This is a genomic window from Mycobacterium sp. DL99 (assembly GCF_004762045.1).
Taxonomy (GTDB): Bacteria; Actinomycetota; Actinomycetes; order Mycobacteriales; family Mycobacteriaceae; genus Mycobacterium.
In genome coordinates this window covers 6,264,298-6,320,497 of record NZ_SJOM01000007.1, presented here as the reverse complement: position 1 = coordinate 6,320,497, position 56,200 = coordinate 6,264,298, and the positions used below count along the sequence as shown (strand labels likewise).

The window sequence follows — 56,200 nt, the reverse complement described above, 5'->3', positions numbered from 1 at the left end:
TTGGCATGCCCTGTTCTGGTGTTCGGCCTTTCTCGGCCTGGCCTCCGGAGTCCTGTTCGTCCTGCTGGTGCCCGACCTGGAGCCGGTGTCGTCGGATCACCGCTTCGATCCGATCGGTGCGCTGGCGCTGGGGGCCGGTCTGGTGATGCTGTTGCTGCCGATCTCCAAGGGCGGGATGTGGGGCTGGGGCAGTGTCACGACGCTGGGCCTGTTCGCGGCCGCGGCGGTGACGTTCGGGGTGTTCACCTGGTGGCAGTACCGCGCGCCGTCGCCGATCGTGGACATGCGGACCACGCTGAAACGCCCGGTGCTGCTGACGAATCTGTCGTCCATCGCGGTGGGCTTCGGCATGTTCGCGTTGTCGCTCGTCGGGCCTCAGCTGCTGGAGATGCCCCGGGAAACAGGATTCGGGTTGGGGCAGAGCATGATCGCCACCGGTCTGTGGATGGCGCCCGGCGGCCTGGCGATGATGGCGGCCGCACCCGTGGCCGCCCGGGTCGTGGCCGCGCGCGGACCGAAGATCGTGTTGGTGATCGGCAGCGCGATCATCGCCGCGGGCTACCTGGCCGGCACCGTCCTGCTCGGCACCCCGGTCGGGGTGATGGTGCTCGGCCTGATCGTCAGCTTCGGTGTCGGGTTCGCCTTCGCGGCCCTGCCCGCCCTGATCAATGCCGCGGTGCCGGTGTCGGAAACCGCGTCGGCCAACAGCATCAACTCACTGGCCCGCTCGCTGGGCACGTCGACGTCGAGTGCGGTGATGACCGCCGTGCTGGCCCAGATGACCGTCACGGTCGCCGGGCACGCGCTGCCGTCGTTGGGTGGATTCCGCGTCGCCCTGTTGATCGCCGCGGTCGCCGCGGCCGGTGCCGCCCTCATCGCCATGGCGATACCGAAGGGGCCCCGACCGGGTGAACCGGCAGGGGCCCCATCAGAACTGGCTTCAGAGGGTGGCGATCTCGTAGCTGTCGAGTTGACCCACCAGCGTCCGTAGCTGATCGGCCGACGAGCCCAGGGTGTGCTCGATCGCGGTCAGGCGGGCGGCGTAGTGGCCCACGGGGTACTCGGCGGTGACACCGATGCCGCCGTGCAGCTGGATCGACTCCTGCGCGATGTGCCGGCCCGACCGCCCGATCTGCAGTTTGGCGCGTGCCGCGATCACCGGGTCGAGCTCACCATCGGCGATGGACATCGCCGCGTAGGTGCCCATGCTGCGGGCCAGCTCCAGCGACATGTACATGTCGGCAGCGCGCTGGGTCAGGGTCTGGAACTTGCTCAGCGTGACCCCGAACTGCTTGCGCTGCTTGAGGTAATCGGTGGTCAGGCGCAGCGACTCGTCCATCACGCCGACTGCCTCGGCGCACAGGCCCGCCGAGATCCGAACCAGTGCGTTGGTGATCGCGACGCCGGCATCGGCGGCCTCGCCGAGCGGCTCGGCGGGTGTGGAGTCCAGGGTGACCTGGGCGCCGCGCTGACCGTCGAAGGTGCGGTAGCCCTGACGCGTCACATTGGCGCCGTCGACCAGGAACAGTCCGGTGCCGCCGTCGGGCAGGGCCGCACTGACGATCAGTGTGTCGGCGACGTCGCCGGCCAGTACCGGGTTCTTGGTGCCGGACAGGGTCCACCCGTCGCCGCTGCGCGTCGCGGTGGTCGTCACACCGGCCGATCCGCGCACACCCGGTTCGGAGTGAGCGAAGGCCAGAATCCGCTGGCCGGAAGCGACTTCGTCGAGAAGGGCGCGCTGGGCATCGGTGCCGGCCTCGGCGATGATCGCGCCGGGGCCGATCGCGCCGTGCAGTACCGGCTCGGGTGCCAGCCGGCGCCCGAGCTCGTTGAGCACCACCATGATCTCGATCTGGCCGCCGGAGTCCTCATCGAAACCCAGGCCCAGAACGCCGACCTCGGCGAGCTGTCCCCAGATCTGGCGGTCGTACCCGGGCTCGGACTCCACCACCTTGTTCCGCTTCTCGGTGTCGTAACCCGACAACAGGTCGCGGGTGGTATCGGCCAGCAGGGTCTGTTCGTCAGTCAGCTGAAAGTCCATGGCTCAACTCACAATCCGAGAATGGTGGACGAGATGATGGTGCGCTGCACCTCGTTGCTACCGCCGTAGATCGAGGTCTTGCGGTAGTTGAGGTAGTGCGGGGCGGCGTTCTGGGCCCATTCGGGTGAGGCGATATCGCCGGCCTCATACGGCAGCGCGTCGGCGCCTGCGACCTCGACCAGCAGTTCGGTGGCGGTCTGCTGCAGCTGGCTGCCGCGCAGCTTCAGCACCGACGAGGCCGGGCTCGGCTTGCCGTCGGCAGAATCGGAGGTCACCCGCATCTGGGTGAGTTCCAGTGCCAGCACGTCGTTTTCGGCCTCGGCCAGCCGTGCGGCGAACAGCGGATCGGCCAGCAGGCCGTTGGCCGCGGCGCGTTCCTTGACCTCAGCGAGACGCACCTTGGTCCGGGCCACCTGGGCGATGCCGGTGCGCTCGTTGCCGAGCAGGAACTTCGCGTAGGTCCAGCCCTGGTTCTCCTCGCCGACGAGCTGGTCGGCGGGCACCCGGACGTCCTCGAAGAACACCTCGTTGACCTCGTAGCTGCCGTCGATCAGCTTGATCGGGCGCAGCGTGACACCGGGGGTGTCCATCTCGAACAGCAGGAACGAGATGCCGGCCTGCTTCTTGGGGGCCTGCGGATCGGTTCGGACCAGGCAGAAGATCCAGTCGGCGTGCTGCCCCAGCGTGGTCCAGGTCTTCTGGCCGTTGACCACGTAGCTGTCGCCGTCACGCACCGCGGTGGTGCGCAGCGAAGCCAGATCGGAACCGGCCTCGGGCTCGGAGAAGCCCTGGCACCACCAGATGTCCAGCGCCGCGGTCGGCGGCAGGAAGCGCTCCTTGACCGCCTGCGACCCGAACTCGGCGATCACCGGTCCGACCATCCGGGCGTTGAAGGTCAGCGGCTCGGGGACGCTGGCCAGCTGCATCTCGTCGAGCCAGATCTGGTGCTGGTTGGGGGTCCAGTCCTTGCCGCCCCACTCGACGGGCCAGTTGGGCACCGCAAGTCCGTGTTCATGGAGGATTTTGTGCGCCGTGACGATGCCCTCTTTGCCGATGGGCAACCCGAGCCGATTTCGTTCGCGAATCTCGGCGGGAATCTTCGTCGTGTAGAAGGTGCGCAGCTCATCGCGGAAAGCTGCTTCCTCCGGTGTGAGCGCCAGTTGCATGACCGTCTCCCTGTCGGTGGATCTGTCTGCACACTAAACCACCCGGTTGGTCGGGCGTATCGGGGCTGCTCCTAGCGAACCAGCCGGCGCAACAACGACGAGGCGACGGCCACGCCGACCACGGCGGCCGCGACCAACACACCGATGTCCAGCGCCCAATTGCTCGGAGTCCCGATCAACAACCCACGCAACGCATTGACCTCATAACTGAGCGGGTTGACGGCGGACAGCCAGCGCAGCCAGGTCGGCATGATCTCGACGGGATAGAGCGCATTGGACGCGAAGAACAACGGCATGGTGATGGCCTGGCCGATTCCCATCAGCCGGTCCCGTTTGCGCACTAGCCCGGCCAGCGTCATCGACAGGCAGGCAAAAAACGCCGCACCCAGCGCCACCACGGCCATCGCGGCCAGGATGCGCAGCGGATTGACCGTCATCGCGATCCCCATCAGGTATGCCAGGAGCACGACGCCGAGGACCTGCACCACCGAGCGCACCCCGGCCGCGAACGCCTTGCCCGCCACCAGCGCCGACGCCGGAGCCGGGGTCACCATCAGCTTGGCCAGGATGCCGGCGTCGCGGTCCCAGATGATCTGGATGCCGTAGAAGATCGAGATGAACAGGGCCGACTGGGCGATGATGCCGGGCGCCAGAAAGGCCAGGTAAGGCACGCCGCCGGTGTCGACCAGGTGCAACCGGCTGAACGTCTGGCCGAAGATCAACAGCCACAGCGCGGGCTGCACCATGCGGGTGAACAGCTCGGTCCGGTCGTGGCGCAGTTTCTGCAGTTCGACCAGGGCGAAGGCCGACATCCGCCGGGCCATGGCGCGGACCCGGGCCATTCCGCGCGGGGCCATCACCAGAGCATCAGCTGACACGACGGGCCGTCCTGCGGGTCGCGCGCACCTCGCGCATGCCAGCGGGCCGTTGCCCGGCGTCGGTCAGGTCGGAACCGGCGTAATGGCGGAAGACGTCCTCCAGCGTGGCGTCCTCAGATGCGGTCGCCTTCAATACCCTGGCCTTCAGGTCGGCGGGCGTCCCGAGCGCCTGCAACCGGCCGTGGTGCATCAGGGCCACCCGGTCGCACAGCGCGTCGGCCTCACCCATGTAGTGCGTGGTGAGCAGCACCGTCATCCCGAACTCGGCCTGCATCCGGCCGACCTGGGTCCAGACGCTGTCGCGGGCGATGGGGTCCAGACCGACCGTGGGCTCGTCGAGGATCAGCAGCAGTGGACGATTGACCAGTGCCTGGGCCAGCTCGAGGCGGCGCACCATGCCCCCGGAGTAGGTGCCGGCCACGGCGTCGGCGACGTCGAGCAGTTGCATCGATTCCAGCGCCTGGTTCACCCGATCCCTGCGTTCGGCGCGCGGCACGTCGTACAGGCGTGCGAACAACTCGACGTTCTGTCGGCCGGTCAGGGCGGCCTCGATCGAGAGTTGTTGTGGGACATAGCCGATGTTGTGCCGGATGTCCATGGTGTGCCGGCCGGTGTCGAGGCCGAAGATCCGCACCTCGCCCTGTTGCACCGGCGTCAGGGTGGTCAGCACCCGTACCGCGGTGGTCTTGCCGGCGCCGTTCGGGCCGAGCAGGCCCAGGGTCTCACCGCGATGGACTTGCAGGGTCAGATCGTCGACCGCGGTGAACGTGCCGTAGTGGTGGGTCAGGTGTCTGCAGTCGATGGCCGGGGTCTGCTCGGTCATGCTTCCCCCATTTCGTCCTCGTGGAGCAGCCGGGTCAGTTCGGTCATCACATCCAATCCGTTTGCCAGATCCGTGATCTGGCGGTCGTCGAGCTGTGCCAGCGCGGCCGCCAGCGCGGCCCGGCGGGCGGCCCGCGACTCGTCGGCGATCGCCTGCGCGGGCGGGGTGAGCCGCAGGCGGACGACCCGGCGATCCGCGTCGTCGGTGGTCCGGGTCAGCAGTCCGTCGGCGACCAGACGTGACACCAGCGTGGACGCGGTGTTGGGCACCAGGCTGAGCTCGACGGCCGATTCCCGCACCGAGATGTCCGGCCGGCGCCCGACCAGGCGTAACAGTTCGCCCTGCGACTGGGTCAATCCGGTGGCGTCGAACCCGCCGCCGGTGGACCGGCGCAGCTGTCTGCGGAACCGGCCGACGACCGTGAAGAGCTCGCTGACGAGATCACGCTGGTCCTGCATGCTTCCGACAATACCTCTGTAACAGAGGTATTGCAGGAGAGTGGCGGCCCGATGCGCGCTGAATGAATCAACGTGGTTGAAGTTGGAGGTACGGCGGCAAAGCCGTTCAGATGCCGCAGCCGTGGCCGCAGGGTAGTTGCCGCCGCTCTTCGGCTCGTACCCCCCAGCCCGCCCGGCCGGGGACATCGAAAAAAACGCTCAATGTCTACTTAGGCGGCCACGGCTGCTACATGCTCAAGGTACCAGACTTCCTGGTTAGGGCAGGGACATCCGATCGACGAGCAACTCTTTGAATTGACGCTCAATCTGATTCTGATTGCAGCACCAGGACGGCGCGGGCGTCCACATTCACCGCGTCACCGGCAGCTACCGCACCGCGTGTGGAGTTTGCCGAAGTGCTGATTGCCGGAACCCATCGGGCGCCGAATTGTGCCGGTGGTAAAACAAACTCGATCGGTTCGTAGTGCGCGTTGAAGCACAGCAGGAACGAGTCGTCCACCACGCGCTGGCCCCGGACATCGGGATCGGCGATGCCCTGTCCGTTCAAATACACGGCCACCGAATTGGCGTACCCGGTCTCCCAGTCCTCGGCCGTCATGTCGGAGCCGTCGGGTGCGAACCAGGCGATGTCGGGCGATCCGTCTGTGCCGGCCTCACGTACCGGCCGGCCGTCGAAGAACCTGCGACGCCGGAACACCGGGTGTGCCGCGCGCAGCGCCGACACCGAGCGGGTGAACTCGAGCAGATCGGAATCTGCGGTGGCCCAGTCGATCCAGGAGATGTCATTGTCCTGGCAGTACACGTTGTTGTTGCCGCGCTGCGTGCGTCCCAGCTCATCGCCGTGCGAGAGCATCGGAACGCCTTGGGAGAGCAGCAGAGTGGCCAGGAAGTTGCGCTGCTGGCGGGCGCGCAGCGTATTGATCGCCGGATCGTCCGACGGACCTTCGGCGCCGCAGTTCCACGACTTGTTGTTGCTCTCCCCGTCGCGGTTGTCCTCGCCGTTGGCTTGATTGTGTTTTTCGTTGTAGGACACCAGGTCACGGAGCGTGAAGCCGTCGTGGGCGGTTACGAAGTTGATCGAGGCGAACGGGCGACGGCCGGTCTGCTCATACAGATCGGCCGAGCCGGTCAGCCGATAGGCGAACTCGTCGAGGGTGGCCGGCTCGCCGCGCCAGTAGTCGCGCACGGTGTCGCGGAACTTGCCGTTCCACTCGGTCCACTGCGGCGGGAAGTTGCCCACCTGGTAGCCACCGGGCCCGACGTCCCACGGCTCGGCGATCAACTTGACCTGGCTCACGATCGGATCCTGTTGCACCAGTTCGAAAAACGCGCTCAGTCGGTCGACGTCGTAGAACTCGCGGGCCAGCGTGGCGGCCAGGTCGAAGCGGAACCCGTCGACATGCATCTCCGTGACCCAGTACCGCAACGAGTCCATGATCAGTTGCAGTGAATGGGGATGGCCGACGTTGAGACTGTTGCCGGTGCCGGTGTAGTCCATGTAGTACTGCTTGTCTTTGTCGACCAGCCGGTAGTAGGCGGCGTTGTCGATACCGCGCATCGACAGCGTCGGCCCCAGGTGGTTGCCCTCGGCCGTGTGGTTGTAGACGACGTCGAGGATCACCTCGATGTCGTTGGCGTGCAGTTCGCGCACCATGGCCTTGAATTCCTGGACGTGACCGCCAGGGGTGCCGGCCGAACTGTAGCGGGGGTCGGGTGCCAGGAACCCGATCGTGTTGTAGCCCCAGTAGTTCGACAAACCCTTCTCGACGAGCGTGGAGTCATCCACGAAATGGTGCACCGGCATCAGCTCGACGGCGTTGACCCGCAACGCTTTCAGATGCTCGATGATCACCGGGTGGGCGACGGCGGCGTAGGTTCCGCGCAACTGCTCGGGGATGTCCGGGTGGGTCTGGGTGAGTCCCTTGACGTGCGCTTCGTAGATGACGGTGTCGGCGTACTCGTGACTGGGCGGGTGGTCGACGCCCCAGTCGAAGTAGGGGTTGATCACCACGGCCTTCGGCATGCCGGCCGCTGAATCGTCGTCGTTGCGGGTGTCCGGGTCGTCGAAGTTGTAGGAGAACAGCGGCTGGCCCCAGTCGAAGGCACCTTCGATGGCCTTGGCGTACGGGTCCAGCACGAACTTGTTCGGATTGCAGCGCTTACCGGACGCCGGGTCGTAGGGGCCGTGCACCCGGTAGCCGTAGCGCTGGCCGGGCTCGATCCCGGGAATGAAACCGTGCCAGACGAATCCATCCACCTCGGGCAGCGTCACCCGGGTCTCCTGCAGCGCCCCGGATTCGTCCGGGTCGAACAGGCACAGCTCGACACGGTCGGCGACCTCACTGAACAACGCGAAGTTGGTGCCCGAGCCGTCGTAGGTGGCACCGAGTGGGTAGGCCTTGCCCCGCCACGTTTCCAAGGTCACAAATCGACCATACGGCGCTCGGGGGCCTGTGGCCGGGCGTACGAGCGGGCGGTACGTTACCAGCTGTGACCACACGCTCTGAGCTGCCGGAGTACCGGACCCTGCGCGTGACAGTCGATAAGTCCGTTGCCATCATCACGTTGGACCGCCCGCAGCAACGCAATGCCTTCGGTGGCGGGATGCGCGAGGAACTGGCCGACGCCTACCTGCGGTGCGACGCCGGCGACGCGATCCGCGTGATCGTGCTGACCGGTGCCCCGCCCGCGTTCTGCGCGGGCGCAGACCTGGGCGCGGGGGAGCAGACCTTCACCGAGCCCGGCCAGGAATTCAGCGCCGCGGGCCTGGCCGTGCCGGCGTGGACTCTCGGCAAGCCGGTGATCGCCGCGGTCAACGGACACGCCATCGGCATCGGCCTGACTCTCGCATTGCAGTGCGACATCCGGTTTTTCGCCGCCGATGCACGTTACGGCGTGGTGCAGGCCCGGCGCGGCATGGTCGGCGACGCGTACTCGCACTGGATCCTGCCCCGGCTGGTGGGTCTCGCCAACGCCGCGGAGATCCTGTTGACCGGAGCCACATTCGACGGGCACCGCGCCGTCGAACTCGGCCTGGGCAGCCGGGTGCTGCCGGCCGACCAGGTGCTGCCCGCCGCACTGGAACTCGCGCACGACATCGCGGTCAACACCGCGCCGATGTCGGTCGCGGCCAGCAAGCGGCTGCTGTGGGATTCGTATGACCTCGACCGGGCCGGTGTCGGCGCCCGGGAGACCGAGATCCACCTGCGCTTGATGGCGCACGACGATGCACGCGAAGGGGTGCGTGCCTACGTCGAGCGTCGGGAGCCGCGCTGGACAGGCCGGCCCGTCGACCCGACTAGCTGATTTCCACTCCGGCGCTGCGAAGTTCATCGATTGCCGCAGTGGAGCTCTCAGGTGCGACGCCGGCGGTCAGGCCGGTCAGCACGCGCGTGCGCAGCCCGGCCTTGACCGCGTCAGCAGCGGTGGCCGCGACACAGTAGTCGGTGGCGATGCCCACCACGTCCACCGCCTCGACGCCCCGCCGGCGCAGCCAGTCCGCAAGCGTCGTCCCGGAGTCGTCGACGCCCTCGAATCCGCTGTAGGCCGCCGAGTGGTGGCCCTTCTTGAACACCGCCTCGATCGCAGCCGGATCGAATTCGGGATGGAATGCCGCCCCCGGCGTATCGGCCACGCAGTGCCGCGGCCACGACGTCTTGTAGTCGGGGGTGTCGGAGAAATGCCCACCCGGGTCGATGTGGAAGTCCTTGGTGGCCACCACGTGGTCGTACCCGTGATCGGTGGCCAACAGAGCGGTGACGTCGCGCGCCACCGCAGCCCCACCGGCGACCGCCAGCGAGCCGCCTTCACAGAAGTCGCTCTGTACATCGACGACGATGAGTGCCCGAGTCTGCTTGGACATCTGCATGATCCCGACGCTACCCGCCGAACAGCAGGTACAACCCGGTGAAGGTGTAGCCGACCATCACCAGCATCGTCGCGAGCTGGCCGGTGAGCTGGTGTTGTTTCGGCAGCAGGAGCAGTGCCCGGTCGTGTGCCGCGATCACGCCGGCGACGTGACCGGCCAGCACGAATCCGACCTTCAGACTGGCCAAAAGCGTTGGGTGCACGGACAAGAAGTAGCTGACCTGCACATCCTGCAGTCCGAACAGCAGGATCACCGTCTGCTGGCCGCGCTCCACCAGATAGGACAGGTAGTGCGCGAACACGTAGCCGATGACGATGGGGATCAGCGAATGCGCCATCAGCCCGGGCAATTCGCGGCGCAGCCGGCGATCGACCCCGCCGGTGGTGCGGGTGGCGGCCCAGAACGTGACGGCCACCGTGGTGGCGAACACCAGTAGACCCGCGGTGCGGATCAGGCTGGAGCCCAGCGGGGATCCGGCGTGCGCGTCGACGAAGTTGCGCCACTGAGGCATGGCCGAGAAGCTGTCGAACGCCGTGGATCCCAACAGGACCGCCAGCACGGCGACGAGCCCCGGTCGCACCGGCATCGAGGGCAGGTGATCGAAAGGATTGCCGAGCACGATCCGACCGTCATGGCGGCGCAACGGCGACAGTCTCGAAGCAACCGTGCTGTACACCTCGAACGGGTCGGCACTTTCCAGCCAGCGCTGCCCGCAGCACAATGCGCCGGCCAGAGTCACCGCCAGGTAGACCAACAGCCAGTTACGAATGGCCGCAACCGATCCCGAGTCCGGACTGGCCAGTTCCAACCACACGAAGGCGAACAGCCCCGCGGCGGCCGGCCAGTAACCCAGCCGCTCGGGATAGCGCCACGGGGCCGCCTCGGGCAGGAACCGGTACAGCGCGCGGACAGGAGAGATCAGCCGCCACACCGGGCCCAACAACAGGGAGGCAGCGACGAGTCCCACCCACAGCAGGACATAGAAGACACCCGGCAGCGGATTGGCGCCCACCGGCCGGGTTATTGCGGTGTAGGCCACCCACCCGGTGAGGGCGAGTGAGAGCAGGCCCACCACCCAGCGCGTCACGGTGGAGTCGACGGCCGTCGTCACCCAGGACGGCAGTGGCAGGCCCGGTTTGTCCGGATCGAATCTGGGCTGTCGCCAGGCCAGTGCCACCACCGCGAAGGTGAACGTCAGCGTCCACGCCGCGCCGATCAGCGCGTAGGTGTAGGGGATCGGAAGATCGGTCGAACCGCCCAGGCCATGGGCCAGTACCGCGGTCGACCGGGGCGTCACTGCTGCACTTGCACGCTGGCGATCGTGCGGTTCAGCTGATGCAACTCGATGTCGACGGTGCCGGGTACATCGACGGTGAACTGGAACTGCTGGCCGTTACGCGGCTCGATCTTGAAGCTGTGCTCGGGATTGGAGTGCACATGCAGCTCATCGGCGGCGTCGCTGTTCACCCGCACCACGATGGGCTGGCCGACCTTGCCCTGCAGCGGCTGGTTGGTCGGGGTGACCTCGCCGCCCTTGATGGTGACGTCGATCAGCAGCCGGGTGGGCGCCTGCTGCTGGTTGGTCATGTCCGACGGATTGACCGTGGTGGCCGTGGGAGTGGCCGAACCGGCTGAGCCGTCGGTCTTCTGAGTCTCGTCGGAGCCGCCGCAACCGGCCGTCACCAGGGCGAGGGCGGACGCCAGGACGATGACACTGCATTTGAGGTTGATCACGGTGAACCATCTTCGCCTGAGGAGTCCACCGATTCATCTCGAGGAGATTCGCTGCCCGCATTCTGACGGCGGTCCCGCATGGCGACGTACACCACGACGCCCACCACGACGAGTGCCGGAGCGAAGGCCGGCAATGCCAGCAGCAACGTGTGGTCGGCCTGGTACTGGATCAGATACGTCATGGGAGCCCGGCGGGTTCACGTCCCGCGGCCAGCTCCCTGGCATTGATCCGCCCGGCACCCCAGGTCAACCCCGCGATCAGGATCAGCGTGCACACCAGGACCACCAGCGAAGCCACGTTGTACAGCCAGGACGGGTGGTTGAGGTTGCGTTCGCGCTGCAGGATCGTGATCTCCTGCACGAACTCACGGGTGCTCGTCGTCAGTGCCGGCGTCTCGCTGGCACCGATACCCGGATCGGCGGGCAGGAAGATCGGCACGCCGGCCATGGTGGTCCCGTCCTGCACGCGCAGCAGGGTCTTCCATTTTCCGGACACCGGGATGGGCTGCGTCGACCGGTAGTGACCCGGACCGACCTTCTCCAACGGGTTGATCACCAGACCGCGATCGTTGGCCAGACCGCCCTGCCACGCCAGGACCGACACCCACTCCGGGTTGTCGCTGACCAGGCCGGCCGGGGTGATCTGCACGTCCGCCGAGGTCATGCGCTGTCCGTCGTGAGCCGGGAGATCCGTCAAAGTGATGGTGGCGCTGGCATTTTGCGGAACCTCGGTGCGCAGCCCGTTGGCCACCGCACCGCCGATCACCAGCACGGTGGCCACCACGATGGAGATGCCCATCGCGGGCCGGGGGAGCGGCTGACCGGTGAGCACCAGCGCCAGCAGCGCGCCGCACAGGCCCATCGCGACGGCCACCGGGATCGCCATGGCCAGCGCCTCACCCCACATGCTCGTCGGCCACGGGTAGTGATAGACCGCACCGATCCACAACGATTCCAGCCACAGTCCGACGGTCGCCACGCCGAGACCGGCCACCGCGCCAAAAAGGATGGGCCGCTTGACAAGCGGGGTCAATGCGATGAGTTCGACCACCAGCGCCGGGCCGAGGTAGAGCGCGAACCAGCTCGTCGGTGCACCGAGTACCGGGCCGACGATGAAGGCCACGGCCCCGCGCAGGGCTATCGCGAACCCGGCGGCGATCAAGGCCGCGCCCGGGCCGAGTACCAGCCGCGCCGCGACCGCGGCCAGCGCCGCCGCACCCGCGATCATCATCGGCTGCAGCACCAGCCGGAACTGCTCCACACCGAAGTCGTATTCGATCTGGAACACCGAGAGCCCGATGAACAGGCCGCCGAACGACAGGAAGTAGAGGAACTTGTTGAACTTGCTGTCCTCACCCACGCTGTCCGGGCCCATCGCGACCCGGCCCTCGTGCTCCAGCAGCAGCACGGCGATCAGTGACAACCCCGCACCGCCGATCAGCATCAAATGGGTTGGGCCCCAGAGGGTGACGTCCTGGCCGAAGATGCGGTGCCAGATGTCGTCGAGGGGGAACCCGATGAGGGCGTACAGCCCGCACAGCGCCATCAGGACTCCGCCGACAGGGGCGTACCAGGTGCGGGTGATCCGGATGGCGGCCGGGCCGGGCTTGTCGTAGGGCAGCACGATGGCCATCGAGCCGGCGATGAAAAGCAGGAACAGCCCGATCAGGATGAAGTAGTGCGCGGGGTTGGCCAGCGGTCCGGCGTCACGTCCCTTGCCGATGTGCAGGCTGACGTCCCAGATGAAACCGAACAGAGCGCAGATGATGGTCGCGGTGAACAGGAACACCTGCAACGCGACCCACGGTGGCCGGTGGAACTTGCGGCCCAGCCATTCGGCGAAGTTGTTCAGCCAGGTGATGCGCCGGTTGCGGTGCAGGTACCCGATCCACAGGAGTGCGACGGTGACGATCAGGGCGACCACCGACATGCCGATCACCTGATCGAGCGCGGCGCCACCGCCTTCAGTCCCGGCGGCCGCGGTGATCGTGACATCCGATGAGCCCATCATGACCTCCGGTCAACTGACAGTGCTGTCGGAGACAGATGTTGCCAGAACCGGGCGGCCCCAAACAGGGCTTCCGTCAGGACCAGGGGGTGACGGGACGATCCATGCGCTCACCGTCGACGAACACGTCGACCCGCTCGTCGAAGAAGCAGATGTGGTCGCGGACCTGCACCGCGTCGATCAGCGGCTCGTGATAGGACCAGGCCAGATTGGCAGGACCACCGGGCAGTGAATAGTAGGTGGCCCGTCCCTTGTACGCGCAGTACGTGACGGTGTTGCTCACGTCGAGAACAGCGGTCAGATCTGCGCGCGGAAGATAGTGGCGGGTGGGCAGGCCGGTCTCGAATAACAGCATGGGACTGGAGGATTCGGCCAGCACCTGCCCGTCGAGCTCGATGCGGATGTGCCGTCGGCTGCGCCGGATGTCGATCCGGTGGAACGGATCGTGCGGGTGCGCGACGATCGGCTCGTCTTCCTCGCGCCATTCGAAGGTCGCGAAGTCCAGGATCAGGTAGTCGGCCAACTCCGGATCGTCTGGCCGGAACGCCGCGGCGGCGCCGGTTTCGTCACCGGCGATGACGTCGAAAGCCGTCCCCGGACACGTGTGCGCGGTGAACGGCACCGATGGGTCCAGGAACCCGGGGATCTCGTCGTCACCCACATCCCCGCCGGCCGGAACCAGTTGTGCCGTCAGTGCCGAACGCGGCACCGCATACGTCGGGACCACCCGCCGCGGCTCCCAGATCAGGACCGCCTCACCGGTGTCGGCGACCGGCTCGCCGCCCAGACAGATCCGAATTCGTTTGGCAGTGGGCTGGTATCGCAGGGCATCCAGCTTGCTGCCCAGCAGATCCTCCATTTTCACTGCCATCCGGTCATTATCGACTCCGATGGCAGTGCCTGTCTGCTACTTGACGTCGACGTACACCGTGCGTGTGGTGACGGCGCTCAGCGTGTCGGTGCGGCTGAAGTTCGGCCCGGGCCGTACGGCGACGACGGAAGCCTGATCCAGCGGTGACGATCCCAGGCGGTTGACGATCACGGTGTAGCCCTGGGACTGAAGTTGTCTGATCGTCTTCTCGGCATTGCTGGGGCCACTGGGTGCGGCCGCGGCGATGCCGGCCGATCCGATGACCACGGCCGCCAGACCACCGACGGCGGCGGTGATGATTCGTGACTTTCCGATCGTGTTTCGCACTGGAGCGTCCGTCCTGTTCTGGTTCGCGGCATTTCGACATGCTGCGGTATGTCCGGTAGAACCGGCAGCTCAGAAGCTTTAGTTCCGCTGGCAGAAATTGATCGACTCAATGACCGGATCTGGGTGAAGACAGCGAAATTGGCGGCCCTGCGGCTACTAATGTCGAGGCATGGCCCGGAAATACGCGACCGCCGAGACCGTGGGTATCGACGAACTCCTGGACTTCGTGCGCCCGAGACATCACATGGTGCTCACCACGTTCCGCGCCGACGGCTCGCTGCAGACCTCACCGGTGACGGGCGGGGTGGACGAGCGGGGTCGCATCGTGATCGCCAGCTATCCGCAACGGGCGAAGGCCGTCAACCTCCGGCGCACGCCCCGGGCCAGCGTGACGGTGCTGTCCGAGGAGTTCAACGGCGCGTATGTGCAAGTCGACGGCGACGCCGAGGTGATCGGACTGCCCGACGCGGTGGAGCCGCTGGTCGATTACTTCCGCGCGGTCGCCGGTGAACACCCCGATTGGGATGAGTACCGGCAGGCGATGGTGGATCAGGGCAAGTGCCTGATCCGGATCACGCCGGTGCGTTGGGGTCCCGTTGCCACCGGGGGCTTCCCTCCGGCTTAGCCGCTGGCCGACGCGTTGCGTTGGCTAGCAGGTCAAACTATAGTCTGGACACATGTCCAGAGGGTTCGGAGTCGACGCGTGAGCGTGTATTCCCAGCTCAGCACGATTCCGGCCGTCGGGTGATCTGATTATGCGTATCGCGTTGCTGTCCTATCGGAGCAAGACTCATTGCGGTGGTCAGGGTGTCTACGTGCGCTATCTGAGCCGCGGGCTCGCCGAACTGGGCCACGACGTCGAGGTGTTCTCCGGCCAGCCGTATCCCGAAGGCCTGGACCCGCGGGTCAAGCTGACCAAGGTTCCGAGCCTGGACCTCTACCGTGAGCCGGACCCGTTCCGCGTGCCCAAGCCCAGCGAGATCCGCGACGGTATCGACGCCCTGGAACTGGCCACGATGTGGAGCGCCGGCTTCCCGGAGCCCCGGACGTTCACGATGCGCGTGGCCCGGATCCTGGCCGACCGCCGCGACGAGTTCGACGTGGTCCACGACAACCAGAGCCTGGGCTCGGCGCTGCTGAAGATCGCCGGCCTCGGCCTGCCGGTCGTGGCCACCGTGCACCACCCGATCACCCGCGACCGGGTGGTCGAGATCGCCGCCGCCAAGTGGTGGCGCAAGCCGCTGGTGCGGCGCTGGTACGGGTTCGCCGAGATGCAGAAGAAGGTGGCTCGCAAGATCCCCGAGCTGCTCACCGTGTCGTCGTCCTCGGCCGCCGACATCGCCGAGGACTTCGGGGTGACACCGGATCAGCTGCACATCGTGCCGCTGGGCGTGGACACCGAACTGTTCAAGCCCGCCGAGCACCGGGTGAGCGGACGCATCATCGCGATCGCCAGTGCCGACGTTCCGCTCAAGGGCGTCAGCCATCTGCTCCATGCAGTGGCCCGGCTGCGGGTGGCACGTGACCTCGACGTGCAGTTGGTGTCCAAGCTCGAGCCGAACGGGCCGACCGAGAAACTCATTGCCGAGCTTGGCATTTCCGATATCGTGCACAGCTCCAGCGGGCTGAGCGACGAGGAACTCGCCGCGCTGCTGGCCTCCGCCGAGGTGGCGTGCATCCCGTCGCTGTACGAGGGGTTCTCACTGCCGGCCGTGGAAGCCATGGCCAGTGGCACCCCGATCGTGGCGAGTCGCGCGGGAGCACTGCCCGAGGTGGTCGGTGACGACGGCGCCTGCGCCCGGTTGGTGCGCCCGGCCGACGTCGACGAGTTGACCGCGGTGCTCGGCGAACTGCTCGACTCCCCGTCGGAGCGCCGCAAGCTCGGCGCCGCCGGGCGGCAGCGGGCGCTCGACGTGTTCAGTTGGGAATCGGTTGCCGCGCAGACGGTATCGGTGTACGAGATGGCCCGTGAGCGGGTAGGGAAGAAGGGGGCGTCATGCTGACCGTCGATTTCGACCGTCTCGGTGTCGGACCGGGCACCACGGTGATCGACGTCGGCTGCGGCGCGGGCCGGCACACGTTCGAGGCCTACCGGCGCGGAGCGAACGTCGTCGGCTTCGACCAGAGTGCGTCCGATCTCAACGATGTCGACACGATGCTGCAGGCCATGCGGGAAGCGGGCGAGGTTCCGCTGTCGGCCAAGGGCGAGGCCGTCAAGGGTGACGCGCTCGACCTTCCGTATCCCGACGCCAGCTTCGACTGCGTGATCGCCTCGGAGATCCTGGAGCACGTGCCGGAGGACGACCGGGCCATCGCCGAGTTAGTGCGTGTCCTCAAACCCGGTGGCGCGCTGGCCATCACCGTGCCGCGCTGGCTTCCGGAGAAGGTGTGCTGGCTGCTGTCGGACGAGTACCACGCCAACGAGGGCGGACACATCCGCATCTACAAAGCCGACGAGCTGCGCGACAAGGTACTGGCGCACGGGCTCAAGCTCACGCATACGCACCACGAGCATGCGCTGCACTCGCCGTACTGGTGGCTCAAATGTCTTGTCGGCACCGAGAAGAACGACCACTTCGCGGTCAAGGCCTATCACCAGCTGCTGGTGTGGGACATGATGGGACGGCCCTGGCTCACCCGCACCACCGAGTCGCTGCTGAACCCGGTGATCGGCAAGAGCGTCGCGCTCTACTTCCGCAAGCCAGAATTCCGCGCGCCGGAAACGAACGGGTAGGCCCGGGCGGTGCTAGTGCCTGAGATCCCCGGTGTGCCCGGAGTTTTGACGCCGGACGACTGCCTGCAGACAGCGCGATCGATTGCCGCGACCCAGGAATCCTCGGGGGCGTTGCCGTGGTTCGACGGCGGCCACACCGACCCGTGGGATCACGTGGAAAACGCCATGGCGTTGACCGTGGCCGGGCTGATCGAACCGGCCCGCGCGGCATTCGACTGGTGCCGCACCGTGCAGCGCGCCGACGGGTCCTGGCCGATCCAGCTGCGCAACGGTGTCATCGAGGATGCCAACAGTGACAGCAACTTCTGCGCCTACGTGGCCACCGGCGTCTGGCACCACGTGCTGATCACCGGGGACCGGGCCTTCGCCGAGTTGATGTGGCCGGTGGTGACCCAGGCTCTCGACTTCGTACTGGGCCTGCAGGCCGCCGGCGGTGAGATCTACTGGGCAGCAAGCCCGTCCGGCCCGGTTGAAGAGGCGCTGCTGACCGGCTGCGCCAGCGTGTACCACAGCATCCGGTGCGGACTTGCGCTCGCCGACTACCTCGACGACCCCCAGCCGGAATGGGAGGTCGCTGTCGGGCGTCTCGGCCACGCGATCGCCGCTCATCCGGAGGCGTTCTCCGCCAAGGACACCCACGCGATGGAGTGGTACTACCCCGTGCTCGGCGGCGCCCTGAGTGGGGCGGCCGCGCAAGCCCGGATCGACGACCGTTGGAACGACTTCGTGGTGCCCGGGCTGGGCATCCGGTGCGTGGACCACCGGCCCTGGGTTACCGGCGCGGAGACCTGTGAGCTGGTGATGGCCCTGGACGCGATCGGTGACACCCGACGGGCCCGCGAGCAGTTCGCGGCCATGCAGCACCTGCGCGAGGACGACGGATCCTATTGGACCGGACTGGTTTTCGCCGACGGCAAACGCTGGCCCGAGGAACGCACCACCTGGACCGGCGCCGCCATGATCCTGGCCGCCGACGCGCTGTCGTCGACCACCGCGGCCAGCGGCATCTTCCGAGGCGTTGGACTGCCGCGCGGCCTGGAGGGCGAGTACGACTGCGAGTGTGTGGCGGGCCGCAACGCCGGCGACCGCTAGTCCAGCTGCCCCGGCTCGCCGGAGGTCCGCTGGAGCACCCGCATCGAACCCATTGCGGCGACCTCGTCGAAGGCGCCGGTCGCCAGTGCGCGCTGGTAGATGTGGAACGGCGCCTGGCCGCCGTCATCGGGATCGGGGAACACGTCGTGGATGATCAGCGCACCGCCCACCTCGACCCAGCGGGCCCAGCCGTCGAAGTCCCGCTGCGCGGCCTCCTCGGTATGGCCGCCGTCGATGAACAACAGCCGCAACGGCATTCGCCATCCGCGGGCCACTACGGGTGACTTTCCGACCACGGCCACCACATGCTCGTCCAGGCCGGCGGCGTCCAGCGTGTGGCGCATCGTGGGCAGGGTGTCGAACAGTCCGGTCACCGGATCGACCATGGTGGTGTCGTGGTACTCCCAGCCGACCTGATGCTCCTCCGAGCCGTGGTGATGGTCGACGGTGTACAGCACTGAGTCCGTCTCCTGTGCGGCCGCGCCCAGCATCACCGTCGACTTGCCGCAGTAGGTGCCGATCTCGACCCCGATCCCGCCGTCGAGGTAACGCACGCCCGCGTCATAGAGGGCGCGGCCCTCATCGGCCGGCATGAAGCCGGTGACCTGCTCGGCGAGGGCGAACAGGCGCTCGGCGCGGGGCGGCAGGGCGGTGTCAGCGGTGCTCATGAATGCACAACCTACCGTTGCTGGCGAATGGTTGTTGTAGTAGCGTCCGGACACGTGTCTGATGCCGCTCTGGAGTCGACGCGTCGCCGCCTGAGTGCCAGGCAGGCCGACACTGTGGAACGCCTGGGGCAGGCCGCGTTGCAGTTGATCATCCGGGACGGATTCGCCGGGCTGACCGTGCGCCGTGTGGCTGCCGAGGCCGGGGTCGGGGCGGCGACGGCCTACACCTACTTCTCCTCCAAGGAGCACCTCGTGGCCGAGGTGTTCTGGCGCCGGCTCTCGGCCGCGCCGCCGGCCGCTCACGAGTCGGCCGACCCGGCTACCCGGGTGGTCGAGGTGTTGCAGCACATCGCATCTCTGGTGGCCGATGAACCCGAGTTCGCCGGGGCGGTGACCAACGCGCTGCTCGGTAAGGATCCGGATGTCGAGGCGCTGCGACAGCGCATCGGCGGCGACATCCGTGGTCGGCTGGCCGCCGCGCTCGGGCCCGATGTGGACGCCGATGTCATCGAATCGCTGGAGATGTTGTACTCCGGTGCGCTGGTGCGCGCCGGTATGGGCTATCAGAAATATCCGGATATCGCTCGGCGACTGGAGAAGTCGGCCCGGCTCATCCTGCGCTGACGGTTGTCCCGCCCAGGATGGCCATCGACGCGGCCACCGCGGGACCGTAGATGTCGTGGATGTCGCCGCCGTCCTCGACGATCAGCGCGGTCAATTCGCGAAGGCCGCCCAGCAAGATGATGGCCATCGGCTCGGTGAGCCGGGGCAGTCCGGCGCGCCGGAAGCCGGCGCTGCCGCTCAGTTCGATCAGCAGATCGGTCAGATCCCGCAGGGCTTCGCGCTGCAGCGGGCGGGCCCTGCTGCCCAGCGCGGGCAGTTCGCGGATCCAGCTCAGCGTGATCGCCGGGGCGGATGCGATGTGGTCGACATAGGCGCCGACGGCCTGTCCGATCTGATCGGGCCAGGTTGCCTCGGGGTCGACGGCGGCCTGGATGCCGTCGACGAGGACGGCATTGTTGGCGCGCAACAGCTCGAGGAAGCCGTCTTCCTTGGTCCCGAACTGGTCGTAGAACGTGCGCTTCGAGGTACGGGCGTGGCGGACGATGTCGGCCACCGTCGTCTCGCGATAGCCCTTGTCGTTGATCGCCGCGGCGAGCCCGTCGAGCAGCCGCAGCCGGTAGGTGTCGGCGGGAGATTCGGCATGGCTGAGTGCGGTCATCGTGGCTGACCCCCTTGCGTTGCCTGGTACCTGGGGGTACCGTACCCCATAACCGATGGTACCGCGCGGTACCAGTACTTGCTGGAGATGGTATGACCGAGCTCGTAGCTGCTGAGAAGACCACCGAAGACCCGACCGGGAGCGCCGCGCCGGGCCGGGTACCGCCACCCGCGCGCGTTCCGAAGCCGTTGCAGGCCATCGGCTTCGCACTGGCCAGACGCTGGGTGGTCAAGCAGGTCGCCCGCCGGCAGGGCGACGTGTTCAGCCTCAAGCTCCCGATCTTCGGTCCCACCGTGATGATCGCCGATGCCCAGCTGGCCAAGCAGCTCTTCGCCGCCAACACCGACGACGTCGGCAACATCCAGCCCAACCTGAGCCGCATCCTCGGCTCCGGATCGGTGTTCGCCCTCGACGGCACCGATCACCGTCGCCGTCGCAAGCTGCTCACCCCGCCGTTCCACGGCAAGAGCATCAGGAACTATGAGCGGATTTTCGAAGAGGAGACGCTGCGGGAAACGGCGAGCTGGCCCGAGGGGCAGCAGTTCGAGACGCTCGAACCGATGATGCGGATCACGCTCAACGCGATCCTGCGCGCGGTGTTCGGCGCCGATGGTGAACAACTCGACGAGTTGCGCCGCATCATCCCGCCCTGGGTCACCCTGGGCTCGCGGCTGGTGGTGGTGCCGACCCCGGCCCGGACATTCGGCCGGTTCAGCCCGTGGGGCCGGCTCGCCTCGTACCGTCGACGCTACGACGCCGTCATCGACCGGCTGATCGACCGGGTCGAAGCCGACCCCGACTTCGACCGGCGCGACGACATCCTGGCGCTGCTGTTGCGCAGCACGTACGAGGACGGATCGGCCATGTCCCGCAAGGACATCGGTGACGAGCTGCTGACCCTGCTGGCCGCAGGCCACGAGACCACGGCCTCGACCCTGGGCTGGGCCTTCGAGCGGATCAGCCGTCATGCACAGGTGCTGTCCGAACTGGTGGCCGAGGCTGCCTCCGACAACAACGAATACCGTCAAGCCACCATCCTGGAGGTGCAACGCAACCGCACGGTCATCGACTTTGCCGGCCGTCACGTCTACGCACCGTCAATCCGCCTGGGGGAGTGGGAGATTCCGCGTGGGCACTCGATCATTGTGGCCATCTCGCAGATCCAGGAGGCCGAAAAGGAGTTCACCGATCCGGACCGGTTCGACCCGCAGCGATTCGTCGGGAACCGGCCGGGCCTGGGTTGGCTGCCGTACGGCGGCGGCACCCGGCGCTGCGTCGGGGCGGTGTTCGCCAACGTAGAGATGGATGTGGTGCTGCGAACGGTGCTGCGCCACTTCGTCATCGAGACCACCACCGCGCCGGGAGAGAAGGTGCACTCCCGCGGCGTGGCCTACACCCCCGCGGCGGGCGGGCGCATCGTCGTGCACCGTCGCGCCACACCGCTGGGGGCCTGACCGGCCCTACTGGCTCGCGGTCTGCCGCTTGGGCAGCTTCCAGCCCGCGCGCGGGAAGTGGCAGGTGTACCCGTTCGGGTAATGCACCAGGTAGTCCTGGTGCTCGGGCTCGGCCTCCCAGAAGTCGCTCGCCGGGGTCACCTCGGTGACCACCTTGCCCGGCCACAGTCCCGACGCGTCCACATCGGCGATGGTGTCCAGCGCGACGCGCTTCTGCTCGTCATCGAGGTAGAAGATCGCCGACCGGTAGCTGGTGCCGGCGTCATTGCCCTGCCGGTCCTTGGTGGACGGATCGTGGATCTGGAAGAAGAACTCCAGCAGTGCGCGGAAGTCGGTCTGCGTCGGGTCATAGACGATCTCGACGGCCTCCGCGTGGCCCGGATGATTGCGGTACGTCGGATGGTCGTTGCGGCCGCCGGTGTAGCCCACTCGGGTGGAGACCACGCCGGGCTGCTTGCGGATGAGGTCCTGCATGCCCCAGAAGCAGCCGCCCGCGAGGATCGCTGTCGAATAGTTGCCCATGTGCCCCATTGTGCTCCGTGATTACCGTGGTGGTCATGCGTGTAGTTGCAACCGCCGCGCTCGCCGGTTTACTCCTGCTGGCCGGATGCCCCACCGCGGCGGCCGAACCGGCTCAGGTCGCGGTGCCTGAGGTGCCGCCCGATCCCGCGCGCACCCTGTTCACCGACAACCCCGCGATCGTCGATCCCCACCTGACTTCGATCGAATCCTTCAGCCGCGACCAGGACCGCCTGTCGGTCAACTTCACCGCCGGTACCCCGGATTGCTTCGGAGTCCACCTGGTCACGCAGGAGACCGCCGACACGGTCACGATCGAGCTTCGCGGCGGAACGCCACCGGAGTCCGTCGGCCGCATGTGTATCGCCCTCGCGGTGCGCGGCACCGCGGAGGTCGCCCTGCAGGCCCCGCTGGGTTCCCGGCCGGTGCTGGCAGTGCAGTGACAGGTCTCGACAAAGACCGGTAGAACGTGTTCTAGTTTTGGGGTGACGAGCAGCCCTTTCAGCCGCGAGGAACTCGCCGCTGCCTTCGAAACGTTCGAGCAGACCGTCGACCGGGCCGCGCAGACCAAGAACTGGGATGTGTGGGCCGACCATTACACCGTCGACGTCGACTACATCGAGCACGCCGTGGGCACAATGAAGGGCCGCGAGCAGGTGCGGCCGTGGATCTGGAAGACCATGACCACCTTCCCCGGCAGCTACATGACGTCGTTCCCGTCGCTGTGGTCGGTGATCGACGAGCCCACCGGACGCATCATCTGCGAACTGGACAACCCCATGCGCGACCCGGGTGACGGCACCATCATCACCGCCACCAACATCTCGATCCTGACCTACGCCGGCGACGGCCTGTGGTCCCGTCAGGAAGACGTCTACAACCCCCTGCGGTTCGCTTCCGCGGCCCGCAAGTGGTGCCGCAAGGCCGCCGAACTCGGCACGTTGACCGAGGAGGCCGAGGCGTGGTTGAAGAAGTTCGGGGGCGGGGCGCAGTGAGCGCCAAACTGGTCATCGGGGCCAACGGCTTCCTGGGCTCGCACGTGCTGCGGCAACTGGTCGCTGCTGATGACGGGTCCGAGATCCGGGCGATGGTGCGGCCGAACGCCAGCACCATTGGGATCGATGACCTGCCGGTCAAGCGAGTGCTCGGCGATGTCTTCGACACCGAGGCCCTGCGCGAGGCGATGGCCGGTTGCGACGTCGTCTACCACTGCGTCGTCGACGCCCGTGGTTGGTTGCGCGACCCGGCACCGCTGTTCCGTACCAACGTCGAGGGCACCCGCAATGTGCTCGACGTGGCTGTTGAGTTCCCCGAATTACGAAAGTTCGTCTACACCAGCAGTTACGTCACCGTCGGCCGCAAGCGCGGAAAGCGCTCCACCGAAGCCGACGTCGTCGACGTGTGCAAGGTGACGCCCTACGTGCGGTCGCGGGTGCAGGCCGAAGATCTGGTGCTGCAATACGCGCGTGAGCGTGGTGTGCCCGCCGTCGCGATGTGCGTGTCGACCACCTACGGCAGCGGCGACTGGGGCCGGACCCCGCACGGCGCGATCATCGCCGGCGCCGCGTTCGGCAAGCTGCCGTTCGTGATGAGCGGGATCGACCTGGAAGCCGTCGGAATCGACGATGCGGCCAAGGCCATGCTCCTGGCCGCCGACCGGGGCACCCCGGGAGAGCGTTACCTGATCTCGGAGAAGATGATCAGCAACGCCGACGTGGCGCGCCTGGCCGCCGAGGCCGCCGGTGTCGCGCCGCCGCAGCGGTCGATTCCGCTGCCGGTGTCCTATGCGCTGGCCGCGGCGGGCACTATCAAGGGCAAGCTGCGTGGCACCGATGAGCGTTTGTCACTGGAATCCCTGCGACTCATGCGGGCCGAAGCCGAGCTCGATCACTCCAAGGCGGTACGTGAACTCGGTTGGCAGCCAAGGCCTGTCGAGGAGTCGATCGCCGAGGCTGCGAAGTTCTGGGTGGGTCTGCGCGCCGCCAAACGTGCGCGCAACGGCAGCTGAACACCACGCCGACAGGTGTTAAGCCACTGGGCGGCAAGCGTATTGCGGCCTAACCTGGCGAATATGACCGACAAGCTGAAAGTCGACCTGTCCGGAGCACCCCAGACCATGTTGGCGACGTTCTACGCCAAGGCGCTCGACGCCGGCATGCCCAACCCGATCCTGGGCGATCGGATGGCGAAAGAGATCGCCGACCGCATCGACTATGACTGGAGCCGTACTTCGATCACCGAGGCGACGTCACCGTCGGTGACGACTCGCAGCGCGCACTTCGACCGCTGGACCCGCCAGTTCCTGGCCGTGCACCCCGAGGCCGTCGTGCTGCATCTGGGCTGCGGCCTGGACGGCCGGTTCTTCCGGCTGCAGCCGGGACCCGGTGTCGAGTGGTACGACATCGACTACCCCGAAGTCGCGCACCTGCGCGAGCAGCTCTACCCGTCGGCCGAGCACTATCACGTGGTGGCCGCCTCGGTGACCGACCCGGCCTGGCTGCGCGACATCCCGGCCGACCGGCCGACCCTGATGATCGGTGAGGGGCTGACGATGTACCTCACCGAACACGACGGGGTGGCGCTGCTACGGCGCATCGTCGACGGGTTTCCTTCCGGGGAACTGCAATTCGATGCGTTCAACACCTTCGGCATCAAATCGCAGTGGAGCAACACCGTGGTGCGCCGATCCGGAGCCAAGCTGCATTGGGCCGTCGACAAGCCGGAGGACATCTTGCGCGCGGTACCGGGCACCCGGCTGTTGGCCTGGACCTCGCCCTTCGAAGACAAGGTGTTCAACACACTGCCCTGGTACTACCGGATGATGCTGGCCATCATGAGGCCGGTGCCGGTGCTGCGGTACATGGCGCAGTATCACCGCTACGCATTCTGAGCGTCAGGGAACCAGAACCGACGAGCCGATGCTGCGGCCCGACTCGAGTTCGCGGTGTGCGTGCGCGGCCTCGCTGAGGGGATATCGCTGGTTGATCTTGACCGCGATCCGGCCACTGGCGACATGCCCGAAGAACTCTCCGGCAAGCTCTTCACGTTCGGCGAGGTCGGCGATGTAGTCGGCCAGGGCGGGGCGGGTGACGAACAGTGATCCCTTGGCGGCCAACTGCATTGCGTCGATCGGCGGAATCGGACCCGACGCGGTGCCGAAGCAGACGAGGAGGCCCCGCCGCGCGAGACAGTCGATGGAACTGTCGAAAGTGGCGGCGCCGACGCTGTCATAGACGACGGGTACGCCGCGCCCGTCGGTCAGCTCGCGTACCCGATCAACAAGGTTCTCCCGGGTGTGCACGATCACCTCGTCGCAGCCGTGCGCCCGGGCCACCGATGCCTTCTCGTCCGAAGACACACTGCCAATCACCTTGATACCCAACAGATGTGCCCACTGGCAGAACAACAGCCCGACACCGCCGGCCGCGGCATGGAGCAGAACGGTGTCGCCGGACCGAAGCGGATAGATGCGTCTCAGGAGGTATGCGGCGGTCAATCCGCGCATCGTCGATGCCGCAGCGGTGTCGAAATCGACGTCATCGGGTAGAGCGATCAGATGCTCAGCGGGCATCACTCGTTCGGTGCTGTAAGCGCCCAACGGGCTTCCGGTGTAGGTAACTCGGTCGCCAGGGACGACATCTTGGACGTCTGCGCCTACGGCTTCGACGACACCAGCGGCCTCGACTCCGATGCCTGACGGGAGTGCTGCCGGGTACAGGCCGGTCCGGAAATAAGTATCCGCGAAGTTGAGACCCACCGTCACGTGACGAATCTTTACCTGGCCGGGACCGGGGTCGCCGACAGCGACATTTTCCCAGCGCAGCACCTCTGGGCCGCCCGTCTCAGTGAATCGCACACCGTACGCCACCAGCTAGAACCCTTCCGCCGCCGCGTCCTTCCCGCGCTCATCGCCGGCTGCCAGGTGCCGATCCAGCTTTGACGATAGACCGGGGGTGGGTGGTAATACTTATCCCCAAGAGACATCTTTCTGATCATTTGGAGTCGTCGGCATGGAAAATCGTGAGCCCCTCGCGCGGTACGCCGCGTTCAATGGGTTCCTGGACCTCGCCGGCGAGATCGGGGTGGATGTCGAAGAGCTGTTCGCGCGATCCGGGCTCGATCCGATGGGCATGAGTCAGCCGGACCGGTGGGTCTCGGCCAGGGCGGTCGCCGATGTGTTCGAAGATGCAGCGGCATCTTCGGAGAGCGACGACGTCGGATTGCGTCTGGCTGAGAACCGGCACCTGGCTAATCTCGGACCACTGAGCCTGGTGATCAGGGACGAACCGCTTCTGCGCGACGCGATGCAGACCCTCATCCGGTACAACCACATGTACAACGAAGCTCTCCAAATTCGAGTGGTCGAGGCCGACGAGGTCACCACGATCCGCCTCGAGCTGAACATCGGAACCGGAAGGCCGCCAAGGCAATCCATCGAATTGGTTGCCGGATCTTTGGTCGGGATACTGTCCGATCTCGCGGGAGATCACTGGCACCCGGTGGCCACCTGCTTCAGCCATCCCCGGCCGTCGGACACGGGGCGGCATCGCCGAATGCTCGGCGACAATGTGAGCTTCGACTGCGATTTCAACGGCATCGTCCTGCGTTCGGCCGACCTCGACGCCAGGAACGTCCTGGCGGATCCGAAGTTTCTGCCCTACGCCCAACAACTCCTCAACCCGAGGAGTGACCCGACGGACGCCGTCATCGTCTCTCGCACACGTGAAGTCATCGAGCTGCTGTTGCCTGCAGGGCGGTGCTCGATCGACCACGTGGCACGAAGCCTCGGTACCAACCGCCGAACTCTGCACCGTCAACTCCAAAGCGCCGGAACGACATTCACCGAGCTGCTCGATACCACCCGCGTCGACCTCGTCAAACACCTCCTGACCAATCCCAACAACTCGCTCACCGACATCTCGGTCATGCTCATGTTCTCCACGCCGGGGAACTTCACCCGCTGGTTCCGGCAGCGGTTCGGCGTCGCGCCCCGTACGTGGCGGCAACAGCGGGCCGCCCTGAATTGACCGGTGCGAGTCATCGAGTTTGCTGGGAACTGAGGTTGGAGCGAGCGATCGGCCCATAGGTCGGCGCCGGCCGCTGAGCGGCATCCGCGCCCAGATATGGCGAGTCTTTCCGAAATCAATTTTCGCTGACATTTTCAGCCGCCTGACCTGCCAATATGCGCAATGGCGCAGATCGCATTCCTGGATCCAAGTGTTACCGACCGGTAACTAGGGAGTATGTTGTCCCGGTCACATCCCCCCTCGGTCGGCAAGGAGCCGCTCAATGTACGTAGCTGTTCGACCCAACAGTTCAGGTCAACGCAACTCCAAGGGCCTCGCCCTGGTCGGCGCAACTGCTATCGCCGCAGCATCCATCGGGTTGATGCCGCAGACGGCTCAGCTCCCTGATCCCGTCAAGATGAGCACCGCAGCCACGCAGCTTGTGGCGCAGGTGAATCCGTTTGAGACCCTGATCGAGGCGCTGCAGGTGACCGCTGCCAATGTGCAGACCGTCGCCAACAACTGGCAGGCCCGGCCGGCCCCACTCGTGCAACAGGTTGCCGCCAACTGGCTGAACTACGCCCAGATCATCACCAAGTCGATGACTTCCGAGATCACCACCATTGACCGGATCGGGGGCCAACTGACCGACCCTGCCTTCGTTGATGCGCTCCTCAGCAACCTGCAGCAGGGCAATATCAAGGCGGCGTGGACCTCGATCTTCAGCAAGCTGGTCTCCGCCGGATTCCTGTTGATCACACCGCTGACGAACATCGCCAACATCCCGGCGTACATGCTGACGAACATGTCCGCAGCGGTAAAGGTGCTGGCCGGCAGCGGTTTGAGCGCGGTCGGTACTGCGGCGCTTTCCGCATTCCTCGGCGCTGGGACGGCGATTGCTGACGGGCTGCAGGGTGCGGTCGACTCCGCCAAGGAGGGTGATGCGCTGGGTGTTCTGGAGAATGTGGCAAACATTCCCGGCCTGATGGTGGGCGATGTGCTGAACAACCCGACCGGGGGGCTCATGAGCCCGACCGGACTTCTCGGCCAGCTCACCACCCGCATTCCTCAGCTGATCGCGGCAGGCATCGTGGCGCCCGGAGCGCAGAACATTTTCAAGGGTGGAACCTTGGACGCGGGGTTCGCCTCCCTGACGGATAGCGTCAACAAGCTTGTCGCCGCGATCGGTGCCGGACTGGGTGTTCCGGCCGGCGCAACGGCCACGCTGGACACCGTGTCGGCTCCCAAGGCCCTCACCGCCAAGGCTCCCGCCGCCAACGCACCGCCGGATCCGGCATCGGTGCCCTCACTGACAACGTCAGCGACCAATGCGGTGACGCTCAACGTCAAGGCCGATACCGCCACCGACGCCGCGCCGGGCGTTGTCGCCAAGCTCGCAGCGGACCCGACGGACGATGCTGTCACCGTCAAATCGCCTGTCGCGAAGGTTGATTCGCCGGTGTCCGGTGCGGTTCGGTCGGCGCTCAAGCCAAACGTCAGTGAGACGCCGTCCAGCAAGTTGGCAGCCAAGTTGAAGGACACGGTGACGGCCAAGCTGAAGGGCAAGGCCGGTGACCGCACCGACTCCCCGGCTTCGGGCGCGTCGAACAAGAAGCCGGGCGGCACGGGTCGGGCCTCCGGGTCGCACGACAGCAACGACAGCAAGTAGTCCCTACCGCGTAAGGGCGCAAGATCTGGGGGGAAATGAAAAGCGAAGAGGGGCAGCCCGTTCCGGGCTGCCCCTCTTTGTCTTCCGGTGTCAGCGGACGCCGCTGTGGCGAACAGTGTTGTCCACCTTGGGAACCATCGGCTTGGGGTGGATCTGGTCGAGCCAATCCAGGTGGTCGACACCCGCTGAGACGGTGACGGCACTGGGGGCCGCGACGTGGGCGGGCTCGGCGGCCAAGGCCGGTGCGGCCAGGCCCAGAACCCCTGCGCTCAATCCACTGGCGGCGATGACGGCGAATCCGAACTTCTTCATTTCCTGCTTCTTCCTGCCTCGTCCGGCTGTCGTTTTCTGGTGCGCTCTGTGCCGGTATGACTGTCCAAACCGAGAGGTCAGCCGGACAATTTCCGATGGCAGAAATTGACCGGCTCATGGCAGAAAGAAGCATGTTCAGCAGAATCCATCGGTGCCCCCGTTCCGGCCGGCCCTGCCCGGGACCGGGACGCCGCCCCGAGGGAGCTCAAATGCACTGCTGCGATCTGTCCGATGTTGTCGGTCACGCATGGCATAATCGAACGTATGTTCGAGACCGTGTCGGATGTGGCCAGACGTTCTGCGCGGGCTGGTCGGACCGTCAATTGCCCGATGGCACCGTCGAATTCACCGGGCCCACCGGGCACACCTACACCACTGAACCCCACGGCGCCGGCCTGTTCCCGACCCTCGCGCAACCCACTGGGGAGCTGAACCTGCCCGAACCCCCAGCCCACCACCCGAACCGGGGCGCGAGGATGCCGACCCGCCGCCAAACCCGCGAACAAGACCGCCGAGACCGCGTCAACGCCGAACGACGCCTACGCGCCGAACTCAACACCGACCTCGAATTCGAACGCCAATACCAAGCCTGGCTCGCCGAAAAATACGGACCACCGCCACCCTTCTGAGGTAGGCGGGGTGGACATCAAGCCTCGGCGCGCTCCTTGAGCCGCTGCAGGGTGAGCTGGATGTGCTCGGCATTGGCACCATCGCGGTCGGGGACCCCGGTGGCCAGACCCGCGACCTTCTTGAACCAGCCCGCGCGGCGATCCCAGGTGGACTCGGTCACCGTGCACCCGCCTTCGGCAGCGACGATGTCGTAGCGCCAGTGCGCGACCGGGAACACCAGGGACTTCACGTCGAAGGCGAATGTCTTGCCCGGTTCGGCATCGGTGACGGTGCAGGTGGTGCTCCAGGCTTTGGAGCCATTGCGGTTGTGCCCCTTGAAAACCGAACCAGGAGTGGCAGAAGTGCCCTTCTGCCACTCCATCGCATGCGCCTCCTCCGCGAGCGCGGCCAGAGTGGACAGGTCGGTGATCAGTGCATACACCGCTGCGGGGTCGGCAGCGATCGACACGGTGGCTTTCACAGGCGCGGTCATGCGCCGATCGTAGTCCCGGGCTACCGGTCGATCATCCGCATCTGAGCCTCGCTGTGATGGGCACCGGCAGCCGGGGCGAGGTTGTCCAGCCTGGACAACTGCTCGGCGCTGAGCGTCACGGCATCGGCGGCAACGTTTTCCTCCAACCGCTCGATACGCTTGGTTCCGGGGATCGGCACGATATCGGGGCCGCGGGACAGCAGCCAGGCGAGCGCGACCTGACCCGGCGTCGCACCCGAGGCGTCGGCGATTGCCCGCACCTCGTCGGCGAGGCGCAGATTCGCCGCGAAGTTCTCACCGGTGAATCGGGGATTGTCGCGCCGGGTGTCGTCAGCGGCCAGATCGTCGATGGACCGGATCTGCCCGGTGAGGAACCCACGTCCCAGCGGGGAGTACGCGACAAAGCCGATACCGTTCTCGCGCAGCACATCCAGGATCCCGTCCTCGGGATCGCGGGTGAACAACGAGTACTCCGACTGCAGTGCGGCGATCGGATGGACCGCATGGGCCCGCCGAATGGTCTCGACGCCCACCTCGGACAACCCGATATGGCCCACCTTCCCCTCGGCGACGAGTTCGGCGAGCGCACCGACGGTCTCCTCGATCGGGGTGTCTCGGTCCAGTCGGTGCTGGTAATAGAGATCGATGTGATCGGTGCCGAGCCGGCGCAACGACCCCTCCACCGCGGTGCGGATATTGGCCGGGCTGCTGTCCGCGCCGTCGCGGCCAGTGTGGGAGATCACCCCGAACTTGGTGGCGAGCACCACCTTGTCGCGTCGGCCCTGCAGTGCCTGGCCGACCAACTCTTCGTTGACGTACGGGCCGTAGACCTCGGCGGTATCGATGAGGGTGACGCCGAGGTCGATCGCCCGATGAATGGTGCGGATGGACTCGGCGTCGTCGCGGCCCGCGCTGCCGTACGCGAACGACATGCCCATCGTGCCCAGACCGATCCGGGCCACCTCGAGCTCACCCAACTGCGCGTTCTGCAATGTTCCCATCACCCCAGTGAACCCGGCTCCTGCTGGGCTCGCCAGGAAGCCTGGTGGGAATCGGTGGCGGCACCTCGACGTTGTCACGCATATGACCGAGCGTCAGGTGCTGCAGCCCAGCGCAGCCCACCCCATCACCATCACCCCGACCGGACGTCGGGTCACCGTCACCATCGGCGGCGCGATCGTCGCGCAGACCGATGACGCCCTGACCCTGCAGGAGTCGACCTACCCGGCGGTGTATTACATCCCCCGCGCCGACGCGGTGTCTGAGACACTGACCCGCAGTGCCACCACCACCTACTGTCCATTCAAGGGCGAGGCGAACTATTACCACGTCGGCGGGGTTGAGGACGCGGTCTGGACATATGAGCAGCCGTATCCGGCCGTCGCCGAAATCGCCGGCCACCTGGCGTTCTACCCGGACAAAGCGGACATCGCCCTGGCCTAATCTGGTGCGGTGCCCTCAACCAGCGTCGTATTCGAGGGTCCGGCCAGCCCGGGCCTGACGCTGGCCCCGTGGCGGCGCGGCGGCGGTGACCCGTGCAACCGGGTCGGTGCCGACGGTGCGATCTGGCACACCAGTGCGATGAATACCGGTCCGGTCACGGTGCGGATCACCAAATCGGCCCCCGATACCGTCGACGGCGAGGCGTGGGGTGCCGGCAGCGCAGAGTTTCTGGACGGATTCGCGGCGCTGGTGGGTGCAGACGATGACGCCACCGGTTTTGCCCCGGTCGAGCCGACGATCGCCGAGGCCCACCGGCGGGTGCCGCATCTGCGTCTCGGCCGCAGCGGCCGGGTACTTGAAGCCCTGGTGCCCGCGATCATCGAGCAGCGTGTCTCGGGCATGGACGCCTGGCGGGCCTGGCGGTGGTTGGTGACAAAGTACGGCGCCCCGGCCCCGGGACCGGCGCCGGTCGGGATGCGGGTGCCGCCCACCCCGGAGGCATGGCGGCGCATCCCGTCGTGGGAATTTCACCGGGCCAACGTGGATCCGGGCCGGGCCCGCACGATCGTCGGGTGCGCGCAGCGCGCCGACGCCCTCGAGCGGCTCACCGCCGAACGGGCTGTCACGGCGCTGCGGTCACTGCCCGGCGTCGGCGAATGGACGACGGCCGAAACCGTCCAGCGTGCATTCGGCGACGCCGATGCACTGTCGGTGGGGGACTATCACCTGGCGACGATGGTGGGGCGCACTCTCCTCGGCCACCCGATCGATGACGAAGCCATGGTGGAACTGCTCGAACCACTGCGCCCGCACCGGCAGCGGGCCATTCGACTGCTGGAAGCCAGTGGACTGGCGCACAATCCGCGTTTCGGGGCGCGTCAGGCGATTCCGAACCTGCGCACACTGTAGCTTGACCTGAACCATGGTTGAGGTGCCAGTCTGGGGTCATGCCTACCTGGATTTGCACGGGATGCGGTGTAGAACATCAGGATTCCGACACCGAACCCGCGAGCAGCTGCATACTGACCTCCGAGACGGTTTCGATCGAAGAACGCGGCGACCTGCCGCCGCACGGCACCTGGACCACGCTGGATGAACTCGCGGCCCAGCCGCATCACACCGAACACGTCGACCACGGCCGCGGAGTGCACAGCCTGCGCAGAGCGCCCAAGTTCGCCATCGGACACCGGTCATTCCTGGTGCAGACCGCCCACGGAAACCTCCTGTGGGATTCGCCGAGCTATCTGGATGACGAGATCATCGGCCTCGTTCACGGCCTCGGCGGTGTTGACGCCGTCGCTGCCAGTCATCCCCACATGTTCGGCGCGCAACTCAGTTGGAGCAGCGCATTCGGGGGAGTGCCGGTGTACGTGAATGCCCTTGACGCAGAGTGGCTTCCGGCCCAGGATCCGCTGATTCAACTGTGGAACGAACAGTGCGAACCACTACCCGGACTGCGGCTGATACACGTCGGCGGCCACATGCGGGGGAGTTCGGTGGCGCTGGCCGCCGACGGCACCCTGCTGGTCGGGGACACCATCTCCGGTGGACTGGCGCGGAACTGGGTGTCGTTCCAACGGAACTTCCCCAAGCACGTCCCGCTGTCGGCCGCGGTGGTGCGGCGGATCGTGGACCGGCTCGACGAATACGACTATGACCGGCTCTACACCCTTGGCGGCGATGAGATAAACAGCGCCGCCAAGGATGTAGTGCACCGGTCAGCCGAGACCCATATTCGTTGGGTCAGTGGTGAATTCGACCACTTGACCTGATTTAGCGATCGCGCGGCTGGTCCAAGGCGTCGTCGCGTACCGGTCGCTCGGCCAGTTTCTCGGGCGCACCGAACAACAGCGGGTAGGCCACACCGGCGATGGCCGCACCGACCAGCGGGGCCAGCCAGAACGCCCACAGCTGCGCCGGCGCGCCATTGCCGTTGAAGAATGCGACCGCTGTGGAACGGGCCGGGTTGACCGAGGTGTTGGAGATCGGGATCGAGATCAGGTGGATCAGCGTCAGAGTGAGCCCGATCGACAGGCCGGCAAAGCCCTTCGGCGCGCGGTCATCAGTAGAACCCAAGATGACCAGCAGGAACACCGCGGTGAGGATCACCTCGGCGAGAAGGACCGCGGCCAGTGAGTATCCGCCGGGGGAGTGCTCGCCGTAACCGTTGGCGGCCATGTTCCCGGTGGCGGACCAACCGTCCTTGCCGCTGGCGATCACATAGATCACCAGGCCGGCCACCAAACCGCCGACGACCTGTGAAATCCAGTACGGCACAACGGCTGCCCACTCGACCCGGCGGGCCAGCGCGGCGCCCAGCGTGACCGCCGGATTGAAGTGCCCGCCCGAGATGGTGCCGAAGGCGTACACGCCGGTCAGCACGGTCAGGCCGAACGCGAGGGCGACCCCGAGGAAACCGATCCCCACGGAGAAGCCGTCGGAGAGAAACTTCGCGGCGAACACCGCGCTACCGCAACCGCCCAGGACCAGCCAGAACGTCCCGATGAATTCGGCTGCCAATCGATGTGACATTGTCGGCGTACTCATGGCGAACTCCTCCGTAGATGTGGTTCATCCGGAGGGTTTCACGCCAGTGCGCAATGGCAGCATCGTTGTTGTGAAATTGATTACAGAGTGAAATTTACGTTGCCGCGCCGAAATCAGCGGTACGCGGTCAGCCGGGCCACCAGGGCGACCGTGCCGTCGTCACTGATGGCCTGAGCGTCGGCTACCCCGGAACTTCGACCGGTACGCAATGCCCGTGCTTCATAACGGGATTCGTTGCCGCCGCGGAACTGGCGCAGATAGTTGACCCGCAATGACGCGGTATGCCAGGGCGCACCGGTCCCGTCGCTGAGAGCGGCGGAGCCCACGAGTTCGAGTGCCGCCGCGGACACCCCGCCGTGCACGATGCCGATGCTGTTGTTGACAACGGGATCCGGCAGCTGCCGTAACACCGCGGTCCGGCCGCCGGTCTCGGCGACCTCGACCGACATGCGGTCTTCCAGTGCGGCGGGCGGCGTTCCCTCCGTCGACTCGGAGGGCCACGCGACGACGTGCCCCGGGGCGTGGATGTGGAAGGACCGCACCGTTGCCGTCCCGATCAACTGGCCGCCATGCGTCAACTCGGAGAGGCTCAACGAACCCGTGCCCTTCGGGCCGAACGGCCGCGCAGTCGCCACCACCGGCTCCTCGGGCGCCGCCGTGACGAGCTCAAGCGCGTGCGGGATGAGCTCGATGGCCAGCTCGCTGGACACCGTCCACTCGTCGTCATTGCGGCGGAGGTGGTTGGCCAGGCCGCCGATGTGGTCGACGAGCATCGCCAGTGGGGCCAGCGTCGGCACGTGCGTCAGCGGATTGAGTAGACCGCCCACGGGTATGGAGGCCACGCAGCGGTTCGGGCTCTCCTCAAGGGTTTGTACGCCCATGCGGCCCAGCGGGGTGTTCAGCGGATAGTGCATCGCCGTCAACAGTTACGCCCATCACGGTAGCCAGATACCCCCTAGGGGTATACAGTGGCGACATGACCACGACCGAACACGCGATGCACGAGCACGAACACACCGGTCACACGGGGCATGCGGGCCACGGCGACCATGTCGCCCAGTTCCGGAGCCTGTTCTGGGTCATGACGGCCCTCGCCGTACCGACGGTGGCGCTTTCGCCGATGTTCGCGATGCTCCTCGGCTACGACCTCCCGGACTTCCCCGGAGCGCGTTGGATCTCCCCGCTGCTCGGCACGGTCATGTACGTGTGGGGCGGCCGACCGTTCCTGACCGGCGCCGTCAGTGAAATACGTTCGCGCGCACCGGGAATGATGCTGTTGATCGGATTGGCGATCACGGTCGCCTTCGTCGCGTCGTGGGGTGCGAGCCTCGGCGTGCTGCACCACCAACTGGACTTCTGGTGGGAGCTCGCGCTGCTGATCGTGATCATGCTGCTGGGCCACTGGATCGAGATGCGGTCGCTGGCCCAGACCACCTCCGCACTCGACTCGCTGGCCGCGCTGCTGCCCGACGAGGCCGAGCGCGTCGAGAACGATGGCGATGCCGAGCAGGTGGTGACCGTGGCCCCGGCGGATCTACAGGTCGGCGACCTGGTGATCGTCCGGCCGGGCGGCAGTGTGCCCGTCGACGGCCGCATCGTCGACGGTGCCGCCGATATGGACGAGTCGATGGTCACCGGAGAGTCGCGGACCGTGCGCCGAGGCATGGGTGACGACGTCGTCGCGGGCACCGTCGCCACCGACTCCGGACTCCGGATCCGGGTGACGGCCGTCGGCGACGACACCGCGCTGGCCGGCATCCAACGGCTGGTCGGCGAGGCGATCAACTCCTCGTCGCGGGCGCAGCGCCTGGCCGACCGGGCCGCGGGCTGGCTGTTCTGGTTCGCGCTGGGATCAGCGTTGCTGACCGCGCTGGCGTGGACCTTGCTGGGCGAACCCGACCAGGCGGTGGTCCGCACGATCACGGTGCTGGTCATCGCGTGCCCGCATGCTCTGGGGCTGGCCATCCCGCTGGTGGTGTCCATCGCGACCGAGCGGGCCGCCAGGGGCGGGGTGCTGATCAAGGATCGTCTGGCGCTGGAAACCATGCGCACTGTCGGCGCGGTGTTGTTCGACAAGACCGGGACCCTCACCAAGGGTGAGCCGGCCGTCACCGCGGTGGCGGTCACGGACCGCCCGGAGAACGACGTGCTGGCGTTGGCCGCGGCCGCCGAGGCGGATTCCGAACACCCGCTGGCCCGCGCCATCGTCGCTGCGGCGCAGGACCGCGGCCTCGACGTCCCTCCGGCAACCGACTTCAGCTCCTCGCCGGCGGTCGGGGTCAGCGCACTAGTCGGTGGACAGCGGGTGCGGGTCGGCGGGCCGGCACTGCTCGAACAGGCCGGGCAAGCCGCCCTTGCGGGCACCGCACACTGGGCCGGCGCCACCGTGCTGCACGTACTGGTCGACGGGGAGCCGGTCGGTGCCCTGGCGCTGGCCGACGAGATCCGGCCGGAATCCCGGCAGGCCGTCGACGCCCTGCACGATCTGGGCATCGAAGTGGTGATGATCACTGGTGACGCCGCTCCAGTGGCCTCCGCGGTGGCCTCTGAGCTGGGTATCGACCGCGTATTCGCAGGTGTACGGCCTGAAGACAAGGCCGCCAAGGTTGCCGAACTCCAGCACGAAGGCTTGAAGGTGGCCATGGTCGGCGATGGCGTCAACGATGCACCCGCGCTGGCCGCAGCGGACGTCGGCATCGCCATCGGCGCGGGCACCGATGTCGCCATCGCCTCGGCGGGTGTCATTCTGGCGAGCTCGGATCCGCGATCGGTGCTCTCGGTGATCGAGCTGTCCCGGCAGTCCTACCGTAAGATGAAGCAAAACCTTTGGTGGGCAGCGGGTTACAACCTGATCTCGGTCCCGCTGGCGGCCGGCGTGGCCGCTCCGCTCGGTTTTGTAATGCCGATGTCCGTCGGGGCGATATTGATGTCAGCGTCGACGGTTGTCGTGGCACTCAATGCGCAGTCGCTACGTCGCCTCGACCTGCGGCCCGAGGCCGGCGTGCGCAGCGTTGCGCGGGTCTCGGGACGTTGACGATGCAAATCTAAGAATCTGACTAAGCTTTCCCGCAAATTTCAATCGCATATATAACAGCACTATAACGGCATCTATATGAATATGCAGCAAACAAAATCGACGACTGAGGTAGTGGATGGCCCCAATGGGGGGTGGGGGCCCCTCTGGTGGGAATGTATGAAATGTCAAGGGCTGCAGGACGATTCGCAATTTCTGCGACGCATCTATCGTCAGGGGCAAAAGCCGCCGGCGGAGTATCGTTAGGCTTAGCTAAGTTGGCATCTGCCCCGGTAGTTGCCTTATCGTTTTCTCCACTTATGGCGTGTGGGACATAGCCGTCGTCCAGTGCTGCACGGAGGCCACCCACGCCGAGCCGGCTTCTTCGTAGAAGCGTGTTGAAGGGCAAGGTGGGAATGGCGCCCAACAAGGTCGGGCTGTACAACCCCGCATATGAACACGATGCGTGTGGTGTGGCAATGGTGGCAGACATCCATGGTCGCCGCAGCCGGGACATCGTGGACAAGGCGATCACAGCACTGGTGAATCTGGAGCACCGCGGTGCCCAGGGTGCAGAACCGAACACCGGCGACGGCGCAGGCATCCTGCTGCAGGTCCCGGATTCGTTCCTGCGCGAGGTGGTCGACTTCGAGCTCCCCGAACCCGGCAGCTACGCCACCGGCATCGCCTTCCTGCCGCAGTCATCGCGCGATGCATCCGCGGCAGCCGAAGCCGTCGAGAAGATCGTCGAAGCCGAGGGCCTGCAGGTGCTGGGCTGGCGTGAGGTGCCCACCGACGACTCCTCGCTCGGCGCACTGGCGCGCGACGCCATGCCGACCTTCCGGCAACTGTTCATCGGCGGCGCCTCCGGTATGGACCTGGAGCGCAAGGCGTACGTCGTGCGCAAGCGCGCCGAGCACGAGCTGGGCACCAAGGGGCCGGGCCAGGACGGCCCCGGTCGCGAGACGGTGTACTTCCCGAGCCTGTCCGGTCAGACCTTCGTCTACAAAGGGATGCTGACCACCCCACAGCTCAAGGCGTTCTATCTGGACCTGCAGGACGAGCGGATGACCAGCGCGCTGGGCATCGTGCACTCCCGCTTCTCCACCAACACGTTCCCGTCCTGGCCGCTGGCCCACCCGTTCCGGCGGATCGCCCACAACGGCGAGATCAACACCGTCACCGGTAACGAGAACTGGATGCGCGCACGTGAGGCGCTGATCCGCACCGAGGTGTTCGGCACCGACGGGCTCGACAAGATCGTCCCGGTGTGTACCCCCGGCGCGTCGGACACCGCGCGCTTCGACGAGGTGCTCGAACTGCTGCACCTCGGTGGCCGCAGCCTGCCCCACGCCGTGCTGATGATGATCCCCGAGGCGTGGGAACGCCACGAGTCGATGGATCCCGCCCGCCGTGCGTTTTATGAGTTCCACGACTCGCTGATGGAGCCCTGGGACGGACCGGCCTCGGTCTGCTTCACCGACGGCACCGTGATCGGCGCCGTGCTGGACCGCAACGGCCTGCGCCCCTCCCGCATCTGGGTGACCGAGGACGGCCTCGTCGTGATGGCGTCCGAAGCCGGCGTCTTGCCGCTCGACCCCTCCACGGTCGTCAAGAAGCTGCGCCTGCAGCCCGGCCGGATGTTCCTGGTGGACACCGCCCAGGGCCGCATCGTCTCCGACGAGGAGATCAAGGCTCAGTTGGCCAGTGAGCAGCCCTACCAGGAATGGATCGAGGCGGGCCTGTTCCCGCTCGACGAGCTGCCGCCGGGTGACTACGTCCGGATGCCGCACCACCGCGTGGTGCTGCGCCAGCAGATCTTCGGCTACACCTACGAGGAGCTGAACCTGCTGGTGGCGCCCATGGCGCGCACCGGTGCCGAGGCCCTGGGCTCGATGGGCACCGACACCCCGGTCGCCATCCTCTCGGCGCGGCCGCGGATGCTGTTCGACTACTTCCAGCAGCTGTTCGCCCAGGTCACCAACCCGCCGCTGGACGCCATCCGGGAAGAGGTGGTCACCAGCCTGCAGGGCGTGATCGGACCCGAAGGCGACCTGCTCAACCCCGGTCCGGAATCGTGCCGGCAGATCGTGCTGTCGCAGCCGATCCTGCGCAACGCCGACCTGTCCAAGCTGATCTGCGTCGATCCCGACCACGAGGTCCGGGGCCACAAGCACGGCATGCGGGCCGCGGTGATCCGCTGCCTGTACCCGGTCAACCGGGGCGGACAGGGACTCAAAGAAGCGCTGGACAACGTCCGCGCCAAGGTCTCGGAGGCGATCCGCGAGGGCGCCCGCATCATCGTGCTGTCGGACCGCGAATCCAACGAGACCATGGCGCCGATCCCGTCGCTGCTGTCCGTGGCCGCGGTGCACCACCACCTGGTCCGCGAGCGCACGCGCACCAAGGTCGGCCTGGTGGTCGAGGCCGGTGACGCCCGCGAGGTGCACCACATGGCGATGCTGTGCGGCTTCGGTGCCGCCGCGGTCAACCCGTACATGGCGTTCGAGTCGATCGAGGACATGGTCGACCGGGGCGTGATCGCCGGAATCAGCAGCGATAAAGCCAAGGCCAACTACGTCAAGGCCGCCGGCAAGGGCGTGCTCAAGGTGATGTCCAAGATGGGCATCTCCACCCTGGCCTCCTACACCGGTGCGCAGCTGTTCCAGGCCATCGGCATCTCCCAGGGCGTGCTCGACCAGTACTTCACCGGGCTGAGCTGCCCCGTCGGCGGTATCGACCTCGAGGACATTGCCGCCGACGTCGCCGCCCGTCACTCGCTGGCCTTCCTGGACCGTCCCGACGAGCGCGCCCACCGCGAGCTCGAGGTCGGCGGCGAGTACCAGTGGCGCCGTGAGGGCGAGTACCACCTGTTCAACCCGGACACGGTGTTCAAGCTCCAGCACTCCACCCGCACCGGTCAGTACTCGATCTTCAAGGAGTACACCGCGCTGGTCGACGACCAGAGCGAGCGGATGGCCTCGCTGCGCGGCCTGCTGAAGTTCCGTACCGGTGACGACGCCGTGCGCCAGCCGATCTCGATTGACGAGGTCGAGTCCGCCGCCGAGATCGTCAAGCGCTTCTCCACCGGCGCCATGAGCTACGGCTCGATCTCGGCCGAGGCGCACGAGACCCTGGCCATCGCGATGAACCGCCTTGGCGCCCGGTCGAACTCGGGTGAGGGCGGCGAAAGCGTCAACCGCTTCGAGCCCGACGAGAACGGCGACTGGCGTCGCAGCGCCATCAAGCAGGTGGCCTCCGGCCGGTTCGGTGTGACCAGTCACTACCTGACCAACTGCTCCGATATCCAGATCAAGATGGCCCAGGGTGCGAAACCTGGTGAAGGCGGCCAGCTTCCGGGGCACAAGGTGTACCCGTGGGTGGCCGAGGTGCGGCACTCGACCCCGGGTGTCGGCCTGATCTCGCCGCCGCCGCACCACGACATCTACTCGATCGAGGATCTGGCGCAGCTGATCCACGACCTGAAGAACGCCAACCCGGCTGCGCGTGTGCATGTGAAGCTGGTTTCGGAGAACGGCGTCGGAACGGTCGCCGCGGGCGTCTCCAAGGCGCACGCCGACGTGGTGCTGATCTCCGGCCACGACGGCGGTACCGGTGCCACCCCGCTGACGTCGCAGAAGCACGCCGGTGCGCCGTGGGAGCTGGGCCTGGCCGAGACGCAGCAGACCCTGCTGCTCAACGGCCTGCGTGACCGCATCGTGGTCCAGGTCGACGGTCAGCTCAAGACCGGCCGCGACGTGGTGGTCGCCGCGCTGCTGGGCGCCGAGGAGTTCGGCTTCGCCACCGCTCCACTGGTGGTGGCGGGCTGCATCATGATGCGCGTCTGCCACCTCGACACCTGCCCGGTGGGTGTGGCCACCCAGAACCCGGTGCTGCGGCAGCGGTTCAACGCCAAGCCCGAGTTCGTCGAGAACTTCTTCATGTTCATCGCCGAAGAAGTCCGGGAACTCATGGCGCAGTTGGGCTTCCGCACCGTCAACGAGATGGTCGGCCAGGCCGGCGCGCTGGACACCACCAAGGCCGCCGAGCACTGGAAGGCTCACAAGCTGGACCTGACGCCGGTGCTGTACGAGCCCGAGTCGGCGTTCATGAACCAGGACCTGTACTGCAGCTCGCGTCAGGACCACGGCCTGGACAAGGCGCTGGATCAGCAGCTGATCACCCAGAGCCGCGAGGCCCTGGATTCCGCTTCGCCCGTCCGATTTTCAACAAAAATCACCAACGTCAACCGCACGGTGGGCACCATGCTCGGCCACGAGGTCACCAAGGCTTATGGCGGACAGGGGCTTCCGGACGGCACCATCGACATCACGTTCGACGGGTCGGCAGGCAACAGCTTCGGTGCGTTCGTGCCCAAGGGCATCACGCTGCGGGTCTACGGCGACGCCAACGACTACGTCGGCAAGGGCCTGTCGGGTGGTCGCATCGTGGTCCGCCCGGACGACGCAGCACCGGCCGATTTCGCCGCCGAGGACAACATCATCGCCGGCAACGTGGTCCTCTTCGGTGCCACCAGCGGCGAGGCGTTCCTGCGCGGCCAGGTCGGCGAGCGGTTCGCGGTCCGTAACTCCGGCGCCCACGCGGTCGTCGAGGGCGTCGGCGACCACGGCTGCGAGTACATGACCGGCGGCAAGGTCGTCATCCTCGGACCCACCGGCCGCAACTTCGCGGCGGGCATGTCCGGCGGTGTCGCCTACGTCTACGACCCGGCCGGCGTGCTGGGCGAGAACCTGAACACCGAGATGGTGGAGCTGGAAGCTTTGGAGGCCGCTGATGTCGAGTGGCTGCAGGGCATTCTCACCGCCCACGTCGATGCGACCGATTCGGCTGTGGGACAACGGGTCCTATCTGATTGGGATAACGAGTTGAAGCACTTTGTGAAGGTCATGCCGCGCGACTACAAGCGCGTGCTGGCCGCTATCGCCGAGGCCGAACAAGCCGGCGTGAATGTGGACGAGGCGATCATGGCGGCCGCCAATGGCTGATCCGCGCGGTTTCCTCAAGCACACCTCCAAAGAGCTTCCGTCCCGCCGGCCGGTTCCGCTGCGCCTGAAGGACTGGAAAGAGGTCTACGAGGACTTCTCCCACGAGACCCTGCAGGACCAGGCATCGCGATGCATGGACTGCGGTATCCCGTTCTGCCACAACGGTTGCCCGCTGGGGAACCTGATCCCCGAGTGGAACGACCTGGTGTACCGGGACCGGTGGCGCGACGCGATCGAGCGACTGCACGCCACCAACAACTTCCCGGAGTTCACCGGACGGCTGTGCCCCGCCCCATGTGAGGCCTCCTGCGTCCTGGGCATCAATCAGGATCCGGTGACCATCAAGCAGGTCGAGGTCGAGATCATCGACAACGCCTTCGACCAGGGCTGGGTCGTTCCGAAGATGCCCGACGTGCAGACCGGCAAGAAGGTCGCCGTCGTCGGGTCCGGACCGGCCGGACTGGCCGCCGCCCAGCAGCTCACCCGGGCCGGCCACACCGTCACGGTGTTCGAGCGCGCCGACCGCATCGGTGGCCTGCTGCGTTACGGCATCCCCGAGTTCAAGATGGAAAAGCGCCACATCGACCGCCGTCTGGAGCAGATGGCGGCCGAAGGCACCCAGTTCCGTCCCGGCGTCAACGTCGGCGTCGACATCACGGTGGCCCAGCTCCGGCTGAACTACGACGCGGTCGTGCTGGCCGGCGGTGCCACCGCATGGCGCGATCTGCCGATCCCGGGCCGCGAGCTCGACGGCATCCACCAGGCCATGGAGTTCCTGCCCTGGGCCAACCGCGTTCAGTTCGGCGATGACGTCCTCGACGAGAACGGCCAGCCGCCGATCACCGCCAAGGACAAGCACGTCATCATCATCGGCGGCGGCGACACCGGCGCGGACTGCCTGGGGACCTCGCACCGTCAGGGCGCGGCCAACATCCACCAGTTCGAGATCATGCCGCGTCCGCCGGAGACCCGCGCGGATTCGACCCCGTGGCCGACCTACCCGCTGATGTTCCGGGTGTCCTCGGCTCACGAAGAGGGCGGCGATCGCGTGTTCTCGGTCAACACCGAGGAATTCACCGGTGCTGACGGTCACGTGACCGGCCTGCGCGCGCACGAGGTCAAGATGAACGCCGGCAAGTTCGAGAAGGTCGAAGGGACCGACTTCGAGCTCAAGGCCGACCTGGTGCTGCTCGCCATGGGCTTCGTCGGACCGGAGAAGGAAGGTCTGCTGACCAAGCTCGGTGTCGAGCTGACCGACCGCGGAAACGTCTCGCGCGACAACAACTTCCAGACCTCGGTACCCGGCGTGTTCGTGGCCGGTGACATGGGGCGCGGGCAGTCGCTGATCGTGTGGGCGATCGCCGAAGGCCGGGCCGCTGCCGCGGGCGTGGATCGCTACCTGATGGGCAAGACCGCCCTGCCGGTGCCGATCAAGCCCACTGCCGCGCCGCAGCGCTGAATTGGTGAATCGGCCTCCTGTGGAGGCCGATTACGATCTCCAGGTGTCGCTCGCTCGGATACCCCAAGTGACCGGGGGTGAGTTGGTGCTGCGACGGCGTGTTGTCTCGATCGCACTGATCGGGGCAGTCCTGGCATTGCTGGCGCACAATCACCTCGTTCCATTCCAGACGCAGTTCTTCGGACTGACCGGGAACAACTTCGACCTGGATACGTATCGCGCCGCGGTGCACGCTTCCTGGGATGGCAGGAGCCTGTACGAGGAACCGGCGCTGCGCGGGGCCTGGTTCGTATATCCGCCGTTCGCGGCTTTCGTCCTTGCGCCGTTCGCCTGGCTCGGTTTCGACGTCGCCAAGTACCTTCTGCTGGCGCTATCGATCTGCCTGCTGGCGCTCATCGCGTGGCGCATCCTGCGCCTGGCAGGTCTTCGCGCGGATCTTCGGCTGGGCGTGCTGAGTGCCGCGCTGGCGGTGATCGTCATCGATGTCGAGCCGGTACAGGCCACCTTGTGGTGGGGACAGATCAACGTCCTTCTCATGGCACTGGTGATGCTGGATCTGTTGCGGCCCGCCGCGTCCCGGTGGCGGGGGATCGGGCTGGGGATCGCCGCCGGCATCAAGCTCACGCCGCTCGTGTTCCTCCCGTATCTGCTCTTAACCAGGCAGTGGCGCGCTTCGGCCGTGGCGGCACTGACTTTCGTCGCCACGGTGGTGCTCACCTGGCCGCTGCTACCGCGAGACAGCGCCTGGTTCTGGAGTCACCTCGGGGACACCTCGCACATCAGCTCTATCGATCATCTGGCCAACCAGTCGATCAACGGATTCCTCGCCCGGTACTTCGCCCCGAACCCGCGCCCGGAGTGGCTGTGGATTGTGTTGAGCCTCTTGGTGCTTGCCGCCGGTCTCGCGGCGGCGACCTGGGCGTACCGGCGAGGAGAACGCGCGCTGGCGGTGGTCCTGGTGGGCTTGACCGGTTGCGCGGTATCGCCGTTCAGTTGGGCGGCGCACTGGGTGTGGTTCGCACCTGCGATCTTCTGGCTCGTCGCGAAAGCGTGCACGGCACAAGGCATGTGGGCTCGTGGCTGGATGTACCGCGCTGTGGGCCTGCTCGCGATGGTGTTCATGTGGACTCTGCACCGGCCAGGCCGTAATCACACCACCATGTACTTCACCGGCGTGTACTGGAACTTCCTGGATGTGCGGCGGTTCTGGGTCGGCCAGCTCGCGAGTGGTTGGTATCCACTGGTGTTCGTGTGTTTCGGGATCGGTGCGGTGAGTTGGTTGCGTCTGAGCGCGATACCGAAGAACGACGAGCCGGACGAGATGCCCATGACATCCGACGACATCGACGACTACCCGCCGGAATTTCTCGATGAGGAGTTGGCGCGCGCCTAGAGATAGCCACACCAGTCCCATCAGCCTCAGCAGAAACATCAGATTTTTGTGCGGCGTGGCTCACACTGTTTGCCGGATGTCAGGTATCTAATGACGTGGTGAGAGTGCTGCGGTAACGTGGAACTACGGGTACAGCTACCAGTAAGTCGCAGGAGTGATCACCGTGTACATCAGTCCGATAAGTCGGTCACGGATGGGTCGTATTGCCTGGTCATTGTTCCGTCATCCGATGAAGAGCCGTGAGTTTCCGGCCAAGAACGAACGCCTGGCTACGGTCGATGAGCTACTTCGCTTCGGCGTTTGACGGGTATCCGTCACGCCCCGGGCCGACGCCTTAGCGCCGACCCGAGAGCGTAGCCGTATCGGTCAGCGGGTCAGCTGGCCGGAATCTCTGATCGCCTCGGCCAACGGCTCCAGCACGGCCGGGTCGTAGGGCGGTGGCAGGTAGATGATCGCCAGATCCAGGCCCTCGGCACCGAGTGCGGCAGCCTCGTCGACCACCTTCTTGTAGTCGAGGTCCGCACCCAGTCGCACGTGCGCCGACAGGGTGATCTCCTTGGGGTCACGGCCGAGATCGGCGCAGTGCGCGGCCAGCACATCGCGCTTGCGGGCGAACTCCTCGGGCGGGCCGCCGACGAAGTTCCAGTGATCGGCGTACTTCGCAGTGATGCGCAGCGTGCGCTTCTCGCCGCTGCCGCCGATGCAGAACGGCGGATGCGGCTGCTGTGGGCCCTTGGGCTCGTTGCGCGCGTCCTTCAGTTGGTAGAACTTGCCGTCGAACGTCGTCGTGTCCTGCGTCAGTAGCCCCTTGAGAACCTCGCAGGCCTCCTCGAACCGGTCGAAGCGTTCCTTGATCGAACCGAGTTCGATCCCGTATGCGCCGGACTCCTCCTCGTTCCAGCCGGCGCCGATGCCGAGCTCCAGGCGCCCGTTGGAGACGATGTCCAGTGCGGAGGCCATGTTCGCCAGCACGGCGGGATGGCGGTAGTGGATACCGGTGACGAGCACCCCGACGCGCAACCGCTCAGTGGCCTGCGCCAGGGCAGTCAGCGTCGTCCAGCCCTCGAGGCAGGGGCCGGACGAGTCGGAGAAGATCGGATAGAAGTGGTCGAACGTCCAGCCGGATTCGAAGACGTCGATCGTGTCGGCAGCTTTCCAGATGGCGAGCATGTCGGCCCAGGTCGTGTTCTGCGGGGAGGTTTTGAAGGCGAAGCGCACGTCATCACAAACTAGTCGCGCGCCGGCATTCATTCCTGGACTCGCGCAACTGCCAGGAGCTTTTCAGGCGCGCTACGGATCCATGGTGCTGATTCCGTATCTTCGGTGCCATTTTGGCGTCGCAATCGGTAGTCTCGGGCAGGGAAATATACGAAATCCCCCGATCTGACCCGTCTTGGAGTGAACATGAGCGTGTACGCAGTCACCGATCCGGCGACCGCCGAGGTGGTCGCCACTTACCCGACCTCGACCGACGCCGAGGTCCAGGCTGCGATCGACGCCGCAGCCAAGGCCGGCCGGAGCTGGGCCCGCACCACCACCGTGGCCGAACGGGCGGCGCTCATCACCAAGGTCGCCGCCCTGTACGAGCAGCGCCGCGAACAGCTGGCCGACGTCATCGTCCGAGAGATGGGCAAGCCGCGCGATCAGGCGCTGGGCGAGGTCGACTTCACCGCCGCCATCTACCAGTACTACGCCGACAACGCCGAACAGTTCCTGGCCGACGAGCCGATCTCGCTTCTCGATGGTGATGGCACCGCGGTGGTCAAGCGAGGCCCGGTCGGGGTGCTGCTCGGCATCATGCCGTGGAACTACCCCTACTACCAGGTGGCCCGGTTCGCCGGACCAAACCTGATCGTGGGCAACACGATTCTGCTCAAGCACGCCCCGCAGTGCCCCGAATCCGCCGAGCTGATGCAGCTGATCTTCCTGGAGGCCGGCTTCCCGCAGGGCGCCTACGTGGACATTCGCGCCACCAACGAGCAGATTGCCGACGTCATCGCCGACCCGCGGGTGGCCGCCGTGTCGCTGACAGGTTCTGAACGGGCGGGTGCCGCAGTCGCCGAGATCGCCGGCCGCAATCTCAAGAAGTGCGTACTGGAACTCGGTGGCTCTGATCCGTTCATCCTGCTGTCCACCGATGACCTCGACGCCACCGTGCAGGCAGCTGTCGACGCCCGCATGGAGAACACCGGACAGTGCTGTAACGGCGCCAAGCGCTTCATCGTCACCGAGAACCTCTACGACGACTTCCTGGCCAAGTTCACCGAGAAGCTGCTCGCCGCGGCCGACGGAATCGCCCCGCTGTCCTCGGAGCTGGCCGCCGACCGGCTTGAGCAACAGGTGTCACAGGCTGTCGAGCAGGGCGCCACACTCGCCGCGGCAGGCGAGCGTCGTGGCGCCTTCTTCCCGCCGGCCGTGCTGACGGGTGTGACCGAGGACAACGACGCCTACCACCAGGAGCTGTTCGGCCCGGTGGCGATCGTGTACAAGGTCGGTTCCGAAGACGAGGCCGTTGCCCTCGCCAACGACACCCCGTTCGGACTCGGGTCCTACGTGTTCACCACCGACGCGGACCAGGCCGCCCGGGTCGCCGACAAGATCGACGCCGGAATGGTTTTCGTCAATCTCGTCGGCGCTGACAGCGCGGAACTGCCGTTCGGCGGGATCAAGCGGTCCGGTTTCGGACGCGAGCTCGGCAGGTACGGCATGGACGAGTTCGTGAACAAGAAGCTCATCCGCATCGGCGGCTGACGCTGACGGAGCAGGTCAATGCGGGCCGCGCGCGACATGCAGTCGCGCGTGGCCGATCGCATCGTCGAGCGAATCGAGCAGATGGTTCTCGTGCCTGAGTGAGTCGAAGACGCCGACGTTGGCGAGCAACGCCGAGTGCTCCGGGCGTACGCCCTTGATGATCACCGTGATACCCCGTGACTCCAGTTCGGTGGCGATCTCCGCGAGCGTGTGTGCGCCGGTGGCGTCGAGCATCCCGAGTTGCGACATCCGGATGATGACGACGGAAGTCTGCGGGTGCTCGGCGTCCGTGATCGCACTCGAAATGCGTTCGGCTGCACCGAAGAACATCGCACCATCGAGGCGCAGCAGCGCGATCTGATCATCCCCGGGATGCGATGGACCCGGGAGCTCTTCACGAACGACGCTGCTGCGCCGTGCTACGGAACGCAATGCGAAGAACGCGGCGGCGACGACGCCGATCTCGACGGCCTCGATCAGGTCGAAGCACACGGTGACCGCGGCGGTCAGCGCAAAGGTCAACGCATCGGATCGGGTGGAGCGCAGGATCTTCCGGATCGTGGCCGCCGAGATCATCCGGAACGACGTCACCATCAGCACGCCGGCCAGCGCAGCGAGCGGAATGGTGGACACCGGACCGGTGGCCAGATACACCACGCCCAGCAGGACGAGCGAGTGCACGATCGCCGCCACCCGCGTCCGGGCGCCGGACCGGACGTTGACGGCGGTGCGGGCGATCGCGCCGGTGGCGGGCATACCGCCGAAAACTCCGGAGGCGACAGAGGCCAGACCCTGCCCCACCAGCTCACGATCAGGGTCGTACGGTCCGGTCGGCGACATGGTCGCGGCGACCCGCGCCGACAGCAGCGATTCGATGGCCGCGAGCGCGGCGATGGCCAGCGCGGCACCCAGCAGAGTGCGCAAGGCGCCGAGGTCGGCGTGCGGCAGCACCGGGGTAGGCAGGTGTGACGGCAGCTCGCCGATCGCGGCGACCGGAACGTGGAGCGCGGAAACCAAGACGGTAACCACGATCACCGCCGTCAGCGATTCCGGGATGGACCGGTGCAGTCGGGGCAGGGCGACCATGAGGAGCGCGACGACAGCAACCACCCCAAGGGTTTTCGCCGCGGCGGTCCAATCGGCCTGGACGATTGCCGTGATCGCGGCGGGCAGTGTGCGCTCACCGGCCGGGGCCTGCTGGGCGAAGGCGGCGGGAACCTGCTGCAGGAAGATGATCGCCGCGATGCCCAGGGTGAACCCCTCGATCACCGGCCACGGAATGAATGTCACGGCCCGGCCGAGACCGGTTGCCCCGGCGGCCAGTACCAGCAGGCCTGCCGCAACGGTCACCAATGCGATGCTGCCGAGCCCGTGCTGCGCGACGATCGGCGCCAGGACCACCGCCATCGCCCCCGTCGGGCCGGACACCTGCACATGAGAACCGCCGAACACTGCCGCGACCAGGCCGGCCACCACTGCCGTGACCAGCCCTGCGGCAGCTCCCACGCCTGAACTGATCCCGAATGCCAACGCCAACGGCAATGCCACCACCCCGACGGTCACACCTGCGAGGACGTCGCGGCGCCATGAGTGTGGAAATTCGGTGTAGTCGTCGCGATGGGGCAGCAGCCGTCGGAATGTGCCGGCCGCGGTTCTGATCAAAGTACTGCCTGACGAATTGATGGATTGAGCGATTTCGCAATCCACTGTACGGCATCGCAAATGCTGGGCACACTGAAGGTATGAGCGGTGTCCTGTACTTCGACGGCAACTGCGGCATGTGCACCCGTAGCGCGAATTCCTTGATGCGGCGACAACGCACCGGAGAGCTGCACATCGAGCCGTTCCAGCGGCCCGGCACGCCGGAGCTCCTCGGCGTCTCGAACGATGAGATGCTCGAAGCTGCGTGGTGGCGGGACTCCTCGGGGGACGTGTACCGCGGCGCCGAAGCGATCAACGCGGCGCTCGCGGCCGGGATGGGCAGCCGGATTCCGTTGGGGCTGTACCGCATTCCCGGTGTGCGTCAGGTGCAGAATGCGGCCTACCGCTGGGTGGCGAGCCATCGATACCGGTTCCCGGGCACCACGCCGCACTGCGCGGCGCGCCCAGGGGACTGCTGAGCAGCGCCGATGGATCCGGTGACCGCACTGCGCCAGATCGCGTACTACAAGGACCGCGCGCGCGAAGACCCGCGACGGGTGATGGCCTATCGCAACGCCGCCGACGTCGTCGAAGCCCTGAGCGATGCCCAGCGCGAGCGCCTGGGTGCGTCGAACAGCTGGCAGTCGTTGCCGGGGGTGGGGCCCAAGACCGCGAAGGTGATCACCCAGGCCTGGGCCGGCCGTGAGCCCGACACCCTCGTCGAATTACGTTCGGCGGCTGAGGACTTCGGGGGTGGCGCGGTGCGCGCCGCGCTCCGGGGCGACCTGCATGTGCACTCGAACTGGTCCGACGGATCCGCCCCGATCGAGGAGATGATGCTGGCCGCGCGCGACCTCGGCCATGAGTACTGTGCGCTGACCGACCACTCACCGCGCCTGCGGGTGGCCAACGGGCTGTCACCGGAACGGTTGCGCGACCAGCTCGACGTCATCGAGGGGCTCCGCGAACTCGTGGCGCCGATGCGCATCCTCACCGGGATCGAGGTCGACATCCTCGAAGACGGGTCGCTGGACCAGGAGCCCGAACTGCTGGAACGCCTCGACGTGGTGGTTGCCAGCGTCCACTCCAAACTCGCCATGGACTCGGCGGCCATGACCCGGCGCATGGTCAAAGCGGTGTCGAACCCGCACACCGATGTTCTCGGGCACTGCACCGGACGCCTGGTCACCGGTGGACGCGGAGTGCGGCCCGAGTCCAAGTTCGACGCCGGGAAGGTGTTCACGGCCTGCCTCGACCACGGCACCGCCGTCGAGATCAACTCGCGGCCCGAGCGGCGCGACCCACCGACCCGGCTGCTGAACCTGGCATTGGAGATCGGTTGTCTTTTCACCGTCGACACCGATTCCCATGCTCCCGGCCAGCTCGAGTTCCTCGGCTACGGAGCCCAGCGGGCCCTGGACGCCGAGGTGCCGATCGAGCGCATCGTCAACACCTGGCCGGCCGAGCAGCTGCTCGCGTGGACCGCCGGCTGAGGTTCACGCTCCCGAAGTGAACGGATCATGCTGGGCGAGCAGCCTCGGGTCTAAGCTCACGCGATGCACGCCGAACTCGGTATCGACACCGTCATCACCCTGCTGGCCGCCGGGCTGATCTTCCTGCTGGCACTGGTGCTCGGAGTGTGGAAATACCGGCAGATGGCCACCAGTGAGAACCACCTGGCCCACCCGTACGTCGACATCGCCCACCGGGCCGCCCTGCTGTATTCCTTCGCCACGCTGCTGGTCGCGGTGTTCGTCGAACTCAGTGCCTGGCCCACCTGGGTGAACCTCACCGCGGCGATGGTGCTCGTACTGTTCTTCGTCGTCGCCATCATCAGCTACATCGAGCACGGCGCCAGGCGGGACACCACCAACCAGTTCGAGCGGCCCAGCGCCGGCCTGCATGCCGGGATGGTCGCGCTCATCGTCGGCGAGATCGGCGGGTTTGCCGTACTGCTCGCGGGATTCATTGCCGCGCAACTGTTCTAGCGGTAGCCCGTCAGTAGGGCAGCGTCGGCATCTCCAGGCCGGGATCGCGCCCGACCAGCACCCCGCGGGTCAACATCGCGTTGCCGAACCGCTGACGCACCTCGTCGATGGCGCCGTCGATCGCCACCGGATCAGGCTGCGAGTCGAACGGCAACTCCAGCTGCTGACTGCCTTCGTGATCGATGTTGGACACCGCGAACCCGATCAGGGTCAGCCCGCGCTCGGCGATCACCGGCGCGGCGGCCGTCACCAAGGCACGGGCGGCGGCCAGGACCGCCTCGGTCGAGGCGGTGGCCCGGGGCAGGGTGTGCGACCGCGTCGCCCGGCCGAAATCGTCGAAGCGCAAACGTAATACGACGGTGCGACCGGTGCGTCCGGCACCCCGCATGCGGCGGGTGATGCGGTCGACGAGGTTGACCACAACAACGTCCACCTCCGCGGCCGACATCGTGTTGCCGCGCCGCCCGAGTGCGCGTTGGGCACCGACCGAACTGCGGCGCACACCTGTCGTCACCCGGCGTCGATCGATGTTGCGCGACAACGCATACAGCTGCCGCGCCATCGCGCCGCCGACCATGGTGCCCAACGCCGACTCGGACAACTCGGCCACATCAGCGACTGTCTCGATGCCGTGGACGTGCAGCTTCTCGGCGGTCTTGGCGCCGACACCCCACAACCGGCGCACCGGCAACGGATGCAGGAACGCCAACTCGCGGTCGGGCGGGACCAGCAGCAGGCCGTCCGGTTTGGCCACCTGGCTGGCCACCTTGGCCAGGAACTTCGTGCGTGCGATGCCGACGGTGATGGGCAGGCCCACCTGCTCGCTGACCTGCTCGCGCAGGCGGCGGGCGATCTCTACCGGGGTGCCGGACACCCGGCCCAAACCCGACACATCGAGAAACGCCTCGTCCACCGACAGCGGCTCGACCACCGGCGTGGTGTCGTGGAAGACCTCGAACACGTGCCGGCTGGCTTCCGAATAGGCCGACATGCGCGGCGGCACCACCACCGCCCGCGGGCACAGCGCACGCGCCTGGCCACCGCTCATCGCCGTGCGTACCCCGAATGCCTTGGCCTCGTAACTGGCCGCCAGCACCACACCGCCGCCGACGATCACCGGGCGGCCGCGCAGCGCCGGATCGTCACGCTGCTCGACCGATGCGTAGAACGAGTCGAGATCAGCGTGCAGGATGGCCGCCTGCGGAGCTGCGGTTGGTGTGCCCGACACGAACATATGTTCGCATAGATGGCGGACGGGTCAGCGGGCCTCGCCGTAGATGCTGGTCATCCAGATGTGGGCGAGGGTATCGACCACGTTGTCGAAGGCGACCGCGGGTTGTTCGGCGCTCAGGGCCGCCATCATGGTCCGCTCGTTCATCAGGTTGAGCGAGGTTGCGAGGTCCATGGCGGGGATGGTCTCCGGGGCGGCGCCGCGTTGGCGCTCGGCGGTGATCAGCGCGGCGGTCAGGGCGATCCATTTCTGCATCAGCCCGGACCAGAGCGTGCGGAACTCCGGGCTGCTGTTGAGTGCCTCGGTGCCGGCGCGTGCCGTGGCCGGATCCGACCCGAACGAGCTGAAGAAGATCTCGATGCCGCGGCGGATCGCCCGCTTGGGATCCGCGGGCATGGCCTCCAGTGCGCTGTCGAAACCGGTGTCCGCGCGCTTGATCAGCGGATCGAGCAACGACAGCACAACCGCTTCCTTCGACGGGAAGTAGAAGTAGAACGTCGGCCGGGAGATCCCGGCGCCTTTGGCCAGGTCATCCACCGATATGTCGGCGAATTTCTTGGTCTCGAGCAGCTGCCTGGCCGTCGCGAGGATCGCCGCTTCGCGGTCGTCGCCCGAAGGGCGGGCGGCACGGCGGCCGCGCGGGGCGCGCGTCGTGCTGGAGCTGGTCACAGTGAAGCAGCCTAACATCGCGTTGAGTTTCTCAACACACCGTTGACCGACTCAACACCCTGTTGATACCGTCGGTCCCATGACCGAACATTTCGATGTTGTGATCGTCGGTGCCGGCATTTCCGGCATCAGCACGGCCTGGCACCTGCAGGACCGTTGCCCGACCAAGAGCTACGTGATCCTCGAGCGCCGGGAGAACATCGGCGGCACCTGGGACCTGTTCAAATACCCGGGCATCCGCTCCGACTCCGACATGTTCACCCTCGGATTCCGGTTCAAGCCGTGGGAGTCGGCCAAGTCGATCGCCGATGGCGAGTCGATCTGGAACTACATCAACGAGGCCGCCGACGAGAACGGCATCCGCAACCACATCCGCACCGGTCACCGCGTGCTCTCGGTGGACTGGTCGGACGCTGACAACCGCTGGACCGTCGACGTCGAGCACAACGGCGAAGCCAAGCAGATCACCGCTTCGTTCCTGTCGGTGTGCAGCGGCTACTACAACTACGACGAGGGCTACTCGCCCGAGTTCCCAGGGGCCGAGAACTTCAAGGGCCAGATCATCCACCCGCAGCACTGGCCCGAGAACCTGGACTACACGGGCAAGAACGTCGTCGTGATCGGCTCCGGTGCCACCGCCATCACGCTCATCCCGTCGCTGGTCGACGGCGGCGTCGGGCACGTCACGATGCTGCAGCGTTCACCCACCTACGTCGGATCCCTGCCACTGGTCGATCCGTTCGCGGTGAAGACCAACAAATACCTGCCGAAGAACCTCGCGCATTTCGCGAACCGGTGGAAGCAGATCGGTTACAGCACCGGCCAGTACCAGGTCGCACGCCGCTTCCCGTCGATCTTCAAGCAGTTCTTGCGCAAGATGGGGACCCGCCGCCTGCCCCAGGACTTCGACTACGACAAGCACTTCAGCCCGCGCTACGCCCCGTGGGACGAGCGAGTCTGCCTGGCCCCCAACGGGGATCTGTTCAAGGCCATCCGCTCGGGCAAGGCCGGCGTCGTCACCGACACCATCGAGACCTTCACCGAAACCGGGATCAAGTTGGCCTCCGGTGAGGAATTGCAGGCCGACATCATCGTCACCGCAACGGGTCTGAACATGCAGTTGTTCGGTGGTGCAGTCGCCCACCGCAACGGCGAGCCGATCGACCTGACCGAGTCCATGACCTACAAGGGCCTGATGCTTTCGGGCGTGCCGAACATGGCGATCACCTTCGGGTACACCAACGCATCGTGGACGCTGAAGGCCGACCTGGTGTCCGAGTTCATCTGCCGCGTGCTGAATTACATGGACGCGAACGGTTTCGACCGGGTCGAGCCGCAGCACCCCGGTGGCAGTGTCGACGAGCTGCCGTTCATGGACTTCACCCCAGGCTACTTCCGGCGGGCCATGGACACCCTGCCCAAGTCGGGTTCGGAAGCGCCGTGGAAGCTCAAGCAGAACTACTTCTTCGACATGCGGACCATCCGCTACGGCAAGGTTGACGAAGAGTCGCTGATGTTCACCAAACACCGTGCCGCAGTGACGGTTTAACTGGCAAAAGTGTGAAAAAGCCCCCCACGTCAACGTGGGGGGCTTTTTTCGTCCGGTGTTACCGAGCCACCACCACGATGCCGTCCTCGTCGCAGTAGGCGATCTCGCCCGGGACGAAGGTCACGCCGCCGAACTCCACGGGCACGTCACGTTCGCCCTCGCCGGTCTTGGTGCCCTTGCGCGGGTTGGTGCCCAGCGCCTTGATCCCGACGTCGATGGTGCGCAGCGCCGCGGCGTCCCGCACCGGTCCGTTGACGACCACGCCAGACCAGCCGTTGTCGGCGGCCAGCCCGGCGATGATGTCGCCAACCAGCGCGGTGTGCAGCGACCCACCGCCGTCGACCACCAGCACCCCGCCGTTGCCCGGGGTGGACAGGATCGACTTGAGCAGTGCGTTGTCCTGAAAGCAGCGCACCGTGGTGATCGGCCCGGCGAACATCGTCTTGCCGCCGTAGTTCTGCAACTGCAGATCGCAGCTACGGACGTCGGGGTAGATCTCGTCGACCAGATCAGCGGTGGCGCGCGGTTCGATACTCACCCAGCGATTATCGCAGCCGGCTAGCCGGCGACGCTTTGCACGATGATGTCGTGCACGAACTGGGCCAGGCCCGGTTCGACGTCGTCGTAGTAGCGGGTGAACCGCTCATCCGCCAGATACATCTCTGCCAAGCAGACGTGCATGTCGTCGCTGCAGCCGTAGAACCGCTCGATACCGGCCCGATGGCGGGCCGCCAGCTGGCCGGCCGCAGCTGAACCCGGGCTGACCCCGCCCCGTTTGGCGGCAGCCAGATCAGCCAACAGCGCGTCGCCCTCGGCCTTGATCTCGAGCCAGTCCCCTTTGGTGAGCTTGGCCGCGCGCTCCTGTGACTGCCGCCATTCGTCGGTGTCGCCCCAGCGCTCGCGGACCTCGTCGGCGTGCTCGTCGTACACGGCACTGCCGAAGATCTCCGCCTGCTCCTCGGCGGTCAGCTGGATTCCCCGGTTGTGGGCGCTCATCAATTCCTCCACTGCCTTGATGGTCTGCTGCAGCTGCTCGGCCTGATCGCACAACAGGCTGTGCTGACGTCGCAGGTGGGCGAGCACGTCGGAATCGTCGTCGATCAGGGACCGGATCTCGTCCAGAGCCAGGCCGACCGAGCGGTACACCAGGACCAGGTGCAGCCGCTCGATGTCGGCATCGGTGTAGCCGCGGTAACCGGCCGCGGTACGCACGCCGGGCACCACCAGACCGATGTGGTCGTAGTGATGCAGCGTGCGCACCGAGACCCCCGTCAGCGCGGCGACCGCACCGACGGATCTCGCCTCTGAATTCCCGTGCATGAGGCCACTATCGACCCTGACGTCGCGTCAGGGTCAAGCCCGGATCAGTCCTCGTCGGAATGACGGCGGCTGAGCAACACCAAGAGCACCGCCAAAAGACCGACGGTAACCGCAGCGGCCAGCGGCAGCTTGGACGACGGACTCTCGCTCATCGGGACCAGCGCTGGACCGGACACCGGGTTGGCGGCCGAGGTGACAGTTGACTTGGCTTGTGCCGCAGCCTCTTTGGCGGCCTTGG

At 66.5% G+C, this 56,200-nt stretch carries 55 protein-coding genes and 1 pseudogene (1 of these 56 cut by a window edge); 27 read left to right on the top strand and 29 right to left on the bottom strand.

The annotated features are described in order from the left end of the window. Window positions 1–991, top strand: the 3' portion of a protein-coding gene (locus EYZ64_RS30715; RefSeq protein WP_135459512.1) for an MFS transporter. Its footprint begins 494 nt before the window's first position; only the last 991 of its 1,485 coding nucleotides appear in the window; the start codon falls outside the window, past its left edge; the stop codon is at window positions 989–991. Here EYZ64_RS30715 and EYZ64_RS30710 read toward each other — a convergent pair. The 6 genes from EYZ64_RS30710 to glgX form a co-directional block, all read right to left on the bottom strand. Beyond that, on the bottom strand, window positions 941–2,041 hold the full coding sequence (locus EYZ64_RS30710) for an acyl-CoA dehydrogenase family protein (RefSeq protein WP_135459511.1): 1,101 nt from the start codon (window positions 2,039–2,041) through the stop codon (window positions 941–943). The two genes, EYZ64_RS30715 and EYZ64_RS30710, sit on opposite strands and share 51 nt — an antisense overlap. A gap of 8 nt (window positions 2,042–2,049) precedes the next feature. Further along, window positions 2,050–3,207 (bottom strand): acyl-CoA dehydrogenase family protein, encoded by a 1,158-nt coding sequence (locus EYZ64_RS30705; RefSeq protein WP_135459510.1) that lies wholly within the window; start codon window positions 3,205–3,207, stop codon window positions 2,050–2,052. Between the two features lie 71 nt (window positions 3,208–3,278). Beyond that, window positions 3,279–4,064 (bottom strand): ABC transporter permease, encoded by a 786-nt coding sequence (locus EYZ64_RS30700; protein WP_135460344.1) that lies wholly within the window; start codon window positions 4,062–4,064, stop codon window positions 3,279–3,281. A gap of 10 nt (window positions 4,065–4,074) precedes the next feature. Continuing rightward, window positions 4,075–4,908: an ATP-binding cassette domain-containing protein gene (locus EYZ64_RS30695; RefSeq protein ID WP_135459509.1), complete on the bottom strand. Its 834-nt coding sequence runs from the start codon at window positions 4,906–4,908 to the stop codon at window positions 4,075–4,077. Further along, window positions 4,905–5,366, bottom strand: a complete 462-nt coding sequence (locus EYZ64_RS30690) for a MarR family winged helix-turn-helix transcriptional regulator (RefSeq protein ID WP_135459508.1) — start codon at window positions 5,364–5,366, stop codon at window positions 4,905–4,907. Before EYZ64_RS30690 ends, EYZ64_RS30695 begins: the two co-directional genes overlap by 4 nt. Before the next feature lie 301 nt (window positions 5,367–5,667). Further along, window positions 5,668–7,785 carry a glycogen debranching protein GlgX gene (gene glgX, locus EYZ64_RS30685; RefSeq protein WP_135460343.1) on the bottom strand — a complete coding sequence of 706 codons (2,118 nt, stop codon included), beginning with the start codon at window positions 7,783–7,785 and terminating at the stop codon, window positions 5,668–5,670. A gap of 71 nt (window positions 7,786–7,856) precedes the next feature. Here glgX and EYZ64_RS30680 point away from each other — a divergent pair, with 71 nt between their 5' ends. After that, the gene (locus tag EYZ64_RS30680) at window positions 7,857–8,672 is read left to right on the top strand and encodes an enoyl-CoA hydratase/isomerase family protein (RefSeq protein ID WP_135459507.1); all 816 of its coding nucleotides are present in this window, start codon (window positions 7,857–7,859) and stop codon (window positions 8,670–8,672) included. Here EYZ64_RS30680 and EYZ64_RS30675 read toward each other — a convergent pair. The 7 genes from EYZ64_RS30675 to EYZ64_RS30645 form a co-directional block, all read right to left on the bottom strand. Continuing rightward, entirely contained in the window at window positions 8,665–9,234 is a 570-nt protein-coding gene (locus tag EYZ64_RS30675; protein ID WP_286175213.1) for an isochorismatase family protein, read from the bottom strand. The two genes, EYZ64_RS30680 and EYZ64_RS30675, sit on opposite strands and share 8 nt — an antisense overlap. Window positions 9,235–9,244: 10 nt before the next feature. Next, window positions 9,245–10,531 carry a hypothetical protein gene (locus tag EYZ64_RS30670; RefSeq protein WP_135459506.1) on the bottom strand — a complete coding sequence of 429 codons (1,287 nt, stop codon included), beginning with the start codon at window positions 10,529–10,531 and terminating at the stop codon, window positions 9,245–9,247. Beyond that, window positions 10,528–10,968, bottom strand: a complete 441-nt coding sequence (locus EYZ64_RS30665) for a hypothetical protein (protein WP_135459505.1) — start codon at window positions 10,966–10,968, stop codon at window positions 10,528–10,530. The genes EYZ64_RS30670 and EYZ64_RS30665 overlap by 4 nt, the downstream gene beginning before the upstream one ends. Next, on the bottom strand, window positions 10,965–11,150 hold the full coding sequence (locus EYZ64_RS30660) for a hypothetical protein (protein WP_135459504.1): 186 nt from the start codon (window positions 11,148–11,150) through the stop codon (window positions 10,965–10,967). Before EYZ64_RS30660 ends, EYZ64_RS30665 begins: the two co-directional genes overlap by 4 nt. After that, a complete protein-coding gene (locus EYZ64_RS30655; protein ID WP_167858038.1) occupies window positions 11,147–12,976 on the bottom strand; it encodes a hypothetical protein in 1,830 nt (609 codons plus the stop codon). The genes EYZ64_RS30660 and EYZ64_RS30655 overlap by 4 nt, the downstream gene beginning before the upstream one ends. A 76-nt stretch (window positions 12,977–13,052) precedes the next feature. Continuing rightward, window positions 13,053–13,847, bottom strand: coding sequence for a DUF427 domain-containing protein (locus tag EYZ64_RS30650; protein WP_135459502.1), 795 nt, complete (start codon window positions 13,845–13,847; stop codon window positions 13,053–13,055). Window positions 13,848–13,883: 36 nt separating this feature from the next. Then, a complete protein-coding gene (locus EYZ64_RS30645) occupies window positions 13,884–14,162 on the bottom strand; it encodes a hypothetical protein (RefSeq protein ID WP_135460341.1) in 279 nt (92 codons plus the stop codon). 181 nt (window positions 14,163–14,343) lie between these two features. On the opposite strand from EYZ64_RS30645, the gene EYZ64_RS30640 reads away from it, so the two are divergent. From EYZ64_RS30640 to mmpH, 4 genes are all read left to right on the top strand, one after another. Then, window positions 14,344–14,799, top strand: a complete 456-nt coding sequence (locus EYZ64_RS30640) for a PPOX class F420-dependent oxidoreductase (protein WP_135459501.1) — start codon at window positions 14,344–14,346, stop codon at window positions 14,797–14,799. A 130-nt stretch (window positions 14,800–14,929) separates the two neighbouring features. Then, complete coding sequence (gene manT / locus EYZ64_RS30635; RefSeq protein ID WP_135459500.1) at window positions 14,930–16,177, top strand: MMP alpha-(1->4)-mannosyltransferase; 1,248 nt, start codon at window positions 14,930–14,932, stop codon at window positions 16,175–16,177. Continuing rightward, window positions 16,171–16,908 carry a class I SAM-dependent methyltransferase gene (locus EYZ64_RS30630; protein ID WP_135459499.1) on the top strand — a complete coding sequence of 246 codons (738 nt, stop codon included), beginning with the start codon at window positions 16,171–16,173 and terminating at the stop codon, window positions 16,906–16,908. The genes manT and EYZ64_RS30630 overlap by 7 nt, the downstream gene beginning before the upstream one ends. Window positions 16,909–16,923: 15 nt before the next feature. Continuing rightward, window positions 16,924–18,000: an MMP endo-(1,4)-3-O-methyl-alpha-D-mannosidase gene (gene mmpH, locus EYZ64_RS30625; RefSeq protein WP_167858214.1), complete on the top strand. Its 1,077-nt coding sequence runs from the start codon at window positions 16,924–16,926 to the stop codon at window positions 17,998–18,000. Here mmpH and EYZ64_RS30620 read toward each other — a convergent pair. Continuing rightward, on the bottom strand, window positions 17,997–18,668 hold the full coding sequence (locus EYZ64_RS30620; protein ID WP_135459498.1) for a class I SAM-dependent methyltransferase: 672 nt from the start codon (window positions 18,666–18,668) through the stop codon (window positions 17,997–17,999). The two genes, mmpH and EYZ64_RS30620, sit on opposite strands and share 4 nt — an antisense overlap. Window positions 18,669–18,722: 54 nt before the next feature. On the opposite strand from EYZ64_RS30620, the gene EYZ64_RS30615 reads away from it, so the two are divergent. After that, window positions 18,723–19,292, top strand: coding sequence for a TetR/AcrR family transcriptional regulator (locus EYZ64_RS30615; RefSeq protein ID WP_135459497.1), 570 nt, complete (start codon window positions 18,723–18,725; stop codon window positions 19,290–19,292). Here the strand turns inward: EYZ64_RS30615 and EYZ64_RS30610 are convergent. Beyond that, window positions 19,279–19,890 (bottom strand): TetR/AcrR family transcriptional regulator, encoded by a 612-nt coding sequence (locus EYZ64_RS30610; RefSeq protein WP_135459496.1) that lies wholly within the window; start codon window positions 19,888–19,890, stop codon window positions 19,279–19,281. The two genes, EYZ64_RS30615 and EYZ64_RS30610, sit on opposite strands and share 14 nt — an antisense overlap. Window positions 19,891–19,982: 92 nt before the next feature. On the opposite strand from EYZ64_RS30610, the gene EYZ64_RS30605 reads away from it, so the two are divergent. Continuing rightward, window positions 19,983–21,344, top strand: coding sequence for a cytochrome P450 (locus EYZ64_RS30605; protein WP_135459495.1), 1,362 nt, complete (start codon window positions 19,983–19,985; stop codon window positions 21,342–21,344). Window positions 21,345–21,350: 6 nt separating this feature from the next. On the opposite strand, the gene msrA is transcribed toward EYZ64_RS30605, so the two are convergent. Further along, the gene (gene msrA / locus EYZ64_RS30600; protein ID WP_135459494.1) at window positions 21,351–21,866 is read right to left on the bottom strand and encodes a peptide-methionine (S)-S-oxide reductase MsrA; all 516 of its coding nucleotides are present in this window, start codon (window positions 21,864–21,866) and stop codon (window positions 21,351–21,353) included. Window positions 21,867–21,901: 35 nt separating this feature from the next. Here msrA and EYZ64_RS30595 point away from each other — a divergent pair, with 35 nt between their 5' ends. The 4 genes from EYZ64_RS30595 to EYZ64_RS30580 all read left to right on the top strand — a co-directional run bounded on the left by EYZ64_RS30595 (window position 21,902) and on the right by EYZ64_RS30580 (window position 24,753). After that, window positions 21,902–22,306 (top strand): hypothetical protein, encoded by a 405-nt coding sequence (locus EYZ64_RS30595; RefSeq protein WP_286175209.1) that lies wholly within the window; start codon window positions 21,902–21,904, stop codon window positions 22,304–22,306. A gap of 42 nt (window positions 22,307–22,348) precedes the next feature. Next, complete coding sequence (locus EYZ64_RS30590) at window positions 22,349–22,858, top strand: nuclear transport factor 2-like protein (RefSeq protein WP_135459493.1); 510 nt, start codon at window positions 22,349–22,351, stop codon at window positions 22,856–22,858. Next, window positions 22,855–23,871: an NAD-dependent epimerase/dehydratase family protein gene (locus EYZ64_RS30585; RefSeq protein ID WP_135459492.1), complete on the top strand. Its 1,017-nt coding sequence runs from the start codon at window positions 22,855–22,857 to the stop codon at window positions 23,869–23,871. Before EYZ64_RS30590 ends, EYZ64_RS30585 begins: the two co-directional genes overlap by 4 nt. Before the next feature lie 63 nt (window positions 23,872–23,934). After that, window positions 23,935–24,753, top strand: a complete 819-nt coding sequence (locus tag EYZ64_RS30580; protein ID WP_135459491.1) for a class I SAM-dependent methyltransferase — start codon at window positions 23,935–23,937, stop codon at window positions 24,751–24,753. Window positions 24,754–24,756: 3 nt separating this feature from the next. Here the strand turns inward: EYZ64_RS30580 and EYZ64_RS30575 are convergent, their stop codons facing one another. Beyond that, entirely contained in the window at window positions 24,757–25,731 is a 975-nt protein-coding gene (locus EYZ64_RS30575; protein WP_135459490.1) for a quinone oxidoreductase family protein, read from the bottom strand. A gap of 142 nt (window positions 25,732–25,873) precedes the next feature. On the opposite strand from EYZ64_RS30575, the gene EYZ64_RS30570 reads away from it, so the two are divergent. Together EYZ64_RS30570 and EYZ64_RS30565 are read left to right on the top strand one after the other, a co-directional pair. After that, the gene (locus EYZ64_RS30570) at window positions 25,874–26,890 is read left to right on the top strand and encodes an AraC family transcriptional regulator (protein WP_135459489.1); all 1,017 of its coding nucleotides are present in this window, start codon (window positions 25,874–25,876) and stop codon (window positions 26,888–26,890) included. Between the two features lie 262 nt (window positions 26,891–27,152). Next, window positions 27,153–28,538 (top strand): hypothetical protein, encoded by a 1,386-nt coding sequence (locus EYZ64_RS30565; RefSeq protein ID WP_135459488.1) that lies wholly within the window; start codon window positions 27,153–27,155, stop codon window positions 28,536–28,538. A 90-nt stretch (window positions 28,539–28,628) separates the two neighbouring features. On the opposite strand, the gene EYZ64_RS30560 is transcribed toward EYZ64_RS30565, so the two are convergent. Then, the gene (locus EYZ64_RS30560; protein WP_135459487.1) at window positions 28,629–28,850 is read right to left on the bottom strand and encodes a hypothetical protein; all 222 of its coding nucleotides are present in this window, start codon (window positions 28,848–28,850) and stop codon (window positions 28,629–28,631) included. Window positions 28,851–29,173: 323 nt separating this feature from the next. Here EYZ64_RS30560 and EYZ64_RS30555 point away from each other — a divergent pair, with 323 nt between their 5' ends. Continuing rightward, window positions 29,174–29,479: a hypothetical protein gene (locus EYZ64_RS30555; protein ID WP_353653698.1), complete on the top strand. Its 306-nt coding sequence runs from the start codon at window positions 29,174–29,176 to the stop codon at window positions 29,477–29,479. Window positions 29,480–29,496: 17 nt separating this feature from the next. Here EYZ64_RS30555 and EYZ64_RS30550 read toward each other — a convergent pair whose 3' ends face one another. Continuing rightward, window positions 29,497–29,952, bottom strand: coding sequence for an SRPBCC family protein (locus EYZ64_RS30550; protein WP_135459486.1), 456 nt, complete (start codon window positions 29,950–29,952; stop codon window positions 29,497–29,499). A 20-nt stretch (window positions 29,953–29,972) separates the two neighbouring features. Further along, the gene (locus EYZ64_RS30545; protein WP_135460338.1) at window positions 29,973–30,944 is read right to left on the bottom strand and encodes an aldo/keto reductase; all 972 of its coding nucleotides are present in this window, start codon (window positions 30,942–30,944) and stop codon (window positions 29,973–29,975) included. A gap of 91 nt (window positions 30,945–31,035) precedes the next feature. Here EYZ64_RS30545 and EYZ64_RS30540 point away from each other — a divergent pair, with 91 nt between their 5' ends. From EYZ64_RS30540 to EYZ64_RS30530, 3 genes are read left to right on the top strand one after another with little or no spacing between them, the layout of a single operon-like run. Next, window positions 31,036–31,395, top strand: coding sequence for a DUF427 domain-containing protein (locus EYZ64_RS30540; protein ID WP_135459485.1), 360 nt, complete (start codon window positions 31,036–31,038; stop codon window positions 31,393–31,395). A gap of 9 nt (window positions 31,396–31,404) precedes the next feature. After that, a complete protein-coding gene (locus EYZ64_RS30535) occupies window positions 31,405–32,304 on the top strand; it encodes a DNA-3-methyladenine glycosylase family protein (RefSeq protein WP_135459484.1) in 900 nt (299 codons plus the stop codon). Between the two features lie 38 nt (window positions 32,305–32,342). Continuing rightward, window positions 32,343–33,167 carry an MBL fold metallo-hydrolase gene (locus EYZ64_RS30530; RefSeq protein ID WP_210115600.1) on the top strand — a complete coding sequence of 275 codons (825 nt, stop codon included), beginning with the start codon at window positions 32,343–32,345 and terminating at the stop codon, window positions 33,165–33,167. Between the two features lies 1 nt (window position 33,168). On the opposite strand, the gene aqpZ is transcribed toward EYZ64_RS30530, so the two are convergent. Together aqpZ and EYZ64_RS30520 are read right to left on the bottom strand one after the other, a co-directional pair. Continuing rightward, window positions 33,169–33,942 carry an aquaporin Z gene (gene aqpZ / locus EYZ64_RS30525; protein ID WP_135459483.1) on the bottom strand — a complete coding sequence of 258 codons (774 nt, stop codon included), beginning with the start codon at window positions 33,940–33,942 and terminating at the stop codon, window positions 33,169–33,171. A 113-nt stretch (window positions 33,943–34,055) separates the two neighbouring features. Beyond that, entirely contained in the window at window positions 34,056–34,856 is an 801-nt protein-coding gene (locus EYZ64_RS30520) for a PaaI family thioesterase (protein ID WP_135459482.1), read from the bottom strand. A 62-nt stretch (window positions 34,857–34,918) separates the two neighbouring features. Between EYZ64_RS30520 and EYZ64_RS30515 the strand changes: the two genes are divergently transcribed. From EYZ64_RS30515 to EYZ64_RS30500, 4 genes are all read left to right on the top strand, one after another. Then, on the top strand, window positions 34,919–36,976 hold the full coding sequence (locus tag EYZ64_RS30515; protein WP_135459481.1) for a heavy metal translocating P-type ATPase: 2,058 nt from the start codon (window positions 34,919–34,921) through the stop codon (window positions 36,974–36,976). Window positions 36,977–37,371: 395 nt separating this feature from the next. Continuing rightward, complete coding sequence (gltB, locus tag EYZ64_RS30510; RefSeq protein WP_135460336.1) at window positions 37,372–41,961, top strand: glutamate synthase large subunit; 4,590 nt, start codon at window positions 37,372–37,374, stop codon at window positions 41,959–41,961. Continuing rightward, window positions 41,954–43,420, top strand: a complete 1,467-nt coding sequence (locus EYZ64_RS30505; RefSeq protein WP_135459480.1) for a glutamate synthase subunit beta — start codon at window positions 41,954–41,956, stop codon at window positions 43,418–43,420. Before gltB ends, EYZ64_RS30505 begins: the two co-directional genes overlap by 8 nt. A 67-nt stretch (window positions 43,421–43,487) precedes the next feature. Then, window positions 43,488–44,813 carry a glycosyltransferase 87 family protein gene (locus tag EYZ64_RS30500; protein WP_286175356.1) on the top strand — a complete coding sequence of 442 codons (1,326 nt, stop codon included), beginning with the start codon at window positions 43,488–43,490 and terminating at the stop codon, window positions 44,811–44,813. 366 nt (window positions 44,814–45,179) lie between these two features. Here EYZ64_RS30500 and EYZ64_RS30490 read toward each other — a convergent pair whose 3' ends face one another. Then, window positions 45,180–46,031 (bottom strand): LLM class F420-dependent oxidoreductase, encoded by an 852-nt coding sequence (locus EYZ64_RS30490; protein WP_135459479.1) that lies wholly within the window; start codon window positions 46,029–46,031, stop codon window positions 45,180–45,182. Window positions 46,032–46,217: 186 nt separating this feature from the next. Between EYZ64_RS30490 and EYZ64_RS30485 the strand changes: the two genes are divergently transcribed. Continuing rightward, a complete protein-coding gene (locus tag EYZ64_RS30485) occupies window positions 46,218–47,564 on the top strand; it encodes an NAD-dependent succinate-semialdehyde dehydrogenase (RefSeq protein WP_167858037.1) in 1,347 nt (448 codons plus the stop codon). Window positions 47,565–47,579: 15 nt separating this feature from the next. On the opposite strand, the gene EYZ64_RS30480 is transcribed toward EYZ64_RS30485, so the two are convergent. Continuing rightward, window positions 47,580–49,226, bottom strand: a complete 1,647-nt coding sequence (locus EYZ64_RS30480; protein ID WP_135459477.1) for a SulP family inorganic anion transporter — start codon at window positions 49,224–49,226, stop codon at window positions 47,580–47,582. Between the two features lie 80 nt (window positions 49,227–49,306). Here EYZ64_RS30480 and EYZ64_RS30475 point away from each other — a divergent pair, with 80 nt between their 5' ends. From EYZ64_RS30475 to EYZ64_RS30465, 3 genes are all read left to right on the top strand, one after another. Then, the gene (locus EYZ64_RS30475; protein WP_135459476.1) at window positions 49,307–49,684 is read left to right on the top strand and encodes a thiol-disulfide oxidoreductase DCC family protein; all 378 of its coding nucleotides are present in this window, start codon (window positions 49,307–49,309) and stop codon (window positions 49,682–49,684) included. A 9-nt stretch (window positions 49,685–49,693) separates the two neighbouring features. After that, window positions 49,694–50,698 carry a PHP domain-containing protein gene (locus tag EYZ64_RS30470; RefSeq protein ID WP_135459475.1) on the top strand — a complete coding sequence of 335 codons (1,005 nt, stop codon included), beginning with the start codon at window positions 49,694–49,696 and terminating at the stop codon, window positions 50,696–50,698. Window positions 50,699–50,761: 63 nt separating this feature from the next. Further along, window positions 50,762–51,193 carry a hypothetical protein gene (locus EYZ64_RS30465; RefSeq protein ID WP_135459474.1) on the top strand — a complete coding sequence of 144 codons (432 nt, stop codon included), beginning with the start codon at window positions 50,762–50,764 and terminating at the stop codon, window positions 51,191–51,193. A 10-nt stretch (window positions 51,194–51,203) separates the two neighbouring features. Here the strand turns inward: EYZ64_RS30465 and dinB are convergent, their stop codons facing one another. After that, window positions 51,204–52,427 carry a DNA polymerase IV gene (gene dinB / locus EYZ64_RS30460; RefSeq protein ID WP_135459473.1) on the bottom strand — a complete coding sequence of 408 codons (1,224 nt, stop codon included), beginning with the start codon at window positions 52,425–52,427 and terminating at the stop codon, window positions 51,204–51,206. 24 nt (window positions 52,428–52,451) lie between these two features. Then, window positions 52,452–53,111 carry a TetR/AcrR family transcriptional regulator gene (locus EYZ64_RS30455; protein WP_210115599.1) on the bottom strand — a complete coding sequence of 220 codons (660 nt, stop codon included), beginning with the start codon at window positions 53,109–53,111 and terminating at the stop codon, window positions 52,452–52,454. A gap of 61 nt (window positions 53,112–53,172) precedes the next feature. Between EYZ64_RS30455 and EYZ64_RS30450 the strand changes: the two genes are divergently transcribed. Continuing rightward, the gene (locus EYZ64_RS30450) at window positions 53,173–54,642 is read left to right on the top strand and encodes a flavin-containing monooxygenase (RefSeq protein WP_135459471.1); all 1,470 of its coding nucleotides are present in this window, start codon (window positions 53,173–53,175) and stop codon (window positions 54,640–54,642) included. Window positions 54,643–54,700: 58 nt separating this feature from the next. Here EYZ64_RS30450 and rraA read toward each other — a convergent pair whose 3' ends face one another. The 3 genes and pseudogenes from rraA to EYZ64_RS30435 form a co-directional block, all read right to left on the bottom strand. Next, window positions 54,701–55,180 (bottom strand): ribonuclease E activity regulator RraA, encoded by a 480-nt coding sequence (rraA, locus tag EYZ64_RS30445; protein ID WP_135459470.1) that lies wholly within the window; start codon window positions 55,178–55,180, stop codon window positions 54,701–54,703. 20 nt (window positions 55,181–55,200) lie between these two features. Then, a complete protein-coding gene (locus EYZ64_RS30440; RefSeq protein WP_135459469.1) occupies window positions 55,201–55,962 on the bottom strand; it encodes a MerR family transcriptional regulator in 762 nt (253 codons plus the stop codon). 44 nt (window positions 55,963–56,006) lie between these two features. After that, window positions 56,007–56,200, bottom strand: a pseudogene (locus EYZ64_RS30435) (hypothetical protein); the annotation flags it as partial.

Bases quoted from the DNA above. Each gene is read 5' to 3' on its own strand.
- EYZ64_RS30650 (WP_135459502.1), bottom strand. From the start codon at position 13,847: ATGGCAGTGAAAATGGAGGATCTGCTGGGCAGCAAGCTGGATGCCCTG.
- EYZ64_RS30690 (WP_135459508.1), bottom strand. From the start codon at position 5,366: ATGCAGGACCAGCGTGATCTCGTCAGCGAGCTCTTCACGGTCGTCGGC.
- dinB (WP_135459473.1), bottom strand. From the start codon at position 52,427: ATGTTCGTGTCGGGCACACCAACCGCAGCTCCGCAGGCGGCCATCCTG.
- EYZ64_RS30470 (WP_135459475.1), top strand. From the start codon at position 49,694: ATGGATCCGGTGACCGCACTGCGCCAGATCGCGTACTACAAGGACCGC.
- EYZ64_RS30520 (WP_135459482.1), bottom strand. From the start codon at position 34,856: ATGCACTATCCGCTGAACACCCCGCTGGGCCGCATGGGCGTACAAACC.
- EYZ64_RS30450 (WP_135459471.1), top strand. From the start codon at position 53,173: ATGACCGAACATTTCGATGTTGTGATCGTCGGTGCCGGCATTTCCGGC.
- EYZ64_RS30705 (WP_135459510.1), bottom strand. From the start codon at position 3,207: ATGCAACTGGCGCTCACACCGGAGGAAGCAGCTTTCCGCGATGAGCTG.
- EYZ64_RS30440 (WP_135459469.1), bottom strand. From the start codon at position 55,962: ATGCACGGGAATTCAGAGGCGAGATCCGTCGGTGCGGTCGCCGCGCTG.
- EYZ64_RS30675 (WP_286175213.1), bottom strand. From the start codon at position 9,234: ATGCAGATGTCCAAGCAGACTCGGGCACTCATCGTCGTCGATGTACAG.
- EYZ64_RS30475 (WP_135459476.1), top strand. From the start codon at position 49,307: ATGAGCGGTGTCCTGTACTTCGACGGCAACTGCGGCATGTGCACCCGT.
- EYZ64_RS30505 (WP_135459480.1), top strand. From the start codon at position 41,954: ATGGCTGATCCGCGCGGTTTCCTCAAGCACACCTCCAAAGAGCTTCCG.
- manT (WP_135459500.1), top strand. From the start codon at position 14,930: ATGCGTATCGCGTTGCTGTCCTATCGGAGCAAGACTCATTGCGGTGGT.
- EYZ64_RS30540 (WP_135459485.1), top strand. From the start codon at position 31,036: ATGACCGAGCGTCAGGTGCTGCAGCCCAGCGCAGCCCACCCCATCACC.
- EYZ64_RS30580 (WP_135459491.1), top strand. From the start codon at position 23,935: ATGACCGACAAGCTGAAAGTCGACCTGTCCGGAGCACCCCAGACCATG.
- gltB (WP_135460336.1), top strand. From the start codon at position 37,372: ATGGCGCCCAACAAGGTCGGGCTGTACAACCCCGCATATGAACACGAT.
- EYZ64_RS30605 (WP_135459495.1), top strand. From the start codon at position 19,983: ATGACCGAGCTCGTAGCTGCTGAGAAGACCACCGAAGACCCGACCGGG.
- EYZ64_RS30570 (WP_135459489.1), top strand. From the start codon at position 25,874: ATGGAAAATCGTGAGCCCCTCGCGCGGTACGCCGCGTTCAATGGGTTC.
- EYZ64_RS30455 (WP_210115599.1), bottom strand. From the start codon at position 53,111: ATGTTAGGCTGCTTCACTGTGACCAGCTCCAGCACGACGCGCGCCCCG.
- EYZ64_RS30695 (WP_135459509.1), bottom strand. From the start codon at position 4,908: ATGACCGAGCAGACCCCGGCCATCGACTGCAGACACCTGACCCACCAC.
- aqpZ (WP_135459483.1), bottom strand. From the start codon at position 33,942: ATGAGTACGCCGACAATGTCACATCGATTGGCAGCCGAATTCATCGGG.
- EYZ64_RS30700 (WP_135460344.1), bottom strand. From the start codon at position 4,064: ATGGCCCCGCGCGGAATGGCCCGGGTCCGCGCCATGGCCCGGCGGATG.
- EYZ64_RS30620 (WP_135459498.1), bottom strand. From the start codon at position 18,668: ATGAGCACCGCTGACACCGCCCTGCCGCCCCGCGCCGAGCGCCTGTTC.
- EYZ64_RS30710 (WP_135459511.1), bottom strand. From the start codon at position 2,041: ATGGACTTTCAGCTGACTGACGAACAGACCCTGCTGGCCGATACCACC.
- msrA (WP_135459494.1), bottom strand. From the start codon at position 21,866: ATGGGCAACTATTCGACAGCGATCCTCGCGGGCGGCTGCTTCTGGGGC.
- EYZ64_RS30630 (WP_135459499.1), top strand. From the start codon at position 16,171: ATGCTGACCGTCGATTTCGACCGTCTCGGTGTCGGACCGGGCACCACG.
- EYZ64_RS30640 (WP_135459501.1), top strand. From the start codon at position 14,344: ATGGCCCGGAAATACGCGACCGCCGAGACCGTGGGTATCGACGAACTC.
- EYZ64_RS30465 (WP_135459474.1), top strand. From the start codon at position 50,762: ATGCACGCCGAACTCGGTATCGACACCGTCATCACCCTGCTGGCCGCC.
- EYZ64_RS30655 (WP_167858038.1), bottom strand. From the start codon at position 12,976: ATGGGCTCATCGGATGTCACGATCACCGCGGCCGCCGGGACTGAAGGC.
- EYZ64_RS30595 (WP_286175209.1), top strand. From the start codon at position 21,902: ATGCGTGTAGTTGCAACCGCCGCGCTCGCCGGTTTACTCCTGCTGGCC.
- EYZ64_RS30485 (WP_167858037.1), top strand. From the start codon at position 46,218: ATGAGCGTGTACGCAGTCACCGATCCGGCGACCGCCGAGGTGGTCGCC.
- EYZ64_RS30515 (WP_135459481.1), top strand. From the start codon at position 34,919: ATGACCACGACCGAACACGCGATGCACGAGCACGAACACACCGGTCAC.
- EYZ64_RS30660 (WP_135459504.1), bottom strand. From the start codon at position 11,150: ATGACGTATCTGATCCAGTACCAGGCCGACCACACGTTGCTGCTGGCA.
- EYZ64_RS30610 (WP_135459496.1), bottom strand. From the start codon at position 19,890: ATGACCGCACTCAGCCATGCCGAATCTCCCGCCGACACCTACCGGCTG.
- EYZ64_RS30550 (WP_135459486.1), bottom strand. From the start codon at position 29,952: ATGACCGCGCCTGTGAAAGCCACCGTGTCGATCGCTGCCGACCCCGCA.
- EYZ64_RS30565 (WP_135459488.1), top strand. From the start codon at position 27,153: ATGTACGTAGCTGTTCGACCCAACAGTTCAGGTCAACGCAACTCCAAG.
- EYZ64_RS30530 (WP_210115600.1), top strand. From the start codon at position 32,343: ATGCCTACCTGGATTTGCACGGGATGCGGTGTAGAACATCAGGATTCC.
- EYZ64_RS30560 (WP_135459487.1), bottom strand. From the start codon at position 28,850: ATGAAGAAGTTCGGATTCGCCGTCATCGCCGCCAGTGGATTGAGCGCA.